Origin of the sequence: Neisseria sp. 19428wB4_WF04 (assembly GCF_015235335.1) — a bacterium.
Lineage (GTDB): Bacteria > Pseudomonadota > Gammaproteobacteria > Burkholderiales > Neisseriaceae > Neisseria > Neisseria musculi.
Window position 1 is genome coordinate 1 of the sequence record NZ_JADGLG010000012.1, and the last position, 50,596, is coordinate 50,596.

The 50,596-nt window shown below is 53.0% G+C and carries 45 protein-coding genes, 1 tRNA gene and 1 pseudogene; 25 read left to right on the plus strand and 22 right to left on the minus strand.

The window, feature by feature from the left end; all coding sequences use genetic code 11:
• Nucleotides 1–196: 196 nt before the first annotated feature.
• The 4 genes from IR141_RS04405 to IR141_RS04420 all read right to left on the minus strand — a co-directional run bounded on the left by IR141_RS04405 (nucleotide 197) and on the right by IR141_RS04420 (nucleotide 4,235).
• The gene (locus IR141_RS04405) at nucleotides 197–1,105 is read right to left on the minus strand and encodes a MetQ/NlpA family ABC transporter substrate-binding protein (protein WP_135034454.1); all 909 of its coding nucleotides are present in this window, start codon (nucleotides 1,103–1,105) and stop codon (nucleotides 197–199) included.
• A gap of 835 nt (nucleotides 1,106–1,940) precedes the next feature.
• A complete protein-coding gene (locus IR141_RS04410; RefSeq protein WP_135034455.1) occupies nucleotides 1,941–2,627 on the minus strand; it encodes a methionine ABC transporter permease in 687 nt (228 codons plus the stop codon).
• A 1-nt stretch (nucleotide 2,628) separates the two neighbouring features.
• The gene (locus IR141_RS04415; protein WP_135034456.1) at nucleotides 2,629–3,366 is read right to left on the minus strand and encodes a methionine ABC transporter ATP-binding protein; all 738 of its coding nucleotides are present in this window, start codon (nucleotides 3,364–3,366) and stop codon (nucleotides 2,629–2,631) included.
• Between the two features lie 593 nt (nucleotides 3,367–3,959).
• Nucleotides 3,960–4,235, minus strand: a complete 276-nt coding sequence (locus IR141_RS04420) for a hypothetical protein (protein ID WP_135034457.1) — start codon at nucleotides 4,233–4,235, stop codon at nucleotides 3,960–3,962.
• A gap of 301 nt (nucleotides 4,236–4,536) precedes the next feature.
• On the opposite strand from IR141_RS04420, the gene IR141_RS04425 reads away from it, so the two are divergent.
• The gene (locus tag IR141_RS04425) at nucleotides 4,537–5,226 is read left to right on the plus strand and encodes a helix-turn-helix transcriptional regulator (protein ID WP_135034458.1); all 690 of its coding nucleotides are present in this window, start codon (nucleotides 4,537–4,539) and stop codon (nucleotides 5,224–5,226) included.
• A gap of 582 nt (nucleotides 5,227–5,808) precedes the next feature.
• Here the strand turns inward: IR141_RS04425 and IR141_RS04430 are convergent.
• Nucleotides 5,809–6,984 carry an LD-carboxypeptidase gene (locus tag IR141_RS04430; RefSeq protein ID WP_135034459.1) on the minus strand — a complete coding sequence of 392 codons (1,176 nt, stop codon included), beginning with the start codon at nucleotides 6,982–6,984 and terminating at the stop codon, nucleotides 5,809–5,811.
• Between the two features lie 113 nt (nucleotides 6,985–7,097).
• On the opposite strand from IR141_RS04430, the gene IR141_RS04435 reads away from it, so the two are divergent.
• Nucleotides 7,098–7,304, plus strand: coding sequence for a hypothetical protein (locus IR141_RS04435; RefSeq protein WP_135034460.1), 207 nt, complete (start codon nucleotides 7,098–7,100; stop codon nucleotides 7,302–7,304).
• A gap of 48 nt (nucleotides 7,305–7,352) precedes the next feature.
• On the opposite strand, the gene IR141_RS04440 is transcribed toward IR141_RS04435, so the two are convergent.
• Nucleotides 7,353–7,748: an HIT family protein gene (locus tag IR141_RS04440; protein ID WP_135034461.1), complete on the minus strand. Its 396-nt coding sequence runs from the start codon at nucleotides 7,746–7,748 to the stop codon at nucleotides 7,353–7,355.
• Nucleotides 7,749–8,031: 283 nt separating this feature from the next.
• Between IR141_RS04440 and IR141_RS04445 the strand changes: the two genes are divergently transcribed.
• Together IR141_RS04445 and IR141_RS13790 are read left to right on the plus strand one after the other, a co-directional pair.
• The gene (locus IR141_RS04445) at nucleotides 8,032–10,125 is read left to right on the plus strand and encodes a calcium-binding protein (RefSeq protein ID WP_135034462.1); all 2,094 of its coding nucleotides are present in this window, start codon (nucleotides 8,032–8,034) and stop codon (nucleotides 10,123–10,125) included.
• Nucleotides 10,126–10,182: 57 nt separating this feature from the next.
• Nucleotides 10,183–10,314, plus strand: coding sequence for a hypothetical protein (locus IR141_RS13790; RefSeq protein WP_255518795.1), 132 nt, complete (start codon nucleotides 10,183–10,185; stop codon nucleotides 10,312–10,314).
• Nucleotides 10,315–10,394: 80 nt separating this feature from the next.
• Here the strand turns inward: IR141_RS13790 and pheA are convergent, their stop codons facing one another.
• Nucleotides 10,395–11,477 carry a prephenate dehydratase gene (gene pheA / locus IR141_RS04450; RefSeq protein ID WP_135034489.1) on the minus strand — a complete coding sequence of 361 codons (1,083 nt, stop codon included), beginning with the start codon at nucleotides 11,475–11,477 and terminating at the stop codon, nucleotides 10,395–10,397.
• A gap of 312 nt (nucleotides 11,478–11,789) precedes the next feature.
• Entirely contained in the window at nucleotides 11,790–13,019 is a 1,230-nt protein-coding gene (locus IR141_RS04455) for a multidrug effflux MFS transporter (RefSeq protein WP_135034463.1), read from the minus strand.
• Between the two features lie 179 nt (nucleotides 13,020–13,198).
• Here IR141_RS04455 and IR141_RS13795 point away from each other — a divergent pair, with 179 nt between their 5' ends.
• Complete coding sequence (locus IR141_RS13795) at nucleotides 13,199–13,327, plus strand: hypothetical protein (RefSeq protein WP_255518796.1); 129 nt, start codon at nucleotides 13,199–13,201, stop codon at nucleotides 13,325–13,327.
• 15 nt (nucleotides 13,328–13,342) lie between these two features.
• The gene (locus tag IR141_RS04460) at nucleotides 13,343–13,588 is read left to right on the plus strand and encodes a GlsB/YeaQ/YmgE family stress response membrane protein (RefSeq protein ID WP_135034464.1); all 246 of its coding nucleotides are present in this window, start codon (nucleotides 13,343–13,345) and stop codon (nucleotides 13,586–13,588) included.
• A gap of 45 nt (nucleotides 13,589–13,633) precedes the next feature.
• Here IR141_RS04460 and ubiG read toward each other — a convergent pair whose 3' ends face one another.
• The 3 genes from ubiG to IR141_RS04475 all read right to left on the minus strand — a co-directional run bounded on the left by ubiG (nucleotide 13,634) and on the right by IR141_RS04475 (nucleotide 15,476).
• Entirely contained in the window at nucleotides 13,634–14,362 is a 729-nt protein-coding gene (ubiG, locus tag IR141_RS04465; protein ID WP_135034465.1) for a bifunctional 2-polyprenyl-6-hydroxyphenol methylase/3-demethylubiquinol 3-O-methyltransferase UbiG, read from the minus strand.
• Between the two features lie 378 nt (nucleotides 14,363–14,740).
• On the minus strand, nucleotides 14,741–14,938 hold the full coding sequence (locus IR141_RS04470) for a hypothetical protein (protein WP_135034466.1): 198 nt from the start codon (nucleotides 14,936–14,938) through the stop codon (nucleotides 14,741–14,743).
• 235 nt (nucleotides 14,939–15,173) lie between these two features.
• Complete coding sequence (locus IR141_RS04475; protein WP_135034490.1) at nucleotides 15,174–15,476, minus strand: GIY-YIG nuclease family protein; 303 nt, start codon at nucleotides 15,474–15,476, stop codon at nucleotides 15,174–15,176.
• Between the two features lie 558 nt (nucleotides 15,477–16,034).
• Between IR141_RS04475 and IR141_RS04480 the strand changes: the two genes are divergently transcribed.
• From IR141_RS04480 to IR141_RS04515, 8 genes are all read left to right on the plus strand, one after another.
• Nucleotides 16,035–16,961, plus strand: a complete 927-nt coding sequence (locus IR141_RS04480) for a LysR family transcriptional regulator (RefSeq protein WP_135034467.1) — start codon at nucleotides 16,035–16,037, stop codon at nucleotides 16,959–16,961.
• A 120-nt stretch (nucleotides 16,962–17,081) separates the two neighbouring features.
• Nucleotides 17,082–18,593: a ubiquinone biosynthesis regulatory protein kinase UbiB gene (ubiB, locus tag IR141_RS04485; RefSeq protein WP_135034468.1), complete on the plus strand. Its 1,512-nt coding sequence runs from the start codon at nucleotides 17,082–17,084 to the stop codon at nucleotides 18,591–18,593.
• Between the two features lie 594 nt (nucleotides 18,594–19,187).
• On the plus strand, nucleotides 19,188–20,279 hold the full coding sequence (gene ychF / locus IR141_RS04490) for a redox-regulated ATPase YchF (RefSeq protein ID WP_135034469.1): 1,092 nt from the start codon (nucleotides 19,188–19,190) through the stop codon (nucleotides 20,277–20,279).
• Between the two features lie 93 nt (nucleotides 20,280–20,372).
• Nucleotides 20,373–20,822 (plus strand): Panacea domain-containing protein, encoded by a 450-nt coding sequence (locus tag IR141_RS04495; RefSeq protein WP_107928917.1) that lies wholly within the window; start codon nucleotides 20,373–20,375, stop codon nucleotides 20,820–20,822.
• A gap of 13 nt (nucleotides 20,823–20,835) precedes the next feature.
• Nucleotides 20,836–21,750, plus strand: coding sequence for a hypothetical protein (locus tag IR141_RS04500; protein WP_135034470.1), 915 nt, complete (start codon nucleotides 20,836–20,838; stop codon nucleotides 21,748–21,750).
• A gap of 9 nt (nucleotides 21,751–21,759) precedes the next feature.
• Nucleotides 21,760–23,058 (plus strand): tyrosine--tRNA ligase, encoded by a 1,299-nt coding sequence (tyrS, locus tag IR141_RS04505; protein ID WP_135034471.1) that lies wholly within the window; start codon nucleotides 21,760–21,762, stop codon nucleotides 23,056–23,058.
• 73 nt (nucleotides 23,059–23,131) lie between these two features.
• Nucleotides 23,132–23,959, plus strand: coding sequence for a bifunctional DNA-formamidopyrimidine glycosylase/DNA-(apurinic or apyrimidinic site) lyase (mutM, locus tag IR141_RS04510; protein ID WP_135034472.1), 828 nt, complete (start codon nucleotides 23,132–23,134; stop codon nucleotides 23,957–23,959).
• Between the two features lie 399 nt (nucleotides 23,960–24,358).
• Complete coding sequence (locus IR141_RS04515) at nucleotides 24,359–25,129, plus strand: 1-acylglycerol-3-phosphate O-acyltransferase (protein WP_135034491.1); 771 nt, start codon at nucleotides 24,359–24,361, stop codon at nucleotides 25,127–25,129.
• A 242-nt stretch (nucleotides 25,130–25,371) separates the two neighbouring features.
• Here IR141_RS04515 and IR141_RS04520 read toward each other — a convergent pair whose 3' ends face one another.
• Both IR141_RS04520 and IR141_RS04525 read right to left on the minus strand, forming a co-directional pair.
• Nucleotides 25,372–26,577: an OmpA family protein gene (locus IR141_RS04520; RefSeq protein ID WP_135034473.1), complete on the minus strand. Its 1,206-nt coding sequence runs from the start codon at nucleotides 26,575–26,577 to the stop codon at nucleotides 25,372–25,374.
• A 101-nt stretch (nucleotides 26,578–26,678) separates the two neighbouring features.
• Nucleotides 26,679–27,317, minus strand: coding sequence for an MBL fold metallo-hydrolase (locus tag IR141_RS04525; RefSeq protein ID WP_135034474.1), 639 nt, complete (start codon nucleotides 27,315–27,317; stop codon nucleotides 26,679–26,681).
• Between the two features lie 75 nt (nucleotides 27,318–27,392).
• On the opposite strand from IR141_RS04525, the gene IR141_RS04530 reads away from it, so the two are divergent.
• Entirely contained in the window at nucleotides 27,393–28,217 is an 825-nt protein-coding gene (locus IR141_RS04530; protein WP_135034475.1) for a DNA ligase, read from the plus strand.
• Nucleotides 28,218–28,423: 206 nt separating this feature from the next.
• Here IR141_RS04530 and rmuC read toward each other — a convergent pair whose 3' ends face one another.
• Nucleotides 28,424–29,929 carry a DNA recombination protein RmuC gene (gene rmuC, locus IR141_RS04535; RefSeq protein WP_135034476.1) on the minus strand — a complete coding sequence of 502 codons (1,506 nt, stop codon included), beginning with the start codon at nucleotides 29,927–29,929 and terminating at the stop codon, nucleotides 28,424–28,426.
• Between the two features lie 308 nt (nucleotides 29,930–30,237).
• On the minus strand, nucleotides 30,238–30,390 hold the full coding sequence (locus IR141_RS13365; RefSeq protein ID WP_167743044.1) for a hypothetical protein: 153 nt from the start codon (nucleotides 30,388–30,390) through the stop codon (nucleotides 30,238–30,240).
• 350 nt (nucleotides 30,391–30,740) lie between these two features.
• Here IR141_RS13365 and porB point away from each other — a divergent pair, with 350 nt between their 5' ends.
• Nucleotides 30,741–31,853: a trimeric porin PorB gene (porB, locus tag IR141_RS04540; protein WP_135034477.1), complete on the plus strand. Its 1,113-nt coding sequence runs from the start codon at nucleotides 30,741–30,743 to the stop codon at nucleotides 31,851–31,853.
• Nucleotides 31,854–32,641: 788 nt separating this feature from the next.
• Here the strand turns inward: porB and IR141_RS04545 are convergent.
• Nucleotides 32,642–33,448, minus strand: a complete 807-nt coding sequence (locus tag IR141_RS04545) for an inner membrane protein YpjD (protein WP_135034478.1) — start codon at nucleotides 33,446–33,448, stop codon at nucleotides 32,642–32,644.
• Between the two features lie 157 nt (nucleotides 33,449–33,605).
• Here IR141_RS04545 and ffh point away from each other — a divergent pair, with 157 nt between their 5' ends.
• The gene (gene ffh, locus IR141_RS04550) at nucleotides 33,606–34,976 is read left to right on the plus strand and encodes a signal recognition particle protein (protein ID WP_135034479.1); all 1,371 of its coding nucleotides are present in this window, start codon (nucleotides 33,606–33,608) and stop codon (nucleotides 34,974–34,976) included.
• A gap of 574 nt (nucleotides 34,977–35,550) precedes the next feature.
• On the plus strand, nucleotides 35,551–36,867 hold the full coding sequence (locus IR141_RS04555; RefSeq protein WP_135034480.1) for a DUF445 domain-containing protein: 1,317 nt from the start codon (nucleotides 35,551–35,553) through the stop codon (nucleotides 36,865–36,867).
• Between the two features lie 581 nt (nucleotides 36,868–37,448).
• Here IR141_RS04555 and IR141_RS04560 read toward each other — a convergent pair.
• Together IR141_RS04560 and IR141_RS04565 are read right to left on the minus strand one after the other, a co-directional pair.
• A complete protein-coding gene (locus tag IR141_RS04560; RefSeq protein ID WP_135034481.1) occupies nucleotides 37,449–38,096 on the minus strand; it encodes an alpha-ketoglutarate-dependent dioxygenase AlkB in 648 nt (215 codons plus the stop codon).
• Between the two features lie 115 nt (nucleotides 38,097–38,211).
• Nucleotides 38,212–39,054, minus strand: coding sequence for a bifunctional transcriptional activator/DNA repair enzyme AdaA (locus tag IR141_RS04565; protein WP_135034482.1), 843 nt, complete (start codon nucleotides 39,052–39,054; stop codon nucleotides 38,212–38,214).
• Nucleotides 39,055–39,242: 188 nt separating this feature from the next.
• On the opposite strand from IR141_RS04565, the gene IR141_RS04570 reads away from it, so the two are divergent.
• Both IR141_RS04570 and thrS read left to right on the plus strand, forming a co-directional pair.
• Nucleotides 39,243–39,319 (plus strand) — tRNA-Val (locus IR141_RS04570).
• Between the two features lie 111 nt (nucleotides 39,320–39,430).
• Nucleotides 39,431–41,338, plus strand: a complete 1,908-nt coding sequence (gene thrS / locus IR141_RS04575; RefSeq protein ID WP_135034483.1) for a threonine--tRNA ligase — start codon at nucleotides 39,431–39,433, stop codon at nucleotides 41,336–41,338.
• A 464-nt stretch (nucleotides 41,339–41,802) separates the two neighbouring features.
• Here thrS and IR141_RS13370 read toward each other — a convergent pair whose 3' ends face one another.
• Nucleotides 41,803–42,063, minus strand: coding sequence for a hypothetical protein (locus IR141_RS13370; protein WP_228068160.1), 261 nt, complete (start codon nucleotides 42,061–42,063; stop codon nucleotides 41,803–41,805).
• On the opposite strand from IR141_RS13370, the gene IR141_RS04580 reads away from it, so the two are divergent.
• The 5 genes from IR141_RS04580 (at nucleotide 41,995) to rplT (ending at nucleotide 47,614) form a co-directional block, all read left to right on the plus strand.
• A complete protein-coding gene (locus tag IR141_RS04580; RefSeq protein WP_245231724.1) occupies nucleotides 41,995–43,578 on the plus strand; it encodes a site-specific DNA-methyltransferase in 1,584 nt (527 codons plus the stop codon). The two genes, IR141_RS13370 and IR141_RS04580, sit on opposite strands and share 69 nt — an antisense overlap.
• A gap of 26 nt (nucleotides 43,579–43,604) precedes the next feature.
• The gene (locus tag IR141_RS04585; RefSeq protein ID WP_135034485.1) at nucleotides 43,605–46,229 is read left to right on the plus strand and encodes a DEAD/DEAH box helicase family protein; all 2,625 of its coding nucleotides are present in this window, start codon (nucleotides 43,605–43,607) and stop codon (nucleotides 46,227–46,229) included.
• Nucleotides 46,230–46,340: 111 nt separating this feature from the next.
• Nucleotides 46,341–46,904 (plus strand): translation initiation factor IF-3, encoded by a 564-nt coding sequence (gene infC / locus IR141_RS04590; protein ID WP_194198376.1) that lies wholly within the window; start codon nucleotides 46,341–46,343, stop codon nucleotides 46,902–46,904.
• Nucleotides 46,905–47,047: 143 nt separating this feature from the next.
• Complete coding sequence (gene rpmI / locus IR141_RS04595) at nucleotides 47,048–47,245, plus strand: 50S ribosomal protein L35 (RefSeq protein ID WP_135034486.1); 198 nt, start codon at nucleotides 47,048–47,050, stop codon at nucleotides 47,243–47,245.
• A 12-nt stretch (nucleotides 47,246–47,257) separates the two neighbouring features.
• Nucleotides 47,258–47,614, plus strand: coding sequence for a 50S ribosomal protein L20 (rplT, locus tag IR141_RS04600; RefSeq protein WP_135034487.1), 357 nt, complete (start codon nucleotides 47,258–47,260; stop codon nucleotides 47,612–47,614).
• A 339-nt stretch (nucleotides 47,615–47,953) separates the two neighbouring features.
• Here the strand turns inward: rplT and ubiD are convergent, their stop codons facing one another.
• The 3 genes and pseudogenes from ubiD to IR141_RS04615 all read right to left on the minus strand — a co-directional run bounded on the left by ubiD (nucleotide 47,954) and on the right by IR141_RS04615 (nucleotide 50,485).
• Complete coding sequence (ubiD, locus tag IR141_RS04605) at nucleotides 47,954–49,432, minus strand: 4-hydroxy-3-polyprenylbenzoate decarboxylase (RefSeq protein WP_135034488.1); 1,479 nt, start codon at nucleotides 49,430–49,432, stop codon at nucleotides 47,954–47,956.
• Nucleotides 49,433–49,550: 118 nt separating this feature from the next.
• A pseudogene (locus IR141_RS04610) lies at nucleotides 49,551–49,930 on the minus strand (transposase); the annotation flags it as partial.
• A 258-nt stretch (nucleotides 49,931–50,188) separates the two neighbouring features.
• The gene (locus IR141_RS04615) at nucleotides 50,189–50,485 is read right to left on the minus strand and encodes a helix-hairpin-helix domain-containing protein (RefSeq protein ID WP_135034493.1); all 297 of its coding nucleotides are present in this window, start codon (nucleotides 50,483–50,485) and stop codon (nucleotides 50,189–50,191) included.
• Between the last annotated feature and the right edge of the window lie 111 nt (nucleotides 50,486–50,596).

Sequence of the window (50,596 nt, forward strand, 5' to 3'; positions counted from 1 at the left end):
GACCGCCTGACTTATTGCTGCGATATTTTTGAGACGGGCAATGATTCTTACCGGATGAAACACCGCTCATAGGGTGGCTCAATTTTAGACCACAACTGTGGCTCAGTTTTGGAATGGAATTGACATCTGAGTAAAACCACCGCGTAAAAAACGCCTTTCCGTTGCGGGGAAGGCGTTTGATAGAGCAAATAGCAGATTATTCGGCGGCCGATGCGGCGGAAGTTGCTTCGGCTTTGGCGCCGGCAGCGGCTTGTCCGCCCCATGATGCGGGGTATTTGTAGCCGGCGAAACGCTGTTTGGCGTAGGTTTTGAATTCATCAGAGTTATACGCATCGGTTACGTCTTTTACCCATTGGCTGTCTTGATCGGCGGTTTTGACGGCAGACCAGTTCACATAGGCGAAGCTGGGCTCTTGAAACAGGGTTTCTGTCAGCTTCATGCCGCTGCTCATCGCGTAGTTGCCGTTAATGATGGCAAAGTCCACATCGGCGCGGCTGCGCGGCAGTTGGGCGGCCTCCAGTTCGACAATGTTGATGTTTTTCAGGTTTTCTGCGATGTCGTTTTTAGACGCGGTTAATGGATTAATGCCGTCTTTCAGCTTGATCCAGCCTAACTCGTTGAGCATCACGAGGGCGCGGGCGAAGTTGGAAGGGTCGTTGGGCGCGGAAACGCTGCTGCCGTCTTTCACTTCATCCAGCGATTTCAGTTTGCCCGGGTAGATGCCCAGCGGAGCGGTGGGCACTTGGAAAATTTCGGTAATATCAAGTTTGTGTTCTTTTTTAAAGTCGTCCAAATATGGTTTGTGCTGGAAAATGTTGATGTCCAGAGCGCCTTCGGCCAGCGCGAGATTGGGGCGTACATAATCGGTGAATTCGATCAGCTTGACTTTATAGCCTTTCTGCTCCAATGCAGGCTGGATATGGTCTTTTACCATATCGCCGAAATCGCCGACTGTAGTGCCGAACACGATTTCCTGTTTTTCTGGTGCGGCAGCTTCCGAAGCCGAAACCTGTGCAGACACGCTTTCCTGCTGCCCGCCGCAGGCGGCCAATATCAAGGCCAATGCGGCAGCTGAAAAAGTTTTGAATAAAGGGATTGCAGTCATCAAAGTCTCCTGATAATTGAAATGCCGCCAACCTTGCCGGCGGTGTTAGATTGGCCCGAAAAGATATTGGGCATACAGCCCGGCATCACCCTTTTCGCCTGATTCTGAATGGCTGCATCTCTCGGACAAATTCGGATTCTACTGCCGTAAACAGCGAAACTTCAAGCATTTAAAGAGTTTTGGAAAATACTTTTCAAACTTAAAAATGTGCAGGACGATATCGTAGGCACACTATTGTGAATGTTAAAGCATCGTAAAATATTTTTCTTTCCGAGGCCGTCTGAATATCTTTTCAGACGGCCTCGGATTGAATTTTCAAATACGGCATTTACCGCTTATTCCCAATAAGGAATGCAGTTTATTCCCGCCTGCGGCTAAAGGCCGGACTGTGCTCAAACCCAAACTGCCGGGGGCATCTGCAAGCAGGGAAAAGGCTTGTGCTGCCTGTACGGGTGCGGCATACCGCCGGGCAGAAAGCAAAACTCAAACGCATGGTACGGAAAACACAGACGGCCTGATCTTGCAGTTTTATCACTATCTTCCATTCTGTTTGGCCGGCCGGCTCAGCCGGAGGCTGCTCTTTCGGCCGGTTTGCCGTTTTCAAAATACAGTCCTGTATGTGTATCTTGCTGTTTTATTAAAGATGCGGAGATGCTTTTTTCCTGTATTTTCCTGAAGGGAAACAACTTTCTACTTTCTTGCGCCCGGCACTCCGTTCCGGGTTAGAACCCCGCCCTTGTTTCCTGAACAATGCGTTTTGCCGCACCGCAAAGCCCGGCTCCGCTGGTCAAATTTGGTTTGACCGTTTTCAGACGGCCGATACCGAAATTTTATTTTATCTTTTATCGATACTGCGTGAAATCAGATTGCCCAAACCCTGAAGCACCACCACCAGCAATACCAAAATGGCTACGATAAAAATGATGACTTCGGTTTGGTAACGGTAGTAGCCGTAGCGGATGGCCAAATCGCCCAAGCCTCCACCGCCGATCATGCCCGCTGCCGCGCTGTATGAAAGCAGGCCGATGGCCAATACGGTAATGCTCGACACCATGCCTGCACGGGCTTCGTTGAGCAGCACTTTGCGGACAACCTCCATTGGAGCCGCGCCCATACTGATGGCGGCTTCAATCACACCGCGCGGCACTTCGCGCAGATTCTGTTCAACCAAGCGGGCAAAATAAAACAGGCCGGAAACACTCAGCACCAACGAAGCGGCAACCGGGCCGATAGTGCTGCCGACAATGGCCCGGGTGGCGGGAATCATCGCAATCATCAGAATCACAAACGGAAACGCACGCATCAGATTAACCAGATTGTCCAACACCAGATTGGCGGGACGGTTGTAATACAGTTGGCGGTTGGCGGTAACAAACAGCAGCACACCCAACAAGGTGCCGAATACGGCGGCAAATGTGGTGGACAAACCCACCATTACGAAGGTTTCCCATAAGGCCTGCAAGATTTCACCGCGCATACGGCCAATGGTTTCCAAGGCTTGTGAAAAAGTTAAGTCTCCCATCTTAACCCTCCTGCACCAGTTCGCGCCCGATTTCGGATTGGGCGTGGATTTGGTTGTTATTGACACACACGGTTTCCACCAATCTGCCCTGATGCAGCAGAGCCGCGCGGTCGCACAGGCGGCGCAATACGCTCATCTCATGCGTAACAATAACAATGGTTACATTAAAGCGTTTGTTAATGTCTTCCAAACATCCCAACACACTGCGGGTAGTCGCAGGGTCGAGCGCGGAGGTTGGCTCATCGGCCAGGATCACCTGAGGGTTGGGAGCGAGCGCGCGGGCAATGCCCACACGCTGTTTTTGACCGCCTGAAAGCTGGGCTGGATAGTGTCCGGCACGGTTTTCCAGCCCGACAATTTCCAAACATTGCGCCGCCCGCGCCTGAATTTTTTCAGACGGCCAACCGGCAATTTCCAGCGGAAAAGCCACATTGTCGGCCACAGTGCGGTTGGAGAGCAGGTTAAACTGCTGAAACACCATACCGATATTCTGCCGCGCCCGGCGCAGCTGGGCGGCACTTAACGCCGTCAGCTCTTGGCCGCCCACCGTTACCGTGCCGGTGTCGGGACGCTCGAGCAGATTAATCAGACGCAACAGCGTGGATTTGCCCGCACCCGAGTAGCCCATCAGTCCGAAAATTTCGCCCGCTTCAATTTGCAGTGAAATCGGCTCTACGGCGGTAAACCATGTTTTATCGCGGTTTTGATAGCGCTTGGAAACATTGTTCAAACTAATCATAAGGTTATCCAAAACAATAAAGCCCGATGTATAACACAGCGGGCTTTATTGCAAACAGATGGGTGCAAAGTGCAACCTACGCTTTAGCTGTTTTAACGCCCGCAAGCTGTATCAAATCGGCAGTAAATTTGGTGTCCGACTATACTGCAAACTGCATTTAGGGTCAAGTTTTGTAAATGCAGACTGCTCAAGGCGGGTTAAAAGTTTTTTATATAAGATATTGATTTATATCAAAATAATAATTTTACAAGACTGTGATTCCCGATTTTTAGGATGGCAGCCTCATCTTGTATCCATATTGCCGGGTTGTATCCATATTGCCGGGAAATTTTTTGGACAAAGACAACAAAGATTGGCAGAACGATAGTTTTATCATTTACACATTACCAAGCCTTATCATGAGTTTGCCCATATCTGCCGAAATTTTGATTTCTAGCGCGCCGGCCTGCCTGTTGGCGGCTTGCAGCAATCCACACCGTGAAACGCAGATTTCATACGGCCGGAGCGGAAACACCGGTAAAACCTTCTACCGAAAACTGTAGGCATTTTAACCGTTATCACCGGGTGTTGTTTCAGCCCAACGGTTTAACCCGCTATTCGTATATCACACTCGCAATCAAACTTTCGGAGTCAAGTGCGCCGTAAGACTGTTCCCATGCTTGGGCGGCTTCTGCAGCGGCGCATTCGCGTGCAAAGACTTGTTGTTTACCGTTCATTTGCGTGATCCGCAATATATTCAATTTATCGCAGCCCAACTCCGACAGCGGCATTTCGGCGGATTGGGCCTCCGTGTGGCCGGAAGAGAATGCTGCAGCCATTGCGGCCAATGTGCTGACCAACACCAAACCTTTGCGTTGCGTGCTTTGCATGATTTCGCTCCTTTCCCTGCCGGCCGGACTTGCTAAGATTTTATTCAGCTGCTTTGCGGTTTATGTAAAACCTGCCAAACAAAACCAAACAACCATTCCAACTCAGAAGGTAAACATTTGCTTAAATAAATCAGTTTATGAAAAAAAAATTAAGTATAGAAGAATGTTACTTATCAAAATCTGAAATTGCAATACTTTTTCTTATTTATTTTCAAAATTTATCTTACATTTTAAGAAAAACTAAAGTAAAATGTAAATGAATCACAAGCTAGTATGCAAAGCTACACTTGATAAGGAACATATGAACACATTTAAAGACAGATTGGCTTTTCTTTGGAAAAACGAAGCCAAGCAGGCCAAAATTGCAGCAGATATCGATATGACGATTGCGGGTTTCAGCCGTATTTGGAACGAAGGCGGCTTACCAAAAGCAGAAACCCTAAAAAAAATCAAGCAATTGAAAGGTTGCAGTATAGATTGGCTGCTCACGGGCGAAGGTGAGCCGTTTCCGAACTCTGCCATGCCAACGCCCTCCGCTGCCGAGGACACTTTAGGCAACCCTGTAAATATCGATGAATTTGTATTCGTGCCCCGTTACGATATCCAGGCGGCAGCCGGATACGGCCGCTTGGTGGGCGATGAAACCCCTGTGTTCAGCATGGCTTTCCGCCGTTATTGGATAGAAAATTATGTAACCCGCGATACCAAAAATCTTTCGGTAATTTCGGTAAAAGGCGACTCGATGGAAGGGGTATTGAACGATGGTGATTCGATTTTGATCAATCACGGCGAAACCATGCCGCGCGATGGTCTTTATGTATTGCGTCTAAATGAAAATCTATTGGTCAAACGTTTGCAGTTGATGCCCGGCGGAATCGTGAATGTGATTTCCGCCAACGAGGCTTACCCCGCGTTTGAAATCAATCTCAATAATATGACCGATGATGTGGCTATTATCGGCAGAGTAGAGTGGTTTGGGAGAAGCATTTAAAAACTGCACCGGGTCAGCCCCGAACACCACATTATTTGATTTGCACAATATTTCAAGCTGCTCTCTTGATGCGCAAAAATTAAATTTAGATTTGCGTTCTTTCAAGAACAGCCAGAAAAATTTTCGGTCGATTACACTGCATCTGCTCAGATATATCCAGCCTGATTCGGGGATTTTTTCAATACCGTTAAATATGATTTTGATTCCCTGCTACAGCCGAGAGTAATGGATACGGCAGAAGGGTGAAGCCGCCGGCATTAATATGTGACGGCTCTTTACATGGCAAACGGTGTGTCGGACATGATTTTTCTTTTTCCAACAACCAACAAGCTTTTGCCCGCCCTTATCCACCGCAACAATCAACATCTCACCCCGGCGCTCAAGAATGCCGAATAAAATTATTTTCCCTGCCCTATGTATTCCCATTTCCCCGAAGTTACCCTTCAAAATAGATTCCTTCAACTCCCCACGGTAAAAAACCGCCCCACCAAGTTTCTGGGACGGTTTTCGGAAGTTTGTAAAACAGATTACACGCAGATTGTGATTGAAATTAAGGCGAAAGCAATACGTTCACCCCGGCTCTTACTCCTGCTCCGGGTCTTCCACGATATTCACGGGCTGATAAGCGGGAACCGGCGGCGGCAGCAGCGTATCGAGCATCAAACCGGCGGCGTTGAGTGTGGGATAGCCGCTGAATCTGACCGAATAGCCGCCGTTGGATTCAGCGGTGATTTTTGCATGCGCACCCAGCGGAAACGTGGCTTTGTTGGTGATGTGGCCGAACGGGAAGCCTGTCAGCACAGGCACTTTGGCAATTCGGCCGACATTATTGACCACAGTGCTGAAATCATAGCTGCTGTCGTACACATCACGGATAGTGCCCATACGGAAATCACCGAACACCACGGCCTGCTGTTTCGACAAAATACCGGCCAGATGCAGGGTTTGAAGCATACGCTCGATGCGGTAGGGCTGCTCGCCCACGTCTTCGAGAAACAGAATGCCGCCCCGAATATCGGGCATATATGTGCTGCCGGCGAGTGAGGCCAACACGCTTAAATTGCCGCCCCAAAACGTGCCTTCGGCACTGACACTGCGGCGCTGAACGTTATATACGCTGATAGTATTGTCGGCATGGGTGGTGCCGCGTATAAACGATTCCATCGTATAAATGCTGGGAGCGGGTTTGCCGAACTCGCTGTACACCATCGGCCCGGCGAAGCTGGCCATATTGCCTTTGGCCAGCAGGGCAAGCTGCACGGCGCATAGGTCGCTGAAACCAAAAAACAGCGTGCCGCGCTCTCGCATACGGGCACCGAGGGCGGCAAAATCAATGTGCGGCAAAATGCGCACGGCTCCATAGCCGCCGCGCAGCCCCATCAACACTTTCGGGGTGGCAACGCGGCCTGCTGCCACATCTTGAAAGTCGGCAATCCTTTCACTGTCGGTGCCGGCAAAACGCTGGTAGCGGCGGAAGGCGGCTTGCTGGTTGGTAACGGCAAACCCGGCGTTATGCAGGCGGGTGAGTCCGGTTTCGGAGCGGGCGGCGCTGTCGGCAAAACCCGATGGCGCAACAACGCGCAATATGTTGTCGCCGCTGCGGCCGGGTCGGGTGGTTTTCGGCGGCACGATTTGGGCTTTGCCGGCTTGAGCTGCAGGGCGGGCGGTGCCGCCGCTACCGCAGGCGGCAAGCACGCCCGCTCCGGCTGCAGCAGCCGAGGCTTTCAGAAAATTGCGTCTTGAAGGTTGCCAAGTCATAAAAATTCCTAGTGTGCGCCGCCCTTTCAGACGGCCGGATGAATGCGTATTACGATCGTATATGATAGTGAGCCCACTTTATTTGCAAAACCAAACCAGCAAGCCGCAAACAATTGCGAACCCGGTTCTGCTGCCGTGCGGCCGACAAAACCGCCCTCTTTGAGCCAAAACGCAGCAGTGCCGTAACGGCAATAAAGTGGATTCCGGCGGAGTTGTCCTATATTTTAAAGGCATTGAGCCGTATCACACAACGCAGGCCGTCTGAAAGCCTGCAAACATTTTCAGACGGCCTGCAAAGTGTGGATTACAGCAATTATTGAGTCTGCCAATGGATTTCCATATCGTTTTCAGACGGCCTGAAGTATGGATTACAGTAATGCTTTGATCTGCTGCGGCCAGTCTTGCGGCAACACCACTCCTGGTTTCCGCACGGCCGGCAGCCAAACAGGGGCGGGAAAATTGGCATCGTTATCGAAGCGGGCAATGATGTGCCAGTGCAGGTGCGGCACCACATTGCCCAGGCTGGCCAAATTGATTTTGGCAGGCCGGAACACCCGGCGCATGGCAGCCTCCACCCGGAAAACCGCTTCCATCAGCTCTCGGCGTTCTGCAGGTTGCAGATCTGTCATTTCGGCAACGTGATGCTGCCAGATAACGCGGCAGAATGCGGGAGCGTTGGTTTCATCGTGTACGGCGATCACACGCAGATTATCGGTTTGCAGCAGCACATCTTCGTTGGCGGCGGCGCACAAAGGGCAAGCCATAATCGGTTTCCTTTAAGATTGGTCGGATATTCTAGCAGAATCTGCACAACACAGCTTTTCAGACGGCCCCACGCATACAGCTCTTCCTGCTAGTTATTCAAATTCAAATGAACCCATGCGGTGAATATGACCCTGTTTTCACCCCGGCAATAATTTTATTTAAAATATTGTATATAATCATTTTTTGTAATAAATTCCCATTGCCGGCACTAAAATCCAAACCACAATCCGGCACCTTATCCGAATATCATCATTAATATCCATTCAAATCAAGGAGACTATCATGAGCAGCCAACCCAACGCCACCGGCACACCCGGCGTGTTTTACGGCGACTTTGCCGATAACGTATTCCACATCGAGCATCCGCAGGAGCGCATCATCGAAAAACCCGGACAAGGCACAGACACAGCCTACAGCCGCGTCAGCTACACCCTGCCCGATCATGTAGAAAACCTCACACTGGTGGGGCACGGCGCAATCAACGCCGCCGGCAACGGCCAAGCCAACGTGCTCACCGGCAACAACAACCGCAACCGGCTGCTCGGTTTGGCCGGCGACGACACGCTTTACGGCCACGGCGGCAACGACATTCTTGACGGCGGCAGCGGTGCCGATGCCATGCACGGCGGCAACGGTCATGATATCTATTATGTGGACAATACCCGGGATACCGTAATCGAGTTGGAAAACCACGGCACCGACACCGTGTTCAGCAGCGTGGGCTACACCCTGCCTGCCCATGTAGAAAACCTCGCCCTCACCGGCAGCGGCAACCTCAACGGCAGCGGCAATAACGGCAACAACACGCTGAACGGAAACCACGGCAACAACCACCTCTCCGGAGGCGGCGGCAACGATACATTATCCGGCCAGGGCGGCAACGACCTGCTGATCGGCGGCGACGGCAGCGACAAACTCTACGGCGGCGCAGGCAACGACAGATTAATCGGCGGCAAAGCCGTCAGCCTGATTGAAAACAGCTTGGGCGAACGCTATTACCCCGATCCCGGCGACGGCGACGATTATCTCGATGGCGGCGCAGGAGACGACCTGCTGGCAGGCGGCAACGGAGATGACACCTATTTCTTCGCCCGCGGCTACGGCCACGACACCATCATCGATTACCGCACCCCCGGCGTAGAAACCGTTTCCGACCCCACCGGCACCAACACCCTGCGCTTCGGAGCAGACATCCGCCCCGAAGATTTAACCATCACCGCCACCGTTCAGGCAGACGGCAACATCGCCAATATTTGGCAGATGGCCGTTAAAGGCAGCAGCGACAAACTCACCATCCACAACCAAAGCGCCGATGAAGAGTCCAACCTCGCCATCACCCGTTTCGAATTTGCCGGTGAAACCCTCAGCCCGTGGGAACTTGCCGAGCGCATCGGCATCACCGGCAACCGCAAAACCATCACCATCAACAGCCAAAGCGGCTACCGCATGAGCGAAGCAGATTTCGGCGTGGGGCCGGACAACGTGCTTGCCGAATACCGCTTCGATATCGAAAACGTAACAGGCGGGCGTTTGGCCTATCTGTCTTCAGACGGCCAGATTATCGAATGGGTGAAAAAAGGCCGCTTCCACGATTTCGATACCGAAAACCTCGTGTTTATTCCCAACCGCGGCGCCACCGAAGCCGCCATCGAATTCAAATTTGACGACAGCACCGCAGCCCGCAGCGGCCGCACCAACGATGCCACCCACACCATCAAATTCGATTTGCAGGATACCCCCGAGAGTAGCGGCATTCTGTTTGGCGACATCAACGGCAACACCATCAACGGCAGCAGCGGCAACAACTTAATCGATGGCTGGACAGGCAACGACAGGCTCAACGGCCTCGGCGGCAACGATATCCTGCACGGCAACTCAGGCCACGACACACTTGACGGCGGCAGCGGCAACGATCAGCTCTACGGCGGCGCAGGCAACGATACCTTTATATTTGCCAAAGGTTACGGCCAAGACACGATTTCCGACACCGAAGGCAGCAACAGCGTGCGTTTCGGCGCAGGCATCACCCCCGAAGACCTAACCATCACCCGCACCGCCCACCCGTGGCTGGCTGGCCAAACCAACTGGGAAATCAGCCTCGCAAACAGCAGCGACAAACTGATTATCGAACGGCAGAACACCGGCAAAAACGCCGCCGTTTCCCGCTTCATTTTCGATTCCGGCACATTCGGCAACGATGTGCTCGAAGGGAAAATCTCCGAGGCAAAGCTGGCCGCCGCGCTGGAACAGTCAAGCGGTGGCGCAGCCTCCCACGCCCCGGCCGCGCAAAATGCCCCCGCAGCTTATGCCTATAGCGCAGAGCCGCCGGCGCCGCTTCAGCCCGAAGAATCCGCACCGCTTCATTTCATTGTCTGACCGCCCGAGTTGCGGCCGAGCTGCCGCTAACCATCCCGGCGCAGATCAAACGACAGTTTGAAATATTTATCTTTCGCCATACGCTTCGCGGGCGGCTTTCTGCCGCTCACGCTGCGCGCCGGCCTGCCCGCTCCCATCCATACCGGGCAGGCCGGCGTTGTTATGGTTGTAAAGCGGGCGGCTGCCTGATAATACAAGTTAAATTTGAATCGATTTCCAACACCGGCCATAAGGCCGTCTGAAACCCGCAGCGCAACCTTGCGGCTCCTTCACAGCACCGCAGTCGGATATGCCCCGATAACTTTCACAAACGAAGCGCGTTTCTCCAGCGCGGCAAGTGCTGCCTGCACTTCGGTTTCGTCTTTATGGCCCTCGATGTCGATAAAAAACAGGTATTCCCATAAGCCCGAACGGCTGGGGCGGCTTTCGAATTTGGTCATGGAAATGCCGGCCTCGGTAAACGGTTTGAGCAGGGCACCGACCGCACCGGCTTTATTGGGTGCGGAAACCACCAGCGAGGTTTTGTCCCGCCCTGTGGGTGCGGGAGTTTGGTGGCCCAACACCAAAAAACGGGTAGTGTTGTTGGGCTCGTCTTCAATGCTGTCGGCCACTTTGGCCAAGCGGTAAAGTTCGGCGGCGGTTCGGCCGGCGATGGCCGCCGCCGATTCATCACCGGATTCGACCGCCAGGCGGGCGGCCTCCGCGTTGCTCGATACGGAAATGCGCACCGCCTCGGGCAGGTTGCGCCCCAGCCATTCATGGCATTGGGCAAGTGCTTGCGCGTGTGCGTAAACTTTGGTGATGCCTTTCATGCTGCCGCTGTTTTTGCGCAGCAGGTGGTGGTGTATGCGCAATATCACTTCGCCGCAGGCCTGCAGCGGGGTAACGGCAAGCAGATCAAGCGCGCGGCCCACGCTGCCTTCGGTGGAGTTTTCCACCGGTGCAACCACATAATCGGCCTGGCGTGCTTCCACCAGGCGGAAACTTTCGTCTATGGTGGCGCAGGCCTGTGTGCGGGCGGCATGGCCGAAATGTTTGACGGCGGCCTGCTGGGTAAACGTGCCGGCGGGGCCGAGATAGGTGATGGTGAGCGGCCGTTCCACCGCCAGGCATTCGCTCATGATTTCGCGGAACAGCCGCGCCACCGCCTCATCGGGCAGCGGGCCGGCGTTTAAATCCTGTATGCGGCGCAACACGGCAGCCTCGCGCTCGGGGCGGTAAACCGCGCCGGTGCCTTTGAGCCCGCCGATGGCGCGGGCATGTCCTGCCCGCTCGTTCAGAAGGCGCAAAATGGCGGCATCGATTTCATCGATGGCGTTGCGGTGCGGCAAAAGTGGGTTGTCGGCAGACATAGCGTTTCCGTTGCGGCTGAATAAGATAAGGAAACCGATTTTAACATTAATCTGCATAGGCAAAGGCCGTCTGAAACGGCAAATGTTTTCAGACGGCCTGTGTAGAAAACCCGGCGTTCCCATACTTTCGGTTTTGGTTTGCAACCCTGCTTCGGGGTTTTGAAAGGCGGCAGGCAACGCGGGAAACGTGCAGCGCCGTGCCGTTTTCCGGCACGCCCGAGAGCCGCAGAGCCGCCGTTTCCCGCAAAACACAAGCCGTGCGCCATAAAAGGGAAACCACCCTGCCTTTTCGGTTTTCAGACGGCCTGCGGTTTATTTCATTTCACTGCCTTTGTTTTGCAGCCACGCCCCGCGCGAACACAGCCACAGCAGAAAAATGCCGGTCAGTGTCGATAACAGCATCATGCCCGACATCACTGCGGCCGTGCCGTTGTGCAGCCATGTAGCGAGCATCCCCGCCAGCGCGCCTATCACCGACTGGCACACGCCCAGCACGGCGTTGGCGCTGCCGCCTTCTTCACGGAAATACGCCATAAAGCAAGCCTGTGTGTTGGCGGTAATCAAACCCTGCGTGCCCACCGACAACATCACGCAGCCCGCCAGCCACCACATCGGCGGCAGCCCCAGCAGCAGCACCGAGGCAAACATCAGCATGTTGGCCGCAAGCTGAATGGCAATCCCCCATTGGAGAATATCCTGCGCATGGGTGCCCCTTTTCAAACGCAGGGCGGTGATGCGGTTGAAAAAGGCCATCGTGATGATGTTCATGCCGAACATCCACGCATAGGCATGGGCAGAAACGCCGTAGAGCTCCATATACACAAACGATGATTCGGTTAAAAACACAAACATCGATGAAAAGCTGAACGCCTGAAAAAACAGATAGCCCAATGCGGGCGTGTTGGACAATACCCGTTTGTAGCGGCCGGCGGCCACGCTGAAAATGCGGCGGTCTATCGGCTCCGTGCGCCCGGGTTTGGCCAAAAAGCGGTAGAGCAGCCCCCACACCGCAGCGGCATACACGCCCAAAAACACGAAAACCGCCCGCCAGCCGCCTATGCTTTCCAACACCGCGCCCAACATCGGCGCCACCAGCGGAGCGGCCATCATGATGATGCCGATTAAGGCAAACATTTGCGCGGCTTTGCGGCCTTCGTAGTTATCGCGCACAACGGCACCCACCACCACCACCGTCATGCCCGCACCAAACGCCTGCACCAGCCGCAACAACAATAATTGTTCGGCCGTCTGAACCACGGTCAGCCCCACCACGCCGGCGATGTATACCGACAGCCCCGTTAAAGCAATGATGCGGCGGCCTTTGATGTCGGAGAGCGAACCGCCCGCCACCTGCCCCAGCGCCACGCCGAACAAAAACATACTCAGGCTCTGCTCGATGCGGTGGATATCCGCCCCCAGGCTTTGCGCCATCGCAGGTATCGCGGGCAGATAGGCATCTATCGAAAACGGCATCAGCGCCACCAGCATGGCCAATAAAACAGCCGTCTGCCGGTCGCCGAGCGCGGTTGTGGTACGGGGCATAATCTTCTTTCTTTCAATATAACGTTAAATATAACGTTTGCAGCCTGCCAAGCAAACAAACCGCCCACAGGCGGTTTGGCAGACGTTTAACGTGATTATAGCCGAAGTGTTGCGTTTTGTTGTATTTCCACCCCAAAACCGCGCCGTGTGTTCAAAATATTTTATAGTTATGAAAAGAAATGCAATCACAGGCTCGGCAGCGTTACGGGGCTGTGTATGATGCGGGCGGAAAATATTTTCAGACGGCATATCCCGAAGCGGTTTCAACTGCCGCGCTGAAAATGCTCCAACCGATTCAAACCGAATAATACGAAAGGAATGTTATGGGCTGGTTAGTCACCATTATCGTGGGCTTTGTTGTGGGCGTGTTGGCAAAAGTGCTGCACCCGGGCAAGGACAACTTGGGCTTTATCATGACCACGCTGCTGGGCATCGGCGGTTCGCTGCTGGCAGGCTGGGCCGGGCAGGCCGCCGGCTGGTATGAAGCAGGCCAGCCTGCCGGCTGGATTGCCTCCACCATCGCCGCCGTGGTGATTCTCGCGGTTTACACCCGTGTGGTTAAAAAATAATCCTCGCTATCGAAACAGGCCGTTGATACGGCCTGTTTTTTGTTTTCAGACGGCCTGAAATACCGGTTTGCAGGCCGCCAGATAATTGACAGCGGTGTTGCCGTTCAGGCGGTAAACCTTAGTGAGCGGGTTGTAGCCCATGCCTTTGGTGTCGGCAATATCCAGCCCTGCCTGCCGGCACATGCGGGCCAGCTCGGCGGGCGTGATGAATTTCTGCCAATCGTGCGTGCCGCGCGGCACCAAGCCCAAAATATATTCTGCGCCGAGAATGGCGTGCAGATATGATTTGGGGTTACGGTTGATAGTCGAAAAAAACACCGTGCCCTCAGGCTTTACCAGCTTGACGCAGGCGGCCACAATGGCGGCTGGGTCGGGAACGTGTTCCATCATTTCCATGCACGTTACCACATCGAAACTGTGCGGCCGCTCTTTTGCCAAATCTTCCACGCGCACACAGCGGTAGCCGATATTGCCCACTCCCTGCTGCTGCGCATGGGCTTGCGCCGCCTGCAGCGATTTTTCGGCCATGTCGATGCCGAGCACACTCCCCGCCCCGAGCTTGGCCATGCTTTCCGACAAAATGCCGCCGCCGCAGCCCACATCGAGCACGGTTTTGCCCGCCAGCCGCACGATTGAGTCGATATAGCCCAAACGCAGCGGGTTGATGTCGTGCAGGGGTTTGAATTCGCCCGTTTTGTCCCACCATTTGTGGGCAAGCCGGCTGAATTTGTCGATTTCGCCGCTATCGACATTGTGGTGTATGTTTTCGCTCATCTTAAATGGTTCCTTAATGCCGTTAATCCATACAAAATCAAAAGCCGTTTGGTATGGTTGTGTTGTTATGCGCCCCTAATGGCGCGGCACACATAAATGTTTCCCATAATCATAGTTTTGATCGGGTTTGCACACCGTAAACGTCATCGAAATATTTTCATTGATGATGCTGCCGCTGCGGTAATGAACGTGCATCACCCCCCGTTGCGGTATTTTCCCCCGAGTGCTCAGAATGCCCCACGCCGACCCGGCAGCCGAAAGATTTGTTAATCACGCCCTGCGGAATCGGCGGGCGTTTTGCCAAAACCAAATAATTAGGTTTCGCAAACCGCTGCCGCCGTGATTTTGTCATCCTTGTTTTTCTTGCGGTAAGCAGCCTCAATCATGGTTACCCGCAAACGACTCGGCGTTTGCCTCACGCTGGGAACAAACAGAATTTCCTGGTTGCTCCACGACCGTTCTTTTTTCGGAAACCACTTCGCATTCGTTATTTTTCTTATCAAAAGCATTTTTCGCAATGCTGACGGTGCACACCGAGGCCAGCAGAAGCCCCAATAAAACAGCTTTTATCTTCATCGGTTTACCCTCTTTACAAACGAAACCCCACCGGGTGCCGCCGGTACGGCTTCGCTACAATTACACAGATATACGGCGGCAGCGAGCGCGTTCCGGCTTATCTTCAGGCTTCACATAAACGGATAACGGTTGGATTATAGCCGAACTGCCAAAACACATATCAGGCGGCAGGCCGGAAACAGTGCAAGTATGCAAAGCCTGTGCCACTGATTTCAAAGCGCAGCGCCGGCCTCACTCAGGCCGTCTGAACATCCGGCAGCGCCGCCCACAATTCGCGTTTGTGCCGGGCGGTGAGTTTTTTCACCCGTGCCTCAAGCCGCGCAGCTTCGGCGCGCGCCACGCCGGCATACACCAGCCGCATCGCCACGGGCTTGTGAATGCGCATATATTTCGCCCCCTTGCCCGCAGCGTGCGCCGCAAACCGCTCCTGCGGGCGGTTGCTGATGCCGCAATAAAGCGAGCCGTTGCCGCACAATACCAAATACACGCTCCAGCCGCCCGACTCTTCGGCAGCAGGCAGCGCAAAACAATCAGGCAATGGGTTGTGGTTTACAGCATTCACGATGGCTTTTCAGACGGCCGGCAACAGCCGCCAAGAATATCAAAGCCGTCATTTTAGCATTTTTCACAGGCCAGGCCGTCTGAAACACCCCTGTATTCGACCGGCCCGTTTTAAAACCATAACAGCCCGGCCGCCCTGCTGTTGTTGTGCCTTACCATCACCCCGCCCCGCACTCATTTTGGCGGATGCGGGTCGGATATAGCAAACGGCCGGCTTCAGCAGATTCAATGTAAGCCGATACGGCACCCGCCTTGCGCCTCCATCATGAAACCATGCCCAACAACGAAAAACAAAGGCACCGCGGGCAGCGCAAACAGATTCCGTGCCGTTGCGGCGGCAGAAGTTCTCGATTGAGCCGAGACACAGCATCCCCCCGTGCTGCTGCATCATATCCCTCTGCAGCCCGCCACCCGATCCGGTTTTATTTAACCTGCGGTATGTTCTTTTATTCTTTCTGCGCCGCCCGTTTGCGCAGCCGTATGAATTATTCTAATATACACCGGTTCTTCAACCGCACAGGCCGTCTGAAATATTATGGATTCCATCATCGAGCTGCGCCATCTCAAAACCCTGCTGGCACTTGAGGAAACCGGCAGCGTTTCGTTGGCCGCCAAGCGGGTGTTCCTCACTCAGTCTGCCCTGTCGCACCAAATCCGCGCGTTGGAAAATTATTATGGAACGCCGCTGTTCGAGCGCAAATCTTCACCCCTGCGCTTCACGCCTGCGGGTGAGCGGCTGTTGCAGCTGGCGCGCGACCTGATGCCGCAGGTGGCCGCCGCCGAGCGCGATTTGGCCCGGATTGTCGAAGGTGAAGCGGGCGAATTGCGGCTGGCGGTGGAATGCCACACCTGCTTCGACTGGCTGATGCCGGCGATGGGCGAGTTCCGCCCGCTGTGGCCGCAGGTGGAGCTGGATATTGTTTCGGGCTTTCAGGCCGACCCGGTAGGGCTGCTGCTGCAGCACCGTGCCGATTTGGCCATTGTTTCCGAAGCCGCCCCGCAGGCGGGCATCACCTATCAGCCTCTGTTTGCCTACGGCATGGTCGGCATCTGCGCCAAAGATCATCCGCTGGCCGCCAAAACCGTGTGGGAAGCCGGAGATTTTGCCGGTGAAACGCTGATTACCTACCCTGTTCCGGACGATATGCTCGATCTTCTGCGCAAAGTATTGCTGCCCAAAGGCATCAACCCGCCGCGCCGCCACAGCGAATTGACCATTGCCATCATCCAGCTTGTGGCCAGCCGCCGCGGCATCGCCGCCCTGCCCTATTGGACGGTGATGCCCTATATCGAAAAAGGCTATGTGGTTTCGCGCCGGATTACCCGCAACGGCCTGCAAAGCGAGCTTTACGCGGCCATGCGTGCAGAAGATGCGGGCAAAGCCTATTTGGAAAACTTCTGCCGCATCGTGCGCGAGCGCAGCTTCGCCGACCTGCCCGGGCTGAGCGTGCTGCAACAGTAACCGCCATCAAGAGGCCGTCTGAAAAACAGGCCGGCGGCGCAAACCTCTGCGCCCGCCTATCCGCAAACCCGCCGCGTTCCTGTTTTATAATCCACCTTTTCCCACCTGCACCGCACCGTTATGAAATGGCTTAAACGTACCCAAACCATTATCCGAACCGTTTACCGCTACGGCCTCGCCGATCTGATTGCCGGCCGGGTGCGCCAAAGTTGGCTGCGCTCGCTGTTGCAGAAACTGCCGCAACCGCCCGATGCGCAACACACCCCCTTGCCGGTGCGTTTGCGCGAAGCACTCGAGCATTTGGGGCCGGTTTTCGTGAAATTCGGGCAGGTGCTCTCCACCCGACCCGACCTGATTGCGCCTGATTACGCGCGCGAACTTGCCAAACTGCAAGACCGCGTACCGCCGTTTGACGCAGAATTGTCGCGCCGCCAGATTGAAGCCTCGCTGGGGCAGCCGATTGAAACACTTTATGCCGAATTTGAAACCGTGCCTGTGGCCAGTGCCTCGATTGCACAGGTGCACAAAGCCCGCCTGCACAGCGGTGAAGCCGTGGCGGTTAAAGTGTTGCGCCCCAATCTGCTGCCTGTTATCGAGCAGGACTTGGCCTTGCTGCGCTTCGGTGCCGCCTGGGCAGAGCGGCTGTTTGCAGACGGCAAACGCTTAAAGCCGCGCGAAGTGGTGGACGAGTTCGACAAATACCTGCACGATGAGCTTGATTTGATGCGCGAGGCGGCCAACGCCGGCCGGCTCGGCCGCGATTTCCAAAACAGCACCATGCTGATTGTGCCCAAAGTGTATTACGACTATTGCAGCCGCGACGTGCTCACGATCGAATGGATGGACGGCACACCGATAGCAGACACCGCCGCCTTGAAAGCCCGAAACATTGATTTGCGGCAACTGGCCCGCTACGGCGTGGAGATCTTCTTCACCCAAGTGTTCCGCAACGGCTTTTTCCACGCCGATATGCACCCCGGCAACATTCTGGTGGCCGGCGACGGCCGCTATATCGCGCTGGACTTCGGCATTGTCGGCAGCCTCACCGATTACGACAAACGCTATCTGGCGATTAATTTTCTCGCCTTTTTCAACCGCGACTACCACCGCGTGGCCACCGCCCACATCGAATCGGGCTGGGTGCCGCCCGACACCCGTGCCGAAGAATTGGAAGCCGCCGTGCGCTCGGTGTGCGAGCCGATTTTCAACAAGCCGCTCTCGCAAATATCGTTCGGCCTGGTGCTGATGCGCCTGTTTGAAGTGAGCCGCCGCTTCAATGTCGAAATCCAGCCCCAACTCGTGCTGCTGCAGAAAACCCTGCTCAACATTGAAGGCTTGGGCCGCCAGCTCGACCCCGACTTGGATTTGTGGGATACCGCCAAACCGTTTTTAACCAAATGGATGGGCGAGCAGATCGGCCCCAAGGCCTTTATACGGCAACTGAAAAACGAAGCGCCGGATTGGGCGCGGATTCTGCCCGCGCTGCCTCGCAAAATCAATGCGCTGGTTGATGAAACGCGCCGGCAGGAAATGCGCGATGCCTATCTGCATCTGGTGAGAATCCAGCAGCGGCAAAGCCTGTGGCTGGCCGTGATAGCCGTGGCACTGGTGTTGATCGTGTTATTTAAATAAAAGCGCAGATCATCCACATCGAGGCCGTCTGAAACGCTTTCAGACGGCCTGAAATATTTTAAACCGTTGTTTTTTTATTATTTTTCACACATTCCATATACAAACAAAGCGGCAGGCACGCCCGCTTACACCGTTATGTTTCCTGTTTTCAGACCATCCTTTCACGGCCGGCCAAATCTGCCGGCACAAAATGCGCGCGTCTGCCTGCGGCGGCAAGCCCGCAACGGCAAAGCCTGCGGTTGGCCGTGATAACCGCTTTGTTTGTATTGATTGTGTTATTTAAATAAACATGGCTTAGCGTGTTTGAGATGACAGTTGAAGCCGTCTGAAAAAATGCTTTCAGACGGCTTCGGTTGCCAAAACCATCTGCGTCATTAAACATCTACGTCATACTCGGGCTTGAACCGAGTATCTTTTTGCCCCAATAGAATTTGCCCCAATAGAAATAGCAGATACTCGCGTCAAGCCCGAGTATGACGGCAACCAACTTTCTTCGGATTCCGGTGCACCTTTCAGACGGCCTCTGCACCGCCAAAAGGCCGTCTGAAATATGCTACAATCGCGCGTTGAATTTCACCTGCTTCAGGAACACACATGAGCTTAAAATGCGGCATCGTCGGCCTGCCCAATGTCGGCAAATCCACCCTGTTTAACGCGCTGACCCAATCGGGTATCGAAGCGGCCAATTATCCCTTCTGCACCATCGAACCCAATATCGGCATCGTTGAAGTGCCCGACCCGCGCATGGCCGCGCTGGCAGCAATCGTCAAGCCGCAGAAAATGCAGCCGGCCATTGTTGAATTTGTCGATATCGCAGGCCTGGTGGCCGGCGCGAGCAAAGGCGAGGGCTTGGGTAACCAGTTTCTCGCCAATATCCGCGAAACCGATGCCATCGTAAACGTGGTGCGCTGCTTCGATAACGACAACATCGTGCACGTTGCCGGCAAAGTCGATCCCATTGCCGACATCGAAACCATCGGCACCGAGCTTGCGCTGGCCGACTTGGCAAGCGTGGAAAAAGCCATCGCGCGCGAAGGCAAACGCGCCAAATCGGGCGATAAAGACGCGCAAAAACTGGTGGCCCTGTGCGAAAAACTGCTGCCGCACCTCAACGAAGGCAAACCCGTGCGCTCACTCGGCCTCGATGCCGAAGAAACAGCCATGCTGCGCCCGCTGTTCCTGCTCACCGCCAAACCCGCCATGTATGTCGGCAATGTGGCCGAAGACGGCTTTGAAAACAACCCCCACCTCGAGCGTTTGAAAGAACTGGCCGCCAAAGAAAACGCTCCAGTGGTGGCCGTGTGCGCCGCGCTGGAAAGCGAAATTGCCGAACTCGAAAACGAAGAAAAAGCCGAATTTCTCGCCGAAATGGGCTTGGAAGAGCCGGGGCTGAACCGCTTAATCCGCGCCGGCTACGAGCTCTTGGGGCTGCAAACCTATTTCACCGCCGGCGTGAAAGAAGTGCGCGCGTGGACGATTCACAAAGGCGACACCGCCCCGCAGGCCGCCGGCGTGATCCACACCGATTTCGAACGCGGCTTTATCCGCGCCCAAGTGATTGCCTACAACGATTTCGTTACCCTCGGCGGCGAAGCCAAAGCCAAAGAAGCCGGCAAAATGCGCGCCGAAGGCAAAGAATATGTGGTGCAGGACGGAGATGTGATTCATTTCTTGTTTAATGTGTAAAAGATATTCCATATTTACTGTGATAGTAATAGGATAGCCATTAGTGGATTCTCTCACTCGCTAATAGCTTGATTCTATTAAGGATAGATTAAAATGATTTCTATATATGCCTTAGCAGATTTAATTGTCGAATATCAAAAAAATGTAACCAATCTCAAGCTACAAAAACTAGCTTACTTTTGTTATGGTGTTGCTTTAGCTAAAGATATTGAATTATTAAATATTTCTAATCCTTTTGAAGCTTGGCCTTATGGCCCAGTGAACAGCGATTTATACCATTCATTGAAACACTTCCATAATAGAGATATTCCTAGAGAGTATATCAATTATCTTGCGAGTGTATATAACGATATTGAAGACATCACACCCGAAATAAAATCGGTCGTTCACGAAACTTTAGCAAAAATTGGAAGCTTACCAGCCTTCCATCTTGTAGAACTTAGTCATTTAAAAGGTTCACCTTGGGATATTGCATATAACAACGGATATGGCAATGGTCATATAATTAGTGATGATTTGGTTCGTACTTATTTCCAATCTTAAGGTTATTAATAATATGAACGAAAAGATTGATGAACTGCTACGTACAAAAATTTCCATTAACGAGTATTCAGGTAAAGATGAAACTGAAATAACCAAGGCTGCATATGAAAAAAGAGTAGTAGTATTTCTTGATATTCTTGGATTTAAAGACGCAATCAGAAAAAGTATTAACAATCCAGAAGAGTTAGAAACATTAATTTATTCTTTAGAGTTACCCAAAGATCCTAGTGCTCATACATTTATTACCACATGGAAAACAGGTAAAAAACCTGATGAATATGATGATAGATTAACGACTTTCTCGGATTTTTTTGCATTTTCCGTACCTCTGAAATTATCAAGCTATCAACTGAGTGCAGAAGGGGCTGAAAACTTAGCATTACTAATATATACTGTTTTCAACAGGGCAAGAGAGCTACTTTTTAATGGTTTTTTATGCCGGGGTGGTATTGCTTCTGGAGATTTGTATCATAATGATTCGGAAAAAACCAAAATACTGTTTGGACCAGCATTTAATCGTGCTTATCAACTTGAATCTGAATTAGCAAATACCCCCAGAATCATTTTAGATAGCTATGTCAAAAAGCTTATTGATAATTATAAAAACCTTCCAGCAAACAAAGATTGCCCTTTCAAAAAACTCTTTGATGCACATATCAAACAAGCCATAGATGGACCTGCATATATTGATATTTTCGCAGACTTCTATACCAACTCAGAAAGTGCTTACAAAGAATATGCCAACCTTGATGAACATATTGCCAAAATCCGCCAACACCTGTGCAATAAGTTACAAGATGCTACGGATAGCCCGCATATATTTCATAAAGTTGCCTCTATTAGCCGATTATTTAATACTGCCCTTAAAGAATCAGGTAGATCTTGCAACAAAGAATTACTTATCCCTACTGAACATTTACCAGAATAAGCTACTTACATGACCTCCATTATCCAAGACCTCCAATCCCGCGGCTTAATCGTGCAAACCACCGATGCCGAAGCCTTAGATGCTTTATTAGACGAACAAAAAATCGCTTTATATTGCGGCTTCGACCCCACCGCCGACAGCCTGCATATCGGCCATCTGCTGCCGGTGTTGGCTTTGCGCCGCTTCCAGCAGGCCGGCCACACGCCGGTTGCGCTGGTGGGCGGGGCAACCGGCATGATCGGCGACCCGAGCTTCAAAGCCGCCGAGCGCAGCCTGAACACGGCGGAAACGGTGGCGGGCTGGGTGGAAAAAATCCGCAGCCAGCTTGAGCCGTTTTTGAGCTTCGAAGGCGGCAACGCGGCGGTGATGGCCAACAACCACGATTGGTTCGGCGGCATGAACTGTCTGGACTTTCTGCGCGACATCGGCAAGCATTTTTCGGTGAACGCGATGCTGAACAAAGAATCGGTGAAGCAGCGCATCGGGCGCGACGATGCGGGCATTTCGTTTACCGAGTTTGCCTACGCGCTGTTGCAGGGCTATGATTTTGCCGAGCTCAACAAACGCCACGGCGCGCTGCTGCAAATCGGCGGTTCCGACCAATGGGGCAACATCACCGGCGGCATCGATCTCACCCGCCGTCTGAACAAAACCACGGTATACGGCTTAACCCTGCCGCTGGTTACCAAATCAGACGGCACCAAATTCGGCAAAACCGAAGACGGCGCGGTGTGGCTGAGTGCGGAAAAAACCTCGCCCTATCAGTTTTACCAATTCTGGCTGAAAACAGCCGATGCCGATGTGTATCAATTTTTGAAATATTTCACTTTCTTGTCGGTTGAAGAGATTGATGCCATCGAAGCGAAAGACAAAGCGAGCGGTGCCAAACCCGAAGCGCAGCGTATTTTGGCCGAAGAAATGACCCGCCTGGTTCACGGCGAAGCGGCGTTGCAGGCGGCGCAGCGCATTTCGGAAAGCCTGTTTGCCGGAGACCAGGGCAGCCTCACCGAATCCGATTTCGAACAACTCGCGCTGGACGGCCTGCCTGCGTTTGAAGCCTCCGGCAGCGTGAATGTGGTGGAAGCATTGGTGTTGTCGGGCTTGGCGCAGTCAAACAAAGAAGCGCGCGGTTTTATAAACAGCAAGGCGGTGCTGGCCAACGGCAGCGCGGTGGAGCCCGACAATCCCAACCACGCGCCCGACAAACCCGATGATGCCTATCTTTTAACCGATGCACACAAACGTTTCGGCAAATACACCATTCTGCGGCGCGGCAAACGCAACCATGCCCTGTTGGTGTGGAAATAGCCGCCCACAGGCCGTCTGAAAGCGGCGCAAACCGCCGCATCTACACAGAATTTATCCGACACGAAAGCGCGTTATGCCCGAACTGCCCGAAGTCGAAACCACCCTGCGCGGCATTGCTCCCCATATCAACGGCCAAACCGTTGCATCGGCAGCCGTGCGCCAACCCAAGCTGCGTTTTCCCGTTACCCCCGGTTTGGCTGAGGTTTTGAGCGGGCAAACGGTGCAGGGCTGCACGCGCCGCGCCAAATACCTGCTGGTTCATTTCCCCGCCGGCCTGCTGCTGGTGCATTTGGGTATGTCGGGCAGCCTGAGGGTTTTCACCGCCGACGATGCCCGCATCGCCGGCCCCGGCAAGCACGACCATCTCGACATCACATTCGCCAACGGCACGGTGCTGCGCTATCACGACCCGCGCCGCTTCGGCATGGTGCTGTGGTTTGCCGGCGCAGCCGAACACCACCCGCTCTTGGCCGCGCTCGGCCCCGAACCGCTGAGCGGTGCTTTTGATGCCGCCTATCTGTACGGCAAACTGCGCACCCAAAAACGCGCCGTAAAAACGGCACTGATGGACAATGCTGTGGTGGTGGGCGTGGGCAATATCTATGCCAACGAAAGCCTGTTCAAAGCGGGCATTTCCCCCAAACGCCCCGCCTGCACAATTAGCCGCAAAGAGTGCGCCAAACTGGTGGACGCCATACGCACGGTGCTGCAACGGGCAATTGCTGCAGGCGGCAGCACCCTGCGCGACTTTGTCGACAGCGATGGCAAAAGCGGCTATTTCCAGCAGGAATACACGGTTTACGGCCGCCACAACCAACCCTGCCTGCAATGCGGCAGCTTGATTTTGAAAGAAACATTAGGGCAGCGCGGCACGTTTTATTGCGGCAACTGCCAGAAATAGCGTTCAGACGGCCTAAAGTGGATTTGGCAACATTCGGGAAAACCAACCCACCGTTATCCGCCTTTATCCGCCCTGCCCCTGCCATAGGCGCAAATGACCATGGCCAATGTTTCAGACGGCCGTTTAAATTCAGCAGACCCCGCCTGAAAGCGTTTTATCATCCACTTTGAAATCATGCCGGCATGGTACCGTTTGTGTATCCGTGCCATCTTCGGCCTGCTGCACGGCTTGATTTTAAGAGTTTGGCTGTCAAAAACTTTCAAGAGAAAACGCTCAGGCCGTCTGAAAATATTCCGCCCGCCTTTACACGGCTTTCTTCCCTTCTTAACCCGCCCTGCGTTCCGCCACCCCCTGCCGCTTGTTATAATTCCCGCCCACAACTTTCACACACACTGCACCATGTCCCGACAAAAAGCCCCGATTTTTCTGCGTTTCACCCGTTTGGCCAAACTGGCCGTCTGGCTGTTTCAAACCGGCCGCAATTTGAGCAGGCTCAACGGCAGCGACCCGCAGGCGCGCGACAAGGCGCTGATGACGCTGGGCTCCGGCGCCTTGCAGGCCGTGGGCGCAAAACTCAGCGTCACCACGCCGCCCGGGCATTTTTCCGTAAGCGGCACGCTGGTGGTGGCCAACCACGTTTCATGGCTGGATATTTTCGCCATGAGCGCGCTGTTTCCCAGCAGTTTTATCGCCAAACAGGAAATCGGCACCTGGCCGGTACTCGGCAAAATGGGGCGCAACGCCGGCACGGTGTTTATCAACCGCCATTCCCGCAAAGACGTGGAACCCATCAACCAAGCCATCGCCGCCGCTCTGAAAGCCGGCCGCAACGTCAGCTTTTTCCCCGAGGCCAAAACTTCATCGGGGCTGGAAGTGCTGCCGTTCAAAGCCGCGCTGTTTCAGTCGGCGATAGATGCCGGTGCGCCGGTTCAAACCATGGTTTTGCGCTATTACGACCGCAACGGCCGCCGCACCGACACCCCTTCTTATGCCGATGTGAGCCTGGTCCGGTCGCTGTGGCGCATCGTTTCCATGCCCGAGCTCCATATCCGTGTGGATTTCGCCAAGCCGATATTGCCAGCCGACTTCTCCGGCAAAGACCGCTTTGCTTTGAAAGATGCCGCCGAAGCCTATGTGCGCGGGAAAGTATTGGAAGACGCAGCCGTCTAACCCGCATACCCACCGATAAAAAACAGGCCGTCTGAAAAGTTTTCAGACGGCCTTTGTTTATAGTGAACCCACTTCACTTTTGATAGCGGGCAGCAAGCCGCAGACAGTACAGAACCGATTCGGCTGCCGTTTCGGCGGCCTATAAAAACTCTCTTTGAGTTAAGGCACAGCAACCCCGTAACAGAAATGCAGTGGTTCACTATCAAACCGCACCATGTTTTTCAGGCAGGGTCTGAAACCACTCAACCCTCCACTTTCACTTCCACGCGGCGGCCTTCGGCATCGTTGCCGGTTGCGCCGGTGGTGTTTTCGGGTTTGCGCAATTCGATATTGGCGGCATCCACGCCCTGCGCTTCCAAGAAGGCTTTCACGGCACCGGCGCGCGCTTTCGACAATTTTTCGTTTGCAGCCGCATTACCGGTGCTGTCGGTGAAGCCGCTGACAATCAGTTTCTTGCCTTCTTTGCCGGCTGCAATCACTTCGGCTGCCACGGTTTCGGCACCCTCGGCCACATCGGTTTTGGCGGTGGCAAAGTAGAATTTCGCCACGCCGTTATCATAGCTCACGCCGGCCTTATTCGGGTCGATTGACGCCGGAGCAGCCTCAGAGGCGGAAGCAGGGGCTGCTGTGTCGGGCACCACAGAAGGTTCAGACGGCATCACGGCAGAAACCTCTGCGCCCTCCGGTTCGGAAACGGCAGAAGTAGCTTCACCGGCAACCGGAGCCGATGATGTGCCGCCGGCAGCGGAAGAGGCGGGGTCGGTTTGAGTGCCGCAGCTCTTATAGGCAAACAAAGCCAACAATGCGGCAGCAACCAATGCAATCCATTTTCCCAAGCCCGACCCCTTACCGGCCGCCACTGCCGCCGCACCCGCAGCGGCATTGCCGACACTGCCGAACAAGCCGCTCAGGCTGCTGATGCCCAAAGCCGAAAGCATGCCGCCGCTCAATGCGCCGGAAAGCCAGCTTTGCTGCCGGCCGAGCAGACCCAGCAATTGGCTCGGGCTGAGATTGTCGTCCTTTACCTTCCCGCGCAGCACCGACAACACCAGCGGCAGCGACAACGACAGCAGCAAACCTGCGCCGGCTTTCGACACGCCGCTTTCCCGGGCAATCTGGTCGGACACATCAGCCGCATTGCCGCCCAGCAGCTCCGGCAGCTTGCCCTTGCCCCAGTCGGTCAGGCTATCCAGAGCACTGCCGCCTTCTTCAGCCTGCGCCACCGCATGATTCAGCGGACTGCCCGCGCTGCCTTGAACCAGCTCGAACAGGCTGCCGGCATTGCCCGGGTTGCCGGCGATGTGCTTCAACAAACCCGCCACCACAGCAGGAACTGCCAAACCTGCGGCTTTGGTGCTGCTTTCGGCACTTTCTCCGTTTTGAGTTAAAAACCGGCCCAACACGCCGCCCAACCTGTCTTGCAGCAAACTACCCAAATCAAAAGACATGACTCACTCCTTGCATTGAGATGTGTGGAAAAACCAATCGATATCCGCCAACCTTCAAACAGCGCGGCTTCTCAGGCATTTTTACTTTTCTTAACCCCGAATCAGCCCTGCAAAAACGGATTGTTCCGCTTTTCGTGGCCGATAGTGGTGGTTCTGCCGTGCCCCGCCAACACCATGGTATGTTCGGGCAATACCAGCAGTTTGCTTGTAATATTGCGGATTAAATCGGCATGATTTCCGCGCGGGAAATCGGTTCTGCCGATTGTTTCATAAAACAAGACATCGCCTGCAATCAATAATTCCGCATCTTTACAATAAAACACAACATGACCGGGCGTGTGGCCGGGAATATGCATCACTTCAAAAGCATAGTTTCCCACCTTGAGCGTATCGCCTTCCTGCAGCCAGCGCGAAGGCTCGAACGAAGGCGACACAGGAAAGCCGTATTGCGCCGTTATCTGCGGCAACTGCTCCAGCAGAAACGCATCGTCCTGATGAGGCCCCGACACCGGCACATCATACTGCGACAGCAATTCCGCCACCCCGCCCGCATGATCCAGATGACCGTGCGTCAGCCAAACGGCCGCCGGTTTCAAACCGCGTTTGGCCGTTTCTGCCAACACAAACGGCACATCGCCGCCCACATCAATCAGCACGGCATCGCCGGTTTCATCGTCCCACAGCAGTGTGCAGTTTTGCCTGAACGGCGTTACTGCAATGATTTCATAGCGCAAAGTCATAAACACTCCTTTATTTTTCAGACGGCCTGTAATAATATCCCAGTTTACAAATAAAACAAAAAAGCAGAAAACCAAATGAAAAGCATCATACTCGCTTGCGCCTTATTGTTCACGCCCGCCGCCTTTGCCGCCGCACCCGGTTTGCTATTGGCCAAAGAATACCAAACACAAAACATCTCCGGCTGGGCGATGAGCGAAAAGCTGGACGGCGTGCGCGCCTATTGGAACGGCAAACAGTTGCTCAGCCGCCGGGGTTATCCCTTTACCCCGCCCGCCGGCTATCTCGACCATTTCCCGCCTTATCCCATCGATGGCGAGCTGTTCGGCAAACACGGGCAGTTTGAGCAGATTTCTGCCGCCGTGCGCACCACATCGGGCAACTGGCGCAACATCAAACTGCATGTGTTCGATGTGCCGCAAGCATCCGGCAATCTCTACCAACGCCTGGCCGTACTCGAAAAATGGCTGCAGAGCCACCCGGATGCACCGATTGAAATCATCAAACAGACGCCCGCCCAAAACAACGCCCACGCGCAAGCCTTTTTAAAGCAGGTAGAAGCCAAAGGCGGCGAAGGTGTGATGCTGCGGCATCCCGAAATGCCCTACCGCAGCGGCCGCAGCGATTATCTGCTGAAACTGAAAAGCCGGCACGATGCCGAATGCACCGTTACCCGCCACTATGAAGGCAAAGGTAAATACACCGGAAAACTCGGCGCACTCGGCTGCAAAAACCAGCACGGCGAATTCAAAATCGGCAGCGGCCTAAAAGACAGCGACCGCACCAACCCGCCCGCCGTAGGCAGCACCATAACCTACCGCTACCGTGGTTTCACTCAAAAAGGCACACCCAGATTCGCCACTTTCGTGAGAATAAGAAACGACCGGCCAGCCGGACACTGAATCAGAAATCTCCAAACCGCCCTACAGCCAACCCGGCTAAAAAACAGCAGGCTAGCGCAGATTGGAAGTTGTAACAGGCTGCCAATCTGCGCGGCTCCTTAAAAAATATCAAGGCACCCTTGCTGTGCCGCGCATACTGCCTGCGGTTCGCCGCCGTGTGCCGATGTTCAAACCGGATTCACGATATCGTTTGCCTTCTACGCCGCTCACACATTTTCTTCATCGTTTTCCCGCCCCGCCCCGGGCAGTCCGCCCATCTCCCCTGCCGCTTTTTCTGCCAGGCTTTTTTCCAGCTGCTTGGTGGCTTTTACACCGAGCCTGCGCAGTTTTTCAGCGCGGCCGACCAAATTGCCGCGCCCTTCGTAAAGCTGTTTGCAGGCGGCTTGGTATTGATTTTGCGCCTGCTCGATATTTTTGCCCACCCCTTCGAGCGTGGTAATAAAGCCGACAAATTTATCATAAAGTTTGCCGCCCTCTTCGGCAATTGCCAGCGCGTTTTGGTTTTGCTGCTCGTTGCGCCAGATATTTGCCACCGTGCGCAGGGTGGCCAGCAGCGTACTCGGGCCCACAGGCATGATGCGCTTGTCGAAGCATTCCTGAAACAGGCTGTCATCATGCTGCAAGGCCAGCAGATAGGCCGGCTCCACAGGGATAAACATAAACACAAAATCCAGCGTGTTCACGCCTTTCAAATCGCTGTATTGCTTGAGCGACAGGCTTTTAATATGGGCGCGCACGCTGGCGGTGTGGGCGGCCAGCGCGCTTGAAGCTTCTTCGGGCGTTTGCGCGCGGGTGTAGCGTACATAAGCCGTGAGCGAAACCTTGCTGTCGATGATGATTTGCTTGTTGTCGGGCAGATTCACCAGCACATCAGGTTGCAAGCGGCGCACGCTGCCGTCTTCTTCGGTGCGCGTAGCGGCCGTCTGAACGAAATACTCGCGCCCCTTAACCAAGCCCGAATTTTCCAGCACGGTTTCCAACACCATCTCGCCCCAGTTGCCCTGGGTTTTGTTTTGGGTGCCGGTGAGTGCATCGGTAAGTGCTTTGGCATCATCGTGGAGCCGGTTGTTGAGGCTTTGCAGGCGTTTGAGTTCGTTTTCCAGCATCAGCCGCTCTTTGGCTTCTTTTTCATAAGTGTTTTGCACCAGCTCGCTGAATCTGCCCATACGCTCGTTGAGCGGCGTGAGCAGGCGGCCGATGCTTTCGGCGTTGTGTTCGGTGAAGCGTTTGGCTTTTTCTTCGAGAATATTGTTGGCAAGGTTTTGAAACTGGTCGGCCAGGCTTTGGCGCGCTTCGGCCAGCAGGGCGATTTTTTCTTCGTGGGCGCGCTGTTCCTGCTCGCTGCGGGTGTGCAAACGCTCATAGCGCAGCTGCTGCTCGGCCAAAGCCTGCTGCAAACTGCCGTAATCGTTTTTCAGACGGCCCAGCTCATTTTCCCGCTCCTGCAGGCTTTCGATGCGTTGGCGCGCAGCGGCCAGGCTGCCCAGCGTTTCCTGAAGCGCAGCCTGCGTTTGCTGCCCGGCGCGGCGGCTTTCGGCCAACTCCTGCCGCAGCGGCTCCACCTGTGCGGCGCGGGTTTCGGCGGCAGCCGCTTCGGCCAGCAGGCGGTGTTGCGCGGCTTGGTGCCGAAAATGCATCAGCAGCCAGGCAAACAACGCGCCCAAAAAAATGCCCGCCAGAGCAGCGGCCGAAAAATAAAGCAAGTTGTCCATATAATGTTCGATATATATAAAGTTTCGGAAAAATTCAGCGGCAGGTGCGCCGTGGCAAGCATCTTTAAATCCAACCCGCTGAAAATCCAACCCGCTGAGTTCGGCAGGTTTCAGCCATTTTCAACATACCGCGCCGCCGTACCGCAAAATTACAATGCACCGGAAAAAATGGGGTCAGCAGTAAAATAGGCCGTCTGAAACAGGCTGAACCATACCCGCCAACGGCAGAATCCCGCCCGGGCCGTCTGAAAACCGCCCAAACGCAGCGGCCTAATATATCATGTTTCAGACGGCCTCTGCCTACCGCCTTACAGCTTGCCGCAAGCCGCTTCCATGCCGCCATTTTCACCGCCTGCCCTGTTCGGCGTTGCTGGAAACCATTTTTCCCAACCATCATGAGTGCACAACGTTGACGACTCTGTTTTATTTGCCGCTGCAGGCATAGCGGCATCGGGAAGCATCGGGCCGGTGCCGCCCCGCAAGCCCTTGTATTTGGCCGTCTGAAAGCGGCAAAAGCCCCCGCTGTGCCGAAAAACAACATAAACTGTATCGGTGTTGCAAACATGCCAAAACCCGCTTTTAATTTTTATCCAAATGATTTAAAAAAGATTTTTAAAATTGTTTAGAATAAAAACTGTATATTCCCCGCCGGGCGCGGTATAGTTCAGGCCGATAAGATTTGTTTTTTTACAACGAAGCAATTATATTAGCAGACATGAAATCGCTAAAACCCTGCGATGAATGCAAGAGCTTGAGTGGCCTAACCCCCATTTAAGTTTGTTTTCTTAAACAATAGAAAAGGAATACAGCAATGAAAAAATCCCTGATTGCCTTGAGCCTGGCCGCCCTGCCTGCTGCCGCTTTTGCCGATGTAACTCTCTACGGCCAAATCAAAGCAGGTGTTGAAGTTTCTCAAAACCAAGTAAAAGTAAACGGCGTAACCACTAAAGATCACACCACAACCGAAATTGCCGATTTCGGTTCGCGTATCGGTTTCAAAGGCCACGAGCACTTGGGCAATAACCTGAACGCCATTTGGCAGGTTGAGCAGAAAACGCCCGTTGCCGGCGGCGGTCAATGGGGTACCCGTGATTCGTTTATCGGCTTGGAAGGCGGCTTCGGTAAAATCCGCGCCGGCCGTATCAGCACCCAGCTGAACGACATGGATGCCATCGATCCGTGGGAATACAACAACAGCGCTTTGGGCTTGGGCGTATTTACCCGCACCGGCACCCGTGAAGTTTCTGCCCGCTACGACACCCCCGTATTCGGCGGTTTCAGCGCAAACGTACAATTCACCCCGCGCGACAACCAAACCGAAGGTAAAGTACGCGGCACTACTGATGCCACCGGCCGCACCAGCAACGCCAGCGATACCTCTGCCTATTACGCCGGCTTGAACTATGAAAACTCAGGCTTCTTCGCCCAATACGGCGGCGGTTTCAAGAAAACTGCCTATGTTGCCAACGGCAGCAGCAAATCAGGCCAAGCCCACCAAGTTCAAGTAGGCTATGATGCCAACAACCTGTTTGCAGGCTTGGGCTATCAATACACCAACGGTTGGGATAGTGAAAACAGCTATAAAGATGCAATCTACAATGTAAATGCATATGATGCTGCGGCTGCTGCAGCTGACACCAGCGCAGGTGTGAAAACCCAAGAATTGGCTGCAACCGTTGCTTACCGCTTCGGCAATGTAACCCCGCGCTTGTCTTATGCCCAAGGTTTCAAAGCAAAAGCTAAAAATAACGGTCAAGAGCGCAAATTGGATGGCACCCAATACAAACAAGTGGTGTTAGGTGCGGATTACGACTTCTCTAAACGCACTACCGCTATGGTATCTGCCGGCTGGCTCAAAGCAGGCAGCGGCGACAACAAAGCCGACACCACTGCCGGTTTGGTTGGCCTGCGCCACAAATTCTAATCATCTGATCATTTGGTTTGGATTTTTAGAACCGCAACAAGAAAGAGCCTGCAAATGCAGGCTCTTTTTTATGGGCGGCCGGTTGGCTTGCTTGAAATGTGGGCAGGCTGCGTATTGTCGATAGGCTTATGGCCTAGGTATTTTTGCGGATTCGCCGCATCAGGCCGTCTGAAAGGTTTTTCAGATGGCCTGATGCTTTCGCAAAACTCCCAAAACACCCCATGAAATTTATTTTCCGTTATCAGCTTTGCAAGCCCGCTACCCCTCCCCGCGCCGGCGGGTAACCAGGCATTAACACCCCAATATTTGTTTGCCCGGCACCACGGTATTTTATTCTGATTCCCGCCCGATCGGGCAGCGGGCTTGGCAACAGGCTTACGGAACCAATAACAGTATTTCAACCTTTCAGTCGGCATTCTCGATCTTTTTTGCAAACATCCCCGCCTCTCACGATTCATAACAAAACAAAAAATATTTCACGCGGCTTCCCTGGCCCATATCTTCCAACTACATATTCATGCCGTAAAATCTTTATCTTTTGAATTTAAATTTTAATTTTTTTTATTTTGAGCCGATATTTTGTTTTTGTGTTTGCCAGCCGGCCAGAGTGCTTGCACTTTAAACTCAAATAAATTACATTCTACTACACAACGTGATTCACATCACCAAGCCAAGTGTACAAAGGCATATATTAAAAAATAGAGAGAAATTTCCGGCATCATCGAAAACAGGCTGCTTTTCATAAAGCAGCCTGTTTTATTGCGTGTCGATATTGCTTTTCCGAAACACTAGCGGTGTAAAATGATTTCCAGCACGAATTTGCTGCCAACATAAGCCAGCATCAGGCTGATGAAGCCGATAATCGTCCACACGGCGGCTTTTTTGCCGCGCCATGCCGTTATGCCGTGTTTCAACAACAACCCGCCGTAAATCAGCCACGAGATGATGCCGAAAACTGATTTGTGAGTCCAGGCAAACGGTTTGCCGAACACCGTGTCGGCAAAAAATGTGCCGCTTATCACAGAATAGCTCAGCAGCAGAAACCCTACCCATATGCCTTGGAACATCAATTTTTCCAAGCTCAACAGGGGCGGCAGAAAAGAAACCAGCGGTGAAAATTTTTTCTTGTGCAGATCGCGGTTCAGCAGTAAAACCAACGCGGCCAGCAACGTTACAATGCCGAACAACCCGTAAGCCAGCAGTGATGCGCCGATATGCAGCATAAACGGCCAATCGCTGATTTGGTAGCCGGTAAACTTGCCGGGAAACACCGCAGCAAGCAGCAACGACAATGCCGCACACGGATAAAGCAGCAACTGTAGCCCGCGCAGGTTATAGAAGAAGCTGCCCAGGCAATACATCATCAGCATCAGCCACACAATCAAACTGATTGAATAACCAAAGCCCATCACCAGCACTTTGTCGTGCAACACCGGCAGAAACAGCGCTGCGCCCTGCAACAGCAGCGCAGGGGCAAGCACCGCCAATTCTGTTTTTAAGGGATACGGCTTATCGTTGCGTTTTTTGTGGTGCAGCCATACAAACACCGCCATTCCGGTATAGAGCAGCATCAGGCAAATCAATATTATCGGCATGACAAACTTTCTTTTGCACGCATACTCACGAAGCTGCGTGTGGTGTAAAATAAGCCGATTTTATCAAAAACGGCGGCACCTATTGAAATTTAATGCGGTTTTGCCGTTTTCAGACGGCCTCCCACCCCGCCGCACGCCCCGATTTTTAAGGAAACCCATGTTAGACAACTTAACCAGCCGTTTCGGCAATGTGCTGAAAAATATCCGCGGCCAAGCCAGGCTCACCGAAGACAATATTAAAGAAGCCCTGCGCGAAGTGCGCCTCGCCCTTCTCGAAGCCGATGTGGCCTTGCCGGTGGTAAAAGAATTTATCAACAACGTTAAAGAAAAAGCACTCGGCCGCGAAATCACCGGCAGCCTCACGCCCGACCAAGCCTTTATCGGCGTGGTAAACGATGCCCTTGTCGAATTGATGGGCAAAGAAAACAGCAGCCTCCACCTTGCCGTTTCGCCGCCTGCCGTCGTGCTGATGGCCGGTTTGCAGGGCGCAGGCAAAACCACCACCGTGGGCAAACTTTCGTGCCTGCTGAAAACCAACCATAAAAAGAAAATTCTTGTGGTTTCTGCCGATGTTTACCGCCCTGCGGCCATCGAGCAGCTGAAGCTGCTGGCAGAGCAGGTGGGCGTGGATTTCTTTCCTTCCAACACCGGTCAGCAGCCCGTTGATATTGCCAAAGCGGCGGTAGATTATGCCAAAAAGCATTTTTACGATGTTTTGATGGTCGATACCGCCGGCCGTCTGGCCATCGATGAAGAAATGATGAACGAAATCAAAGCCATTCATGCAGCGGTTTGCCCTATCGAAACCCTGTTTGTGGTGGATGCCATGCTCGGCCAAGATGCGGTAAACACCGCCCGCGCCTTTAACGAAGCCCTGCCGCTCACCGGTGTGGTGCTCACCAAAATGGACGGCGATTCGCGCGGCGGTGCGGCGCTGTCGGTGCGTCAGGTAACCGGCAAGCCGATTAAATTCATCGGTGTCGGCGAAAAAGTAACCGGTCTCGAGCCGTTCCACCCCGACCGCATCGCCGGCCGCATTCTCGGAATGGGCGATGTGCTGAGCCTGATCGAAGATGTGCAGAAAGGCATAGACGAAGAAACCGCCGCCAAAATGGCAAAAAAGCTGCACAAAGGCAAAGGTTTCGATTTAAACGATTTCAAAGAGCAAATCCAGCAGATGCGCAACATGGGCGGCTTGGAGAGCCTGATGTCGAAAATGCCGGGCGAACTGGGCCAGCTTTCCAAGCAGATTCCCGAAGGCAGCGCCGAAAAAGCCATGGGGCATGTGGAAGCCATCATCAACTCGATGACACCGAAAGAGCGCGCCAACCCCGCCTTAATCAAGGCTGCCCGCAAACGCCGCATTGCGGCAGGCTCCGGCACCACGGTGCAGGAAGTAAACAAAATGCTCAAGCAGTTTGAACAATCGCAGCAGATGATGAAGATGTTCAGCGGCAAAGGCATGGCCAAGCTGATGCGCATGGCCAAAGGCATGAAGGGAATGAAAGGCATGTTTCCGGGCATGTAGCCGCAGGGCTGCCGGAATATTCAGACGGCCTCCAACGCCGAGCTTGCCAAACAGAAAAAGGCCGTTATGCATTGGCATACGGCCTTTTTCTGATAACCAATACAACCACAGCCGGCCACAGCCAACCCAAAATAAACAATACCGCCTCCAACACCGCCGCCCTGCCCCGCAAAGCCGTCATCAAAACCGGGCAGATTTCCACAGCAGATTCACCATAACGATAACTTCCGCTTACACAGAGATAACGAAAACAAACCTTTTCAGACGGCCGATACCGGACTGCTGCTTCGACTTACCCACGCCGGCCATCGGGAATATTGTGCATATCCTGTGGATAATATTCTGCTTCCGTTGAAATATAATAAAAAATTTATCATGCTTAAAATTTCACCATCAAATCGGCCATTCCCATAAAACTGTTTATCCAAGTGTGCACAGCCTGTGGATAAAACCGTTAAACCCATTATTTTCCACATAAAAAAATTTGCGGTTAAAAATTAGGCAGCCGTGCGGGCATTTTATCCGCAGCGGCTGAAACCAGTATAATCAAAGCCATGACCAACCGGAGACCGCCATGCACACCTTATCTGCCCAAGCCCGCGCCAACCGGGCGGAAGTGCGTTTGAAAAAAAGCCGCCGCCTGGCCGCAGGATTGTTGCTGCTGGCTTGTGCGCTGTTTGCCGTGTCGGCTGCGTATGCCGTGCAATACCCCGCGCTGGGCTATGTGAAGGCCTTTGCCGAGGCGGCGATGGTGGGCGCGCTGGCCGATTGGTTTGCCGTTACCGCGCTGTTCCGCCGCCCGCTGGGGCTGCCGGTTCCGCACACTGCGATTCTGCCGCGCAACCAGCACCGTATCGCCGATGAGCTGGGGCGGTTTATCGAAAACAATTTTTTGGAAGGCAGGCCGATTGCATTGCGCATCTATCGCGCCGCCCCGAGCAAAAAACTGTTGGCGTGGCTGGCTGAGCCGCAAACGCGCGCCCAATGGCTGCCGTGGCTGGCCGCGCAACTGCCCGCGCTCTTCAAAGCGGCCAAACCCGGGCAAGCCGCACGTTTTTTCAGTATGCTGGCCGGGCAATACAGCGGCGAGAGCATCGGCAAAACGCTTTCAGACGGCCTCAAAGCCCTGAAAGCACAAGGCTGGCACGATGTCCTGTTTACCGCCCTGCTGAAACAGACCCGCCGCCGGCTGCAAGACCCCGAAACCCGCCAGCAGCTCGAACACAACCTGCACGCGTGGGCGGCCAAAATCGAAAGCGGCGCACCGAGCACATGGGAAAAATTAAAAGCCTCGCTCAAAGGCACGCTGGCAGATAAAGTGGACGGTTGGGTGTCGGAAAAAGCCCTCGATTGGGCAGACGGCTGCCTGGCCGCCGCGCTGGCCGATCCCGACCACCCCATCCGCCGCAGCTTTAACGAACAATACGACCGACTGGCCGATGCCCTGAGCCGTTCCCGCCTGTGGCACAAACGGTTGGAGCAGGGCAAAGCACAACTCGCCCGCTCGCCGGCCGTGCGCGAAATGCTGGAAAATGGCTGGCGGAGCCTGCAGGCTTGGACGGAAAACGACATGCATCAACCGGATTCGGTATGGCTGGCGCAGTTAAACAAACTGCTGGACCATATGCTTGCGCAGGCGCAACGCCACCCGCAGTTTATGCGCCGCGCCGATGTGCGCATTTCGCTGATGGTGCGCGATTTCGTGATGCACTATAAAAGCAGGGCAGCAGTGTTTGTGGCCGACAAAGTGAAAAGTTGGGACAGCGCGCAGATGGTGGAAAAGCTGGAGCTGAGCATAGGCCGCGATTTGCAGTTTATCCGCATCAACGGCACTTTGGTCGGCGGGCTGGTGGGGCTGGCGATTTATTGCGTGTCGCAATGGCTGTTTTAGCCCTCGGCCGAAACGCGGGCTAAAAGTGCAAAGGCCGTCTGAAAGCAATGATTAATCATGTTTCAGACGGCCTTTGCATGTTTGCGCCGGCGGGCTTATCACAGATCCCCTGATTTCCGGCGTCAGGCCGCAGGCCGCACAGGCGTACCGAGCCGGTTCTGTTGCCGTTTCAGCGGGGCGCAAAACCGTTTCCCTTTGCGCTAAGGCAGGCAGCACCGCAATGGAATAGAGGGGATTCGCCATATTTCAGGCCGTCAGAACGAATCGATATCAACGGCCTTTCAGACGGCCTGTTTTAACATAACCAACGTTACCGGCCTGCTGCTGCCTGTGTTATCTGCGGCTCGCCTACCGATGTTTTTTTGGGCGGATCTGCTATGGTGGATTCATTGTGAAACACCATAACAACGAAACAAAAATGCAGAGCCGCAAACAGCAACCGCCCGATGCGGCAAGGCTGTAACCCGGCAGGCGGCAGTGCCATCAGCAAGGCTCCGATTCTGTCGTTGCTTGAGCAGGGCGCAAAACTGCCCACTTTTGAATGGCGGCAGAGTGAAAGCGCGAAATGCGGTAACGGAAAATCAGCCGCTTCGCTGCATTCCCATTTTCAATATGGTGCGGAAGGTCAGGTTAATGCGCGGCTCGCGTATTTTGGTGCTCCTCATCACCGCGTGCAGCCAATGGCTTTGCGTTTCGCCGCGCATCACAATCAACTGCCCGTGTTCGAGCATCAGTTCGCGCTTTTCGCCCGTACGTTTATGTTTGAACGCAAATTTGCGCGTGGCACCGAAACTCACCGAGGCAATCACGGTGTTGCGCCCCAACTCTTTTTCATCATCGCTGTGCCAGGCCATGCCTTCGAGGCCGTCTGAATAAAGGTTGAGCAGGCAGGAATTAAACACGGTGGGGCTGACGGCGGCCAGCCGTGCTTCTACCATGCATTTGATTTCGGGCAGCACGCCGCTCCACGGCAGGGCGGTGCGGGTGATGCCCGAATAAGTGTAGGCAAACGCACCATCGCCATACCACGCTACTTTGCGCGCGGTGGTGATGCGGCGGCCGAAAACCACGGCTTCATCGTACCGCCACGGAATATCGCGCAACAGCGCATCCAGCAGGGCATCGGCACGGGGAGCGGCGAAAATCACGCCGTAATCGTTCACCATGCCATCATAAGGCAGCAGGTTGGCTTGCGGCTGCGGCGGTGTGTCGAATAAATCCAAGTTCATCTCAATTCCTTACTTGCCGGTTGAAACCCCGCCATTTGGGCGGACAATTAAAACAGGAGGGACGCAGCCCTTTCTGTTTCAGGGCAATACATAGAGCGGTGCTTTATGTATTGCCCTATGTGTTGAAACATGCGGTGCGTTCCAATTCTTTGGCCAACAAAGCCATTTTGCGTCCGCGCTGCCAGCGGTAGCCGCCGATGATGCCGCTTTCGCGAATCACGCGGTGGCAGGGAATCAACACAGCCACGGGGTTGCTGCCGATTGCGCTGCCCACGGCGCGGGCGGCCCGCGCTTGGCCGATGTCGGCAGCCAAACCGCTGTAGCTTTTCAGACGGCCTGCAGGAATCTGCAACAGGGCCTGCCACACTTTGAGCTGAAACGGCGTGCCTTTCAAATGCAGCGGTATGGTTTGTGCAGTCTGCCCGCCCAAGGCGGCCAAGGCTTTTTCGTGCAGCGGATGGGCAGCTTCGGTAAGCCGTGCCTGCGGGTATTCGGCGGTCAAATCCTGCAAAGCCTGTTCGCGGTTATCGGCAAAGGCGAGCCGGCAGATGCCTTTCGGGGTGGCGGCCACCAACACATCGCCGAACGGGCCGGGCGCGAAAGCGTAGCAAATCTCAAGCCCTGCGCCGCCGTTTTTGTATCCGCCCGGCGTCATGCCTTCGATGGACACAAACAAGTCGTGCAAACGCGAGCTGCCGCTCAAGCCGCTCTCGAACGCGGCCGTCTGAACGCTGCCCTGCCGTTGCAGCACGCGCTTAGCGTTTTCGATGCTGATATATTGCAGCATTTTTTTCGGGCTTACACCTGCCCAGCTTTGAAACTGGCGCTGCAAATGCGCCGGGCTGACATGAACGTGTGCCGCCACTTCTGCCAATGCGGGCTGTTCGCGGAAATGGTCGTAAAGATATTCGATGGCCGCAGCGATGCGGGCAAATTGCAGGGTGTTGGTGTTTTTCATTATGCTATGTTCCGGTGTGTATGCGGCTTGCAGTGGTTATTGTAGCGGCTGCGGCGCAAACCGCAGCCCGATTCTTGCGCAGTTGCGGTGTGCTTTTCAGACGGCCTGTCCGCTCCGCACGGGCTGGGCAAACTTGTAAAAACATGCAAAGCCCCATATAATCCACCGCTTCACGAAATTCGATTTTCAGGTATGTAGCTCAGTTGGTTAGAGCACCACCTTGACATGGTGGGGGTCGTTGGTTCGAGTCCGATCATACCTACCAATATCGCCGACAACAAAAGCATGCCCGCCCGGCTGCTTTTGTTGTTTCTTTACATCTGTTTTCTATGCGGCAGGCCGTCTGAAAAGGCTTGCCGGTTTCGGAGTGTTTTTGATGATTAATATTACCTTGCCCGACGGCACCGTCCGTCAATACGAAGCCCCTGTTACCGTGGCGCAGATTGCCTCGTCTATCGGCGCGGGGTTGGCCAAAGCCACGGTGGCCGGCAAGGTAAACGGCGTGCTGCGCGATGCGGGCGATCCGATTAACGAAGATGCCGCCGTGCAAATCATCACCCCCAAAGACCCCGAAGGCTTGGAAATCATCCGCCACTCGTGCGCCCACTTGGTCGGCCATGCGGTGAAGCAGCTCTACCCCGATGCCAAAATGGTGATAGGCCCCGTGATTGAAGACGGCTTTTATTACGACATCGCCACCGAAAAACCGTTCACCCCCGAAGACATGGCCGCCATCGAAGCGCGCATGAAAGAGCTGATTAACCAGGATTACGATGTTGTCAAAGTGATGACCCCGCGCGCCGAAGCCATCAAAACCTTCACCGAGCGCGGCGAAGCATACAAACTGCGCCTGATTGAAGATATGCCCGAAGTCGAAGCCATGGGGCTTTACCACCATCAGGAATATGTGGATATGTGCCGCGGCCCGCACGTGCCCAACACCCGCTTTCTCAAAAACTTCAAACTCACCAAACTGGCCGGCGCCTACTGGCGCGGCGACAGCAACAACGAAATGCTGCAACGCATCTACGGCACCGCCTGGGCGGGTAAAGAAGATTTGAAAGCCTACATCACCCGTATGGAAGAAGCCGAAAAGCGCGACCACCGCAAACTGGGCAGGCAGCTTGATTTGTTCCACCTGCAGGACGAAGCCCCCGGCATGGTGTTCTGGCACCCGCGCGGCTGGACGCTGTGGCAGGTTATCGAGCAACATATGCGCCGCGAACTCGAAGCCGCAGGCTATCGGGAAATCAAAACCCCGCTGATGATGGACAAAGCCTTCTGGGAAAAATCCGGTCACTGGGAAAACTACCAGGAAAACATGTTTGTTACCGAGTCGGAAAAACGCACCTACGCCGTCAAACCGATGAACTGCCCCGGCCACGTTCAGATTTTCAACCACAGCCTGCGCTCCTACCGCGACCTGCCCATGCGCCTGGCCGAATTCGGCTCCTGCCACCGCAACGAACCTTCCGGCGCCCTGCACGGCCTGATGCGCGTGCGCGGTTTTGTGCAGGACGATGCCCACATCTTCTGCACCGAAGAGCAGATCACCCAAGAAGCCAAAGCCTTTAACGAGCTGGTGATGAAAGTGTACAAACAGTTCGGCTTTGAAAATGTGTCGGTCAAACTTTCGCTGCGCCCCGAAAAGCGCGCCGGTGCCGATGAAATCTGGGACAAAGCCGAACAAGGCCTGCGCGATGCCCTCACCGCCTGCGGCATCGAGTGGCAGGAACTGCCCGGCGAAGGCGCGTTTTACGGCCCCAAAGTCGAATACCACATCAAAGACGCCATCGGCCGCTCGTGGCAGTGCGGCACCATCCAGCTCGATTTTGTGCTGCCCGAACGCCTCGGCGCAGAATACGTTACCGAAGACAACGGCCGCGCCCGCCCCGTGATGCTGCACCGCGCCATTTTGGGCTCGATGGAACGCTTTATCGGCATTCTCATCGAAAACCACGCCGGCTCTTTCCCCTTGTGGCTTGCCCCCGTGCAAATGGTGGTGATGAACATCACCGAAAAGCAGGCCGGCTACTGCCGCGAAGTGGCAGCAAAACTCAAAGCCGCCGGCTTCCGCGCCGAGCTTGACCTGCGCAACGAAAAAATCGGCTACAAAATCCGCGACAACAGCCAATACCGCTACCCCTACCAAATCGTAGTGGGCGAAAACGAAAAAGAAAACGGCCAAGTGGCCGTGCGCCGCAAAGCCGAAGACTTGGGCAGCATGAAGATAGAAGACTTTATCGCCGTCCTGCAGCAGGAATTGGCACAAACTTCCGCCTAAGTTTCTACATACCACGCAAACCGCAGGGCTTGACAAGCAGACACAGTTGCCATACCGGGCGGAGCCGTTTCAGACGGCTTGCTTTAACGGAAAAACCCTAAAACAAGGAAAATCTGCCTGCCGTACAAATACTGATCTCAAGTTGCAGGCTGAGAGTTTTAAAAACACCTTAAGGCCGTCTGAAAACAGCAGTTTGGCATCATACAAACTGCTGTTTTTAAACCATAGTATATTTAATGGATTTCTGATGCCAAGCAGCTGGCGGCAGGCAAAAAGAGAATGGGGCAAAAAGCAGCAACGCCGCATCAAAGCAAGTGGTTTATTATATTTTCTTGAAACACAAAGATAAGGGTAAAGTCATGGCAACCGAACCGAACCGAACCGAACCGAACCGAACCGAACCGAACCGAACCGAAATTATACACGAATTAGAAAATAATTACAATAAAAACAACCTATTAAAACTAAAATCTCTGTTTCCAGAAGTGTTTTGCGAAAACCAAATCGACTGGGAAAAACTCAAACTGGTTCTCGGCGAAGACAATCTTTGCGCCGACAACGAACGCTATCATCTCAATTGGGCGGGCAAAACCGCCGCCTACCGCGCCCTGCAAACGCCGACATTCAATACCCTGGTTCCCTGCAAAAGCGAAAGCGTGGATTTCGACACCACGCAAAACGTGTTTATCGAAGCCGAAAACATGGAAGCGCTGAAAATCCTGCAAAAATCCTATGCAGGCAGCGTGAAAATGATCTATATCGACCCGCCGTACAACACCGGCAGCGATGCCTTTATTTATCCCGATAAATTTTCCGAAACTCGCGAAGAATACGCCCGCCGCATCGGCGACAAAGACCAAAACGGCTACCTGAAACGGGACGGCGTATTCCAGGGCGCATGGCGCAAAAACAGCAGAGACAACGGCCATTACCACAGCAACTGGCTCTCCATGATGCTGCCGCGCCTGCATCTGGCCAAAACGCTTTTGCGCGAAGACGGTGTGATTTTTATCTCGATTGACGATAACGAACAGGCGCAATTGAAACTGCTGTGTGATGAAGTGTTTGGGGCAGAGAATTTTTTTGCAGATATGATTGTTATTCGTTCAGAAGGTGGAGGATTGGCAAAACGAGTAATTAAAGGGCATGACAATTTAATTGTATATACTAAAAATTTTCCTTGCTTCAAAGGAATTTTTAAACCAAAAGATATTCGTGGGAAGGTTATTCAAAGAGATGGCATTGAATATTGGATAGAGGAAGATTGGTTAAGAAAAGAATTTGGAAAATATGGAACGTTATTATACGAAGAAATTGAGAAAATTAAAGGTATTGATAAAAAACAAGAAATTGATACAGGAATTCTCAATGGGGAGTATATATTAATTCCAAAAGGTCAAAATCATATTGTTGGCAGATTACGCAAAATTGATGAAGATGGGAGTAAATTTTACAGTATTCTTAAACACTTAAATAAAAATGGAGAATCTGATTTAAAAAATATTGAATTAAATAATTTCTTTGATTATCCAAAACCAGTTAGTTTAATTAAAGAATTAATTCAAGGAAGCAGCCTATTTTCAAAAAATGATGGTGAAATTTTTCTAGATTTCTTTTCAGGCAGCGGTACCACCGCTCACGCGGTGATGCAGCTCAACGCCGAAGACGGCGGCAACCGCCGCTATATCTGCATACAGCTTCCCGAAGAAACCGCCAAACATTCCGAAGCCCGCAAAGCAGGCTTTGCCAATATCGCCGAAATCGCCAAAGAACGCATCCGCCGTGCAGGCAAACAAGTTTCAGACGGCCTGAAAGCAGGCCGAAGCACAGATACGGGCTTTAAGGTGTTCAAACTGGCCGAAAGCGCGTTCAAACAATGGCGCAACCCCGAAAAACGCGATGCGGAAAGCCTGCAAAAAGAGCTGGAACTCTTCCGCGATGTGGTGAAATCTGATGCAGCCACGGAACAGACGGCCTACGAACTCGCCTTGCGTTTAGGCTTCCAACTTACCGACCCGATGCAGTTTTCAGACGGCACCGTATGGCTCAACGATGCGGCAGGCTTGCGCAAAACCGCGCTGCTGCTGGAAACGGTAAACGAGGCTTTGCTGTATCAGATATTGGCGCAATCGCCGCAAAAGGTGTTTGCTTTGGACAAGGCGTTTAACGGCAACGATGCGCTGAAAACCAATGCTGCTTTACAGTGCAAAGATGCCGGCGTGGCATTTGAAACGCTTTGAGGCCGTCTGAAAAAGGATTTTGAATCATGCAGCTTAAATTTGAACACCAGCAATATCAGGCCGATGCGGTGGGCGCGGTGGTGCGCCTGTTTGAAGGCGAGCCAAACCACAAGCAATTGTTTGAATTGAACGCAGGCGGAGCATCGCCGGTGGTGGCCAACCGTCTGCATCTGCCGCACAGCGAAATCGGCCGCAATCTGAATGCAGTGCAAAAAGCGTTCAAGCAGCCCGAGACGCAAATCGGCGAGCACGGCTTGAATTTTTCAGTGGAAATGGAAACGGGCACGGGCAAAACCTATGTTTATCTGCGCACGGTTTTTGAGTTGAACCGCCGATACGGCTGGAAAAAATTTGTGATTGTGGTGCCGAGTGTGGCGATTCGCGAGGGTGTGGTGCAGAGCATACGCGCGATGACGGCGCATTTTCAGACGGCCTTCGACAAGCCCGCTTTCCAATTTCATGTGTACAGCAGCGAACGTTTGAATGCACTGCGCAATTTTGCCGTGAACCATCATATTGAAATTCTGATGATGAACATCGATGCGTTTAACAAAGACAAAAATGTGATCAACCGCGTGAACGAAAGCGGCAATGCCCCGATTCAGTGGATCAGCGGCACGCGCCCGATTGTGATGATTGACGAGCCGCAAAATATGGAAACCGATTTGGCCAAACAGGCAATTGATGCACTGAACCCTTTGTTTGTATTGCGTTATTCTGCCACACATAAAAACCCGTATCATAAAATTTACAGCCTGAACCCGATTGAGGCTTACAACCTGAAGCTGGTGAAGCAGATCGAAGTCGAGCCGGTTTTGGCCAAAAACGATGTAAACGGCGCGTATGTGGTGTTAAAAGGGTTTGTGCCCGGCAAAAAGAAATTGTCGGCTAAAGTGGAGATTCATTATCAAGATAAAAAAGAAACCAAGAAAAAAACGGTAACTATTGCATCGGGTGATGATTTGTTTGACAAATCGGGCGGCAATGAAAGCTACCGGCACGGCTTTATTGTGAACAGATTGGATGCAGAAGCCGCAGAGATGGCGTTGTCTAACGGCCAAATCATCACTTTGGGCGAAGGCGGCGATGCCCTGCGCGATGAGGTGATGAAAAAGCAGATTGAGTGCACCATCAAAGAGCATCTGGCAAAGGAAAAACGCCTGAATCCCAAAGGTATCAAAGTGTTATCACTGTTTTTTATCGACAGGGTGGCGAATTACCGCAACGGCGGCAAGTTTGCACGCTGGTTTGAAGAGATTTATGAGCGCGAAACGGGCAAAAGTGCGGCAGGCGCGCACAACGGCTATTTTTCGCAAGACAAAAACGGCGATAAAGACACTAACGGCAGCAGCGCGGCCGATGAAAAAACCTATGATCTGATTATGCGCGACAAAGAAAAACTATTGTCTTTCAACAGCCCGCTGCGCTTTATTTTCTCGCATTCCGCGCTGAAAGAAGGTTGGGACAACCCCAATGTGTTTCAAATCTGCACACTCAACGAAACCCGTTCACCGGTTAAAAAACGGCAGGAAATCGGGCGCGGTTTGCGTTTGGCAGTGAACCAGAGCGGCGAACGGGTGCGCGATGAGGGCGTGAACATTCTCACCGTGGTTGCCAATGAAAGCTACGAAAGTTTTGCCGCCAACCTGCAAAAAGAATATGAAGACGAATGCGGCATCGAGTTTGGCAACGGCGGTGCGAAGCCAAGAGCAAAGCGCACGCGCCAGCACTTCCGCAAAGGCTTTACCTTAGACCCTGCTTTTTTGGAAATATGGAAAAAACTGCAGCATAAAACGCGCTATTCGGTGCAATTTGAGCGGGAAAAACTGATTCAGACGGCCTGTGAAAAAATCAAAGAGATGGCGCAGGTGCAAAAACCGCAGATTATGGTGCAGAAAGCGGCAATCCGCCAAACCCGAACAGACGGCATTTGGGGAGAAGAACGCAGCAGCCGGGCAGAGCAGGCCGATATTGATTGGGAGATTCCCGATGTATTGCACGAAATCCAAAAGAAAACCCTGCTGACACGGCAAACCGTGTTCGAGATTCTGCACCGGTCAGGCAGAATCGGCGAAATCGGCAATAACCCGCAGCGGTTTATCGACTTGGCCACCGAGAAAATTCAGACGGCCTTATACGGTTTGATGATGGAGGGCATCGAATATTTCAGGCTGCCATACGATGATTCGGTTTATCAACAAAGCCTGGCCAGCTGGCAGGAATTGGAGCAAGACGGTAAAGAGTTTTTCAAAAACGAACACACATTTGCAATCAATCAGAAAGACGGCAAAAAAAGAGAAAAAACCATTTATGCCGACTATATCCCACTGGATTCCGAGACAGAAAACCGGTTTGCCCTCGATTGCGAAAACTACGAAAACGTGAAGTTTTATTTCAAGCTGCCCAAGTGCTTTAAAATCCCCACACCCATCGGCAACTACAACCCGGATTGGGCTTTAGTGATGGAAAACCAGGAAAAAGTGTATTTCGTTGCCGAAACAAAAAATACCGGCAAAGGCATACAGGAAGGTGTGGACATGGATAAATTGCGCGAAACCGAGCAGCAGAAAATCCGATGTGCCGCACGGTGTTTTGCGGTGTTTGACGGAGTGGCATACCGAACAGTAAAAAAAGTGGAAGAATTGGCTTAAATGCAATATGGCCGCAACAACCAACAGCGTGTGCTCGATAATGAGCTTTCCAAGTTACTGAGGAAGCGTTTAAAATAGCGGAATTTAACGTAACTGCAGTCTTCGTTTTTTATGGCAGAAGGCTGCAAAAACCAACCCAATACAGGAGACATCATCATCGCACAAGAACGCGAAGCACGAATCAACGGCGAAATCACCGCCAAAGAAGTGCGCCTAATCAGTGGAGCCGGCGAACAGCTCGGTGTGGTATCACTCAAAGAAGCTTTGGCTATGGCAGAAGAGCAAGAGGTGGATTTGGTGGAAATTTCCCCTACAGCCAAGCCGCCCGTATGCAAGCTGATGGACTACGGTAAATACAAATACCAACAGGCCAAAAAGCGGGACGAAGCCAAAAAAAACCAAAAGCAGGTGCAGATTAAGGAAATCAAATTCCGCCCCGGCACAGATGAGGGCGATTACCAAATCAAAATGCGCAACATCAACCGCTTCTTGGCAGACGGCGACAAAGTGAAAGTTACCCTGCGCTTTCGCGGCCGCGAGATGGCGCACCAACAATTGGGAGCACAACTTTTGGAGCGGGTGAAAGAAGAATTGGTTGAAGTAGGCACCGTTGAACAGTTTCCGAAAATGGAAGGCCGTCAGATGGTGATGATGATTGCGCCCAAAAAGAAATAAAACTATAATCCGAAGCTTGCTTTAAGCTGCCGCGTAAAGAGATTGACACTCTGTGGCAAAAACCGTGGCATCCGGGTTTCAAGTGTTTAAAACTATGTTTTAAAGCCCCTTATGCCTTATCTAATAAGTGAATGGAGTATCCTATGCCTAAAATGAAAACCAAGTCGGGCGCCAAAAAACGCTTTAAAGTACTGGGTAACGGCGGTGTGAAACGCGCTCATGCGTTCAAACGCCATATTCTGACCAAGAAAACCACCAAAAACAAACGCCAGTTGCGCGGTACCGCGATGGTAAACGAACGCGATTTGGCTGCTGTTGCCAAAATGTTGCCCTACGCTTAAGGAGTATAGAAGATGCCACGCGTAAAACGCGGTGTAACCGCACATGCCCGTCACAAAAAAGTATTAGCGCTCGCCAAAGGTTATCGCGGTCGCCGTAAAAACGTCTATCGTGTTGCCAAACAGGCGGTAATGAAAGCCGGTCAATATGCCTATCGCGACCGCCGCCAGCGCAAACGCCAATTCCGCCAACTGTGGATTGTGCGTATCAACGCGGGTGCCCGTGAAAACGGCCTGTCTTACAGCAAATTCATGAACGGCCTCAAACGTGCTGCTGTCGAAATTGACCGTAAAGTTTTGGCTGATTTGGCTGTATTTGACAAAGCAGCTTTTGCCCAACTGGTAGAAAAAGCCAAAGCCGCGTTAGCCTAAGCCCCAATATTTGAATTTCAAAAGGAAACTGCGGTTTCCTTTTTTTATTTTAAAAGCCGTCTGAAAACCAACGGATATTGGTTTTCAGACGGCTTTGTATGCTATAAATGAAGTGATAAGGCGGCTGATCCAGATAGCGCAAGTAGTGGCATCAAGGTAAGCCTATACTGTTGCCACCCTCAAAGTAGCTTGGCTATATATAGTGAATAACACAGAAGCAAATAATGCAGTATATTCTGTTTTGCTTTATGCTTCACCGGCAATACACTTGATTGCCGATGCAAAGCAAACGATTGGGAATATGCTTTACCCCTTACAGCCGTGCAACAAACTGTCCAATCACAACCCCAAATCGTGCCACATGGCATCGACTTTGGCCACCGTGTCGGCACTGCGCTTGATGACTCTGCCCCACTCGCGGTCAGTTTCTCCCGGCCACTTATTAGTAGCGTCCAAACCCATTTTACCGCCGAGGCCGGAAACGGGGCTGGCGAAATCCAAATAATCAATCGGTGTATTTTCAATCAATACCGTATCACGTACCGGATCCATTCGGGTGGTCATTGCCCACACTACTTCTTTCCACTCACGGCAGTTTACATCATCGTCTACCACCACAATGAATTTGGTATACATAAACTGGCGCAAAAAACTCCAGCAGCCCATCATCACGCGTTTGGCATGGCCTGTATATTGTTTTTTAATGCTGACTATTGCCATACGGTAGGAGCAACCTTCGGGAGGCAGATAAAAATCAATGATTTCAGGAAACTGCTTTTGCAGCAGCGGCACAAACACTTCGTTCAACGCCATGCCCAGCACGGCTGGCTCGTCAGGCGGTTTGCCGGTATAGGTGCTGTGGTAAATCGGATTTTCGCGCATAGTAATGCGCTCAACTGTGAACACGGGAAAGTAATCTTGTTCATTGTAATAACCGGTGTGATCGCCATAAGGGCCTTCCAGCGCAGTTTCATTAGGATGAATCACACCTTCCAGCACAATTTCCGCGCGTGCAGGCACTTGCAAATCATTGCCGATACATTTCACCAATTCGGTGCGCGATCCGCGCAATAAGCCAGCAAACTGATATTCACTCAAAGTATCCGGCACCGGCGTTACTGCTCCCAAAATGGTGGCCGGATCGCAGCCCAACACCACCGCAACCGGATATAGAATACCCGGATACGCTTTTTTATAAGCCTGAAAATCCAAGGCACCGCCGCGATGCGCCAACCAACGCATAATCAATTTGTTTTTGCCGATAAGCTGCTGGCGGTAAATACCGAGATTTTGACGTTTTTTATACGGGCCGCGCGTTACCGTTAAACCCCAAGTCACCAACGGCGCAACATCTTCCGGCCAGCAGTGCTGAATCGGCAGTTTATTTAAATCAACCTCATCACCCTCCCAAACAATTTCCTGACACGGTGCTTTTTTCACCACATTCGGAGCCATACTCCAAATATCTTTCAACAGAGGTAGTTTGGAAAATGCATCTTTAATGCCTTTGGGCGGCTCGGGTTCTCTCAAGTAAGCCAGCGTTTGGCCGATTTCACGCAGCTTGGCCACACTGTCCGCGCCCATACCCATCGCAACCCGTTCCGGTGTGCCGAATAAATTGGCCAATACGGGAAAATCATAGCGGCCACCATTAGCGCATACTGCATTTTCAAACAGCAAAGCCGGCCCTTCTGTGCGCAATACACGGTCAGCGATTTCGGTCATTTCCAAATATGGAGAAACCGGTATACTGATGCGTTTTAGCTTATTTTCTTGTTCGAGCTTTTGAATAAAGTCTCGCAAGTCATTATATTTCATTGACATTATTTTAAGACCACCTAAGGTCGTCTGAAAAAATTACAAACCGTTTCAAACGACCAGCCTAATACGGGCTGAAAAGGTAGTTATTATAACAAAACTTGGAACCGTACTAGATTACCACACTGTCCGGCATGATTTTCTTCGTAATAACAGGCAACAAACTCTCTTTTTTGGCGTTATCCACGACCACGGTATAAACCTTGCCGCCACGTTTGAGGATACCGAAAACCACCACTTTGCCTGCGGCTCCTGTGCCGCGTTTTCCTTTGCGCTTACCGCCGGAGCAGCTCTCATCTACGGAACCTTCAAAAACCTGATCGGCCTCCAAGGCCGAATGACGGCTGATGACGAGGCGGATTTTGCGGTAAAAGAGTATGGCGGTGTTGGGCCGGATACCCAAGACATCGGCAGCCGAACGGCGGTAACTTCCGGCACAAAATATCCGAGTAGTGTCTTCTGTGCTTTTTTACTTAATTTACAGTTTGTTATCTTCATTTTAGCAGCCTGTCATGAGCGCTAATCTACGTCAGCCCCCCTTAAAAAAACCTAATCTACCTTCAGAACCAAATGTATGCCTGCACCGTTTGGCGGTCCTGTACCTGCTGCGCCGGCGCACTGCCCGCGGCAGACTCTGCGGATAAACAAAACCCATACGGCAGCTGCTGCCGTATGGGGAGAAAGAGAAGCGGGGAGATCCTGTTTTGGGAGACAGCTGTTCACAGGCAGAACAAAGGCCGGTGTGCCGCCCGTCTCCTACTTGGCCGGTTTCTTCACTGCCGGCTGCGCTTTCCCCGCTGCTTTGCCCTCTACCGTTGCTTCCTCCCTCAACTTGGACAGAATCCCTTCGCCTATCCCTTTCACATTCTTCAAATCGTCCACGCTTTTAAAGCTGCCGTTCTGACTGCGGTACTCCACTATCGCGGCAGCCTTCGAGGGCCCTATCCCCGGCAGCGCCTTCAGCTCCTCCGCCGTTGCCGTGTTGATGTTTACCGCCGCCAGCAACAGCGTCGGGGTTATCGCGCTCAAGATACCCAATAAATAAAGTTTCAGTTTCATGGTTTTGCTCCGTAATGAATATTGTGGCGGTACCGCCCTTCTTCCCTCATCTGTCCGGTACTGCATTCATCATAAACGATGGGTCCCGTTTTTCAAATACTTTTC

Bases quoted from the DNA above. Each gene is read 5' to 3' on its own strand.
- rpmI (WP_135034486.1), top strand. From the start codon at position 47,048: ATGCCTAAAATGAAAACCAAGTCGGGCGCCAAAAAACGCTTTAAAGTA.
- IR141_RS04555 (WP_135034480.1), top strand. From the start codon at position 35,551: ATGCACACCTTATCTGCCCAAGCCCGCGCCAACCGGGCGGAAGTGCGT.
- ychF (WP_135034469.1), top strand. From the start codon at position 19,188: ATGAGCTTAAAATGCGGCATCGTCGGCCTGCCCAATGTCGGCAAATCC.
- IR141_RS04525 (WP_135034474.1), bottom strand. From the start codon at position 27,317: ATGACTTTGCGCTATGAAATCATTGCAGTAACGCCGTTCAGGCAAAAC.
- IR141_RS04530 (WP_135034475.1), top strand. From the start codon at position 27,393: ATGAAAAGCATCATACTCGCTTGCGCCTTATTGTTCACGCCCGCCGCC.
- IR141_RS04545 (WP_135034478.1), bottom strand. From the start codon at position 33,448: ATGCCGATAATATTGATTTGCCTGATGCTGCTCTATACCGGAATGGCG.
- IR141_RS04415 (WP_135034456.1), bottom strand. From the start codon at position 3,366: ATGATTAGTTTGAACAATGTTTCCAAGCGCTATCAAAACCGCGATAAA.
- IR141_RS04425 (WP_135034458.1), top strand. From the start codon at position 4,537: ATGAACACATTTAAAGACAGATTGGCTTTTCTTTGGAAAAACGAAGCC.
- IR141_RS04495 (WP_107928917.1), top strand. From the start codon at position 20,373: ATGATTTCTATATATGCCTTAGCAGATTTAATTGTCGAATATCAAAAA.
- IR141_RS04500 (WP_135034470.1), top strand. From the start codon at position 20,836: ATGAACGAAAAGATTGATGAACTGCTACGTACAAAAATTTCCATTAAC.
- IR141_RS04470 (WP_135034466.1), bottom strand. From the start codon at position 14,938: ATGAAGATAAAAGCTGTTTTATTGGGGCTTCTGCTGGCCTCGGTGTGC.
- IR141_RS13795 (WP_255518796.1), top strand. From the start codon at position 13,199: ATGCAATCACAGGCTCGGCAGCGTTACGGGGCTGTGTATGATGCGGGC.
- tyrS (WP_135034471.1), top strand. From the start codon at position 21,760: ATGACCTCCATTATCCAAGACCTCCAATCCCGCGGCTTAATCGTGCAA.
- infC (WP_194198376.1), top strand. From the start codon at position 46,341: ATGGCAGAAGGCTGCAAAAACCAACCCAATACAGGAGACATCATCATC.
- rplT (WP_135034487.1), top strand. From the start codon at position 47,258: ATGCCACGCGTAAAACGCGGTGTAACCGCACATGCCCGTCACAAAAAA.
- IR141_RS04520 (WP_135034473.1), bottom strand. From the start codon at position 26,577: ATGTCTTTTGATTTGGGTAGTTTGCTGCAAGACAGGTTGGGCGGCGTG.
- IR141_RS04445 (WP_135034462.1), top strand. From the start codon at position 8,032: ATGAGCAGCCAACCCAACGCCACCGGCACACCCGGCGTGTTTTACGGC.
- pheA (WP_135034489.1), bottom strand. From the start codon at position 11,477: ATGTCTGCCGACAACCCACTTTTGCCGCACCGCAACGCCATCGATGAA.
- ffh (WP_135034479.1), top strand. From the start codon at position 33,606: ATGTTAGACAACTTAACCAGCCGTTTCGGCAATGTGCTGAAAAATATC.
- mutM (WP_135034472.1), top strand. From the start codon at position 23,132: ATGCCCGAACTGCCCGAAGTCGAAACCACCCTGCGCGGCATTGCTCCC.
- IR141_RS04515 (WP_135034491.1), top strand. From the start codon at position 24,359: ATGTCCCGACAAAAAGCCCCGATTTTTCTGCGTTTCACCCGTTTGGCC.
- IR141_RS04560 (WP_135034481.1), bottom strand. From the start codon at position 38,096: ATGAACTTGGATTTATTCGACACACCGCCGCAGCCGCAAGCCAACCTG.
- ubiG (WP_135034465.1), bottom strand. From the start codon at position 14,362: ATGAGCGAAAACATACACCACAATGTCGATAGCGGCGAAATCGACAAA.
- IR141_RS04440 (WP_135034461.1), bottom strand. From the start codon at position 7,748: ATGGCTTGCCCTTTGTGCGCCGCCGCCAACGAAGATGTGCTGCTGCAA.
- IR141_RS04430 (WP_135034459.1), bottom strand. From the start codon at position 6,984: ATGACTTGGCAACCTTCAAGACGCAATTTTCTGAAAGCCTCGGCTGCT.
- thrS (WP_135034483.1), top strand. From the start codon at position 39,431: ATGATTAATATTACCTTGCCCGACGGCACCGTCCGTCAATACGAAGCC.
- IR141_RS04565 (WP_135034482.1), bottom strand. From the start codon at position 39,054: ATGAAAAACACCAACACCCTGCAATTTGCCCGCATCGCTGCGGCCATC.
- ubiD (WP_135034488.1), bottom strand. From the start codon at position 49,432: ATGAAATATAATGACTTGCGAGACTTTATTCAAAAGCTCGAACAAGAA.
- IR141_RS13365 (WP_167743044.1), bottom strand. From the start codon at position 30,390: ATGCTTCCCGATGCCGCTATGCCTGCAGCGGCAAATAAAACAGAGTCG.
- IR141_RS04410 (WP_135034455.1), bottom strand. From the start codon at position 2,627: ATGGGAGACTTAACTTTTTCACAAGCCTTGGAAACCATTGGCCGTATG.
- IR141_RS04585 (WP_135034485.1), top strand. From the start codon at position 43,605: ATGCAGCTTAAATTTGAACACCAGCAATATCAGGCCGATGCGGTGGGC.
- ubiB (WP_135034468.1), top strand. From the start codon at position 17,082: ATGAAATGGCTTAAACGTACCCAAACCATTATCCGAACCGTTTACCGC.
- IR141_RS04420 (WP_135034457.1), bottom strand. From the start codon at position 4,235: ATGCAAAGCACGCAACGCAAAGGTTTGGTGTTGGTCAGCACATTGGCC.
- IR141_RS04405 (WP_135034454.1), bottom strand. From the start codon at position 1,105: ATGACTGCAATCCCTTTATTCAAAACTTTTTCAGCTGCCGCATTGGCC.
- rmuC (WP_135034476.1), bottom strand. From the start codon at position 29,929: ATGGACAACTTGCTTTATTTTTCGGCCGCTGCTCTGGCGGGCATTTTT.
- IR141_RS04460 (WP_135034464.1), top strand. From the start codon at position 13,343: ATGGGCTGGTTAGTCACCATTATCGTGGGCTTTGTTGTGGGCGTGTTG.
- IR141_RS04480 (WP_135034467.1), top strand. From the start codon at position 16,035: ATGGATTCCATCATCGAGCTGCGCCATCTCAAAACCCTGCTGGCACTT.
- IR141_RS04455 (WP_135034463.1), bottom strand. From the start codon at position 13,019: ATGCCCCGTACCACAACCGCGCTCGGCGACCGGCAGACGGCTGTTTTA.
- porB (WP_135034477.1), top strand. From the start codon at position 30,741: ATGAAAAAATCCCTGATTGCCTTGAGCCTGGCCGCCCTGCCTGCTGCC.